The 49,235-nt window shown below is 69.3% G+C and carries 50 protein-coding genes; 25 read left to right on the top strand and 25 right to left on the bottom strand.

Translation table 11 applies throughout. From position 1 onward, the window contains the following. Window positions 1-14: 14 nt before the first annotated feature. Window positions 15-1,058: an LLM class flavin-dependent oxidoreductase gene (locus ACH34W_RS53200; RefSeq protein ID WP_395968946.1), complete on the bottom strand. Its 1,044-nt coding sequence runs from the start codon at window positions 1,056-1,058 to the stop codon at window positions 15-17. Further along, window positions 1,058-1,618, bottom strand: a complete 561-nt coding sequence (locus ACH34W_RS53195; RefSeq protein WP_395968945.1) for an SRPBCC family protein — start codon at window positions 1,616-1,618, stop codon at window positions 1,058-1,060. Before ACH34W_RS53195 ends, ACH34W_RS53200 begins: the two co-directional genes overlap by 1 nt. A gap of 74 nt (window positions 1,619-1,692) precedes the next feature. On the opposite strand from ACH34W_RS53195, the gene ACH34W_RS53190 reads away from it, so the two are divergent. Continuing rightward, window positions 1,693-2,208, top strand: coding sequence for a winged helix-turn-helix transcriptional regulator (locus ACH34W_RS53190; protein ID WP_395968944.1), 516 nt, complete (start codon window positions 1,693-1,695; stop codon window positions 2,206-2,208). 28 nt (window positions 2,209-2,236) lie between these two features. Here the strand turns inward: ACH34W_RS53190 and ACH34W_RS53185 are convergent, their stop codons facing one another. Then, window positions 2,237-3,124 carry a LysR family transcriptional regulator gene (locus tag ACH34W_RS53185; protein ID WP_395968943.1) on the bottom strand — a complete coding sequence of 296 codons (888 nt, stop codon included), beginning with the start codon at window positions 3,122-3,124 and terminating at the stop codon, window positions 2,237-2,239. An 84-nt stretch (window positions 3,125-3,208) separates the two neighbouring features. Here ACH34W_RS53185 and ACH34W_RS53180 point away from each other — a divergent pair, with 84 nt between their 5' ends. Then, window positions 3,209-4,192: an EamA family transporter gene (locus tag ACH34W_RS53180; protein ID WP_395968942.1), complete on the top strand. Its 984-nt coding sequence runs from the start codon at window positions 3,209-3,211 to the stop codon at window positions 4,190-4,192. On the opposite strand, the gene ACH34W_RS53175 is transcribed toward ACH34W_RS53180, so the two are convergent. Beyond that, a complete protein-coding gene (locus ACH34W_RS53175) occupies window positions 4,176-4,838 on the bottom strand; it encodes a hypothetical protein (protein WP_395968941.1) in 663 nt (220 codons plus the stop codon). The two genes, ACH34W_RS53180 and ACH34W_RS53175, sit on opposite strands and share 17 nt — an antisense overlap. A 146-nt stretch (window positions 4,839-4,984) precedes the next feature. Then, window positions 4,985-5,653 carry an STAS domain-containing protein gene (locus tag ACH34W_RS53170; RefSeq protein WP_395968940.1) on the bottom strand — a complete coding sequence of 223 codons (669 nt, stop codon included), beginning with the start codon at window positions 5,651-5,653 and terminating at the stop codon, window positions 4,985-4,987. On the opposite strand from ACH34W_RS53170, the gene ACH34W_RS53165 reads away from it, so the two are divergent. From ACH34W_RS53165 to ACH34W_RS53155, 3 genes are all read left to right on the top strand, one after another. Continuing rightward, window positions 5,616-6,221, top strand: coding sequence for a B12-binding domain-containing radical SAM protein (locus ACH34W_RS53165; RefSeq protein WP_395968939.1), 606 nt, complete (start codon window positions 5,616-5,618; stop codon window positions 6,219-6,221). The genes ACH34W_RS53170 and ACH34W_RS53165 overlap by 38 nt on opposite strands. Beyond that, window positions 6,218-6,487: a hypothetical protein gene (locus ACH34W_RS53160; protein WP_395968938.1), complete on the top strand. Its 270-nt coding sequence runs from the start codon at window positions 6,218-6,220 to the stop codon at window positions 6,485-6,487. The genes ACH34W_RS53165 and ACH34W_RS53160 overlap by 4 nt, the downstream gene beginning before the upstream one ends. Window positions 6,488-7,050: 563 nt before the next feature. Continuing rightward, window positions 7,051-7,956 (top strand): NADP-dependent oxidoreductase, encoded by a 906-nt coding sequence (locus tag ACH34W_RS53155; protein ID WP_395968937.1) that lies wholly within the window; start codon window positions 7,051-7,053, stop codon window positions 7,954-7,956. Window positions 7,957-8,026: 70 nt separating this feature from the next. On the opposite strand, the gene ACH34W_RS53150 is transcribed toward ACH34W_RS53155, so the two are convergent. Continuing rightward, window positions 8,027-8,527 carry a zinc-binding dehydrogenase gene (locus ACH34W_RS53150; protein WP_395968936.1) on the bottom strand — a complete coding sequence of 167 codons (501 nt, stop codon included), beginning with the start codon at window positions 8,525-8,527 and terminating at the stop codon, window positions 8,027-8,029. Between the two features lie 391 nt (window positions 8,528-8,918). Here ACH34W_RS53150 and ACH34W_RS53145 point away from each other — a divergent pair, with 391 nt between their 5' ends. The 8 genes from ACH34W_RS53145 (at window position 8,919) to ACH34W_RS53110 (ending at window position 14,990) form a co-directional block, all read left to right on the top strand. Further along, window positions 8,919-9,644 carry a spermidine synthase gene (locus ACH34W_RS53145; protein ID WP_395968935.1) on the top strand — a complete coding sequence of 242 codons (726 nt, stop codon included), beginning with the start codon at window positions 8,919-8,921 and terminating at the stop codon, window positions 9,642-9,644. Window positions 9,645-9,891: 247 nt separating this feature from the next. Beyond that, window positions 9,892-10,029 carry a hypothetical protein gene (locus ACH34W_RS53140; RefSeq protein WP_395968934.1) on the top strand — a complete coding sequence of 46 codons (138 nt, stop codon included), beginning with the start codon at window positions 9,892-9,894 and terminating at the stop codon, window positions 10,027-10,029. A gap of 190 nt (window positions 10,030-10,219) precedes the next feature. Further along, window positions 10,220-10,351, top strand: a complete 132-nt coding sequence (locus tag ACH34W_RS53135; RefSeq protein WP_395968933.1) for a hypothetical protein — start codon at window positions 10,220-10,222, stop codon at window positions 10,349-10,351. A 323-nt stretch (window positions 10,352-10,674) separates the two neighbouring features. Beyond that, on the top strand, window positions 10,675-11,427 hold the full coding sequence (locus ACH34W_RS53130) for an SDR family oxidoreductase (protein ID WP_395968932.1): 753 nt from the start codon (window positions 10,675-10,677) through the stop codon (window positions 11,425-11,427). Between the two features lie 42 nt (window positions 11,428-11,469). Then, entirely contained in the window at window positions 11,470-11,907 is a 438-nt protein-coding gene (locus tag ACH34W_RS53125) for a cupin domain-containing protein (protein ID WP_395968931.1), read from the top strand. An 87-nt stretch (window positions 11,908-11,994) separates the two neighbouring features. Further along, window positions 11,995-13,773: a ferritin-like domain-containing protein gene (locus ACH34W_RS53120; RefSeq protein ID WP_395968930.1), complete on the top strand. Its 1,779-nt coding sequence runs from the start codon at window positions 11,995-11,997 to the stop codon at window positions 13,771-13,773. A gap of 97 nt (window positions 13,774-13,870) precedes the next feature. Then, the gene (locus ACH34W_RS53115; RefSeq protein ID WP_395968929.1) at window positions 13,871-14,581 is read left to right on the top strand and encodes an alpha/beta fold hydrolase; all 711 of its coding nucleotides are present in this window, start codon (window positions 13,871-13,873) and stop codon (window positions 14,579-14,581) included. Between the two features lie 151 nt (window positions 14,582-14,732). Further along, entirely contained in the window at window positions 14,733-14,990 is a 258-nt protein-coding gene (locus tag ACH34W_RS53110) for a helix-turn-helix domain-containing protein (RefSeq protein WP_395968928.1), read from the top strand. A 9-nt stretch (window positions 14,991-14,999) separates the two neighbouring features. Here ACH34W_RS53110 and ACH34W_RS53105 read toward each other — a convergent pair whose 3' ends face one another. After that, window positions 15,000-17,780: a helix-turn-helix transcriptional regulator gene (locus tag ACH34W_RS53105; RefSeq protein WP_395968927.1), complete on the bottom strand. Its 2,781-nt coding sequence runs from the start codon at window positions 17,778-17,780 to the stop codon at window positions 15,000-15,002. A 229-nt stretch (window positions 17,781-18,009) separates the two neighbouring features. Here ACH34W_RS53105 and ACH34W_RS53100 point away from each other — a divergent pair, with 229 nt between their 5' ends. Further along, window positions 18,010-18,717, top strand: a complete 708-nt coding sequence (locus tag ACH34W_RS53100) for a sigma-70 family RNA polymerase sigma factor (protein WP_395968926.1) — start codon at window positions 18,010-18,012, stop codon at window positions 18,715-18,717. Window positions 18,718-18,728: 11 nt separating this feature from the next. Here ACH34W_RS53100 and ACH34W_RS53095 read toward each other — a convergent pair whose 3' ends face one another. The 12 genes from ACH34W_RS53095 to ACH34W_RS53040 all read right to left on the bottom strand — a co-directional run bounded on the left by ACH34W_RS53095 (window position 18,729) and on the right by ACH34W_RS53040 (window position 33,090). Continuing rightward, the gene (locus ACH34W_RS53095) at window positions 18,729-20,354 is read right to left on the bottom strand and encodes a bifunctional 3-(3-hydroxy-phenyl)propionate/3-hydroxycinnamic acid hydroxylase (RefSeq protein WP_395968925.1); all 1,626 of its coding nucleotides are present in this window, start codon (window positions 20,352-20,354) and stop codon (window positions 18,729-18,731) included. Next, complete coding sequence (locus ACH34W_RS53090; protein WP_395968924.1) at window positions 20,351-21,220, bottom strand: alpha/beta fold hydrolase; 870 nt, start codon at window positions 21,218-21,220, stop codon at window positions 20,351-20,353. Before ACH34W_RS53090 ends, ACH34W_RS53095 begins: the two co-directional genes overlap by 4 nt. Window positions 21,221-21,228: 8 nt before the next feature. Continuing rightward, window positions 21,229-21,831: an amino acid synthesis family protein gene (locus tag ACH34W_RS53085; RefSeq protein WP_395968923.1), complete on the bottom strand. Its 603-nt coding sequence runs from the start codon at window positions 21,829-21,831 to the stop codon at window positions 21,229-21,231. Between the two features lie 17 nt (window positions 21,832-21,848). After that, window positions 21,849-22,370 carry a VOC family protein gene (locus tag ACH34W_RS53080; protein WP_395968922.1) on the bottom strand — a complete coding sequence of 174 codons (522 nt, stop codon included), beginning with the start codon at window positions 22,368-22,370 and terminating at the stop codon, window positions 21,849-21,851. Between the two features lie 15 nt (window positions 22,371-22,385). After that, window positions 22,386-23,408, bottom strand: a complete 1,023-nt coding sequence (locus ACH34W_RS53075) for a hypothetical protein (protein ID WP_395968921.1) — start codon at window positions 23,406-23,408, stop codon at window positions 22,386-22,388. An 81-nt stretch (window positions 23,409-23,489) separates the two neighbouring features. Then, complete coding sequence (locus ACH34W_RS53070) at window positions 23,490-24,284, bottom strand: SDR family NAD(P)-dependent oxidoreductase (RefSeq protein ID WP_395968920.1); 795 nt, start codon at window positions 24,282-24,284, stop codon at window positions 23,490-23,492. Between the two features lie 40 nt (window positions 24,285-24,324). Beyond that, window positions 24,325-25,854 carry an aldehyde dehydrogenase family protein gene (locus ACH34W_RS53065; protein ID WP_395968919.1) on the bottom strand — a complete coding sequence of 510 codons (1,530 nt, stop codon included), beginning with the start codon at window positions 25,852-25,854 and terminating at the stop codon, window positions 24,325-24,327. A gap of 11 nt (window positions 25,855-25,865) precedes the next feature. Continuing rightward, a complete protein-coding gene (locus ACH34W_RS53060) occupies window positions 25,866-27,509 on the bottom strand; it encodes an acetolactate synthase large subunit (protein ID WP_395968918.1) in 1,644 nt (547 codons plus the stop codon). Beyond that, complete coding sequence (locus ACH34W_RS53055; protein WP_395968917.1) at window positions 27,502-29,424, bottom strand: primary-amine oxidase; 1,923 nt, start codon at window positions 29,422-29,424, stop codon at window positions 27,502-27,504. Before ACH34W_RS53055 ends, ACH34W_RS53060 begins: the two co-directional genes overlap by 8 nt. Then, window positions 29,421-30,890: an APC family permease gene (locus tag ACH34W_RS53050; RefSeq protein WP_395968916.1), complete on the bottom strand. Its 1,470-nt coding sequence runs from the start codon at window positions 30,888-30,890 to the stop codon at window positions 29,421-29,423. Before ACH34W_RS53050 ends, ACH34W_RS53055 begins: the two co-directional genes overlap by 4 nt. After that, entirely contained in the window at window positions 30,887-31,543 is a 657-nt protein-coding gene (wrbA, locus tag ACH34W_RS53045; RefSeq protein ID WP_395968915.1) for an NAD(P)H:quinone oxidoreductase, read from the bottom strand. The genes ACH34W_RS53050 and wrbA overlap by 4 nt, the downstream gene beginning before the upstream one ends. Window positions 31,544-31,608: 65 nt before the next feature. After that, on the bottom strand, window positions 31,609-33,090 hold the full coding sequence (locus tag ACH34W_RS53040) for an aldehyde dehydrogenase family protein (protein ID WP_395968914.1): 1,482 nt from the start codon (window positions 33,088-33,090) through the stop codon (window positions 31,609-31,611). A gap of 172 nt (window positions 33,091-33,262) precedes the next feature. On the opposite strand from ACH34W_RS53040, the gene ACH34W_RS53035 reads away from it, so the two are divergent. After that, a complete protein-coding gene (locus ACH34W_RS53035) occupies window positions 33,263-33,970 on the top strand; it encodes an IclR family transcriptional regulator (RefSeq protein ID WP_395968913.1) in 708 nt (235 codons plus the stop codon). Between the two features lie 312 nt (window positions 33,971-34,282). Here the strand turns inward: ACH34W_RS53035 and ACH34W_RS53030 are convergent, their stop codons facing one another. Then, on the bottom strand, window positions 34,283-34,516 hold the full coding sequence (locus ACH34W_RS53030; protein ID WP_395968912.1) for a hypothetical protein: 234 nt from the start codon (window positions 34,514-34,516) through the stop codon (window positions 34,283-34,285). 138 nt (window positions 34,517-34,654) lie between these two features. Between ACH34W_RS53030 and ACH34W_RS53025 the strand changes: the two genes are divergently transcribed. From ACH34W_RS53025 to ACH34W_RS53005, 5 genes are read left to right on the top strand one after another with little or no spacing between them, the layout of a single operon-like run. Further along, window positions 34,655-34,864, top strand: coding sequence for a hypothetical protein (locus tag ACH34W_RS53025; RefSeq protein WP_395968911.1), 210 nt, complete (start codon window positions 34,655-34,657; stop codon window positions 34,862-34,864). Beyond that, window positions 34,861-35,172, top strand: coding sequence for a hypothetical protein (locus ACH34W_RS53020; protein ID WP_395968910.1), 312 nt, complete (start codon window positions 34,861-34,863; stop codon window positions 35,170-35,172). The genes ACH34W_RS53025 and ACH34W_RS53020 overlap by 4 nt, the downstream gene beginning before the upstream one ends. Before the next feature lie 12 nt (window positions 35,173-35,184). Then, window positions 35,185-35,547, top strand: coding sequence for a hypothetical protein (locus tag ACH34W_RS53015; protein ID WP_395968909.1), 363 nt, complete (start codon window positions 35,185-35,187; stop codon window positions 35,545-35,547). Between the two features lie 11 nt (window positions 35,548-35,558). Further along, entirely contained in the window at window positions 35,559-36,371 is an 813-nt protein-coding gene (locus tag ACH34W_RS53010) for a hypothetical protein (RefSeq protein ID WP_395968908.1), read from the top strand. Then, complete coding sequence (locus ACH34W_RS53005) at window positions 36,368-36,808, top strand: hypothetical protein (protein ID WP_395968907.1); 441 nt, start codon at window positions 36,368-36,370, stop codon at window positions 36,806-36,808. Before ACH34W_RS53010 ends, ACH34W_RS53005 begins: the two co-directional genes overlap by 4 nt. Before the next feature lie 242 nt (window positions 36,809-37,050). Here ACH34W_RS53005 and ACH34W_RS53000 read toward each other — a convergent pair whose 3' ends face one another. Both ACH34W_RS53000 and ACH34W_RS52995 read right to left on the bottom strand, forming a co-directional pair. Further along, a complete protein-coding gene (locus ACH34W_RS53000) occupies window positions 37,051-38,022 on the bottom strand; it encodes a hypothetical protein (protein ID WP_395968906.1) in 972 nt (323 codons plus the stop codon). 465 nt (window positions 38,023-38,487) lie between these two features. Continuing rightward, complete coding sequence (locus tag ACH34W_RS52995) at window positions 38,488-38,871, bottom strand: hypothetical protein (protein WP_395968947.1); 384 nt, start codon at window positions 38,869-38,871, stop codon at window positions 38,488-38,490. On the opposite strand from ACH34W_RS52995, the gene ACH34W_RS52990 reads away from it, so the two are divergent. The 4 genes from ACH34W_RS52990 to ACH34W_RS52975 all read left to right on the top strand — a co-directional run bounded on the left by ACH34W_RS52990 (window position 38,761) and on the right by ACH34W_RS52975 (window position 42,538). Beyond that, the gene (locus ACH34W_RS52990) at window positions 38,761-39,108 is read left to right on the top strand and encodes a 3'-5' exonuclease (RefSeq protein WP_395968905.1); all 348 of its coding nucleotides are present in this window, start codon (window positions 38,761-38,763) and stop codon (window positions 39,106-39,108) included. The two genes, ACH34W_RS52995 and ACH34W_RS52990, sit on opposite strands and share 111 nt — an antisense overlap. A 107-nt stretch (window positions 39,109-39,215) precedes the next feature. Next, a complete protein-coding gene (locus ACH34W_RS52985; RefSeq protein WP_395968904.1) occupies window positions 39,216-39,893 on the top strand; it encodes a hypothetical protein in 678 nt (225 codons plus the stop codon). 25 nt (window positions 39,894-39,918) lie between these two features. After that, window positions 39,919-41,868, top strand: coding sequence for a hypothetical protein (locus ACH34W_RS52980; RefSeq protein WP_395968903.1), 1,950 nt, complete (start codon window positions 39,919-39,921; stop codon window positions 41,866-41,868). Between the two features lie 256 nt (window positions 41,869-42,124). Then, a complete protein-coding gene (locus tag ACH34W_RS52975) occupies window positions 42,125-42,538 on the top strand; it encodes a cupin domain-containing protein (protein WP_395968902.1) in 414 nt (137 codons plus the stop codon). A 304-nt stretch (window positions 42,539-42,842) separates the two neighbouring features. On the opposite strand, the gene ACH34W_RS52970 is transcribed toward ACH34W_RS52975, so the two are convergent. Together ACH34W_RS52970 and ACH34W_RS52965 are read right to left on the bottom strand one after the other, a co-directional pair. Further along, on the bottom strand, window positions 42,843-43,001 hold the full coding sequence (locus tag ACH34W_RS52970; RefSeq protein WP_395968901.1) for a hypothetical protein: 159 nt from the start codon (window positions 42,999-43,001) through the stop codon (window positions 42,843-42,845). A gap of 95 nt (window positions 43,002-43,096) precedes the next feature. Further along, on the bottom strand, window positions 43,097-43,858 hold the full coding sequence (locus ACH34W_RS52965; RefSeq protein ID WP_395968900.1) for an SDR family oxidoreductase: 762 nt from the start codon (window positions 43,856-43,858) through the stop codon (window positions 43,097-43,099). Between the two features lie 218 nt (window positions 43,859-44,076). Here ACH34W_RS52965 and ACH34W_RS52960 point away from each other — a divergent pair, with 218 nt between their 5' ends. After that, on the top strand, window positions 44,077-45,531 hold the full coding sequence (locus tag ACH34W_RS52960; RefSeq protein WP_395968899.1) for an MFS transporter: 1,455 nt from the start codon (window positions 44,077-44,079) through the stop codon (window positions 45,529-45,531). Between the two features lie 30 nt (window positions 45,532-45,561). On the opposite strand, the gene ACH34W_RS52955 is transcribed toward ACH34W_RS52960, so the two are convergent. Continuing rightward, complete coding sequence (locus ACH34W_RS52955; protein WP_395968898.1) at window positions 45,562-48,318, bottom strand: helix-turn-helix transcriptional regulator; 2,757 nt, start codon at window positions 48,316-48,318, stop codon at window positions 45,562-45,564. Between the last annotated feature and the right edge of the window lie 917 nt (window positions 48,319-49,235).

The raw sequence follows: 49,235 nt of genomic DNA, 5'->3' as shown, positions 1-49,235 counted from the left end.
GCGGCGGGTAGTGCTTATCGTTCGAGCTCGTTGATGAGATCTATGGCTTGTCCGAGATTCTTCAGGCGCGCGTGCAGGGAGTCTCCAGCCGGATAGAGGCGGACGGTGTCGACGCCCGCGGACTTCCACGCTGCGAGGCGGGCGCGGACCATGTCCTCGGTTCCGATCAGTGTGGTGGCCAGAACCATCTCATCGGTGATGAGCGCTGACGCCCCAGCGCGGTCGCCGGCCTGCCACCGGTCGCGGACGTGCGCGGCGATGTCAGCCCACCCCTGGCGGCTGTAGGCATCGTTGTAGAAGTTGGTGCTGCCGGTGCCCATGCCGCCGAGTGAGAACGCCAGCTCCATCTTGCGTGAGCCGAGGACCGTGGAGAGTTCGTCCTCGCCGATGATGTTGACCTCGGCGCCCTGGCAGATGTCGAGGTCGGCTCGGGTCCGGCCGGAGCGGGTGAGTCCGGCGTCCAGGTGGGCGAAGTAGGCGGTCGCGGCTGCTTCGGGGATGAAGCTGGTGCCCAGCCAGCCGTCGGCGACCTCCCCGGTCAGTTCCAGCATCTTCGGCGACAGAGTGGCCAGGTAGATGGGGACGGAGACAGGGCGCATGCTGAGCCGCATCGGCCGGCCTTGCCCACCGGGCAGCGGGATGGTGAACCGGTCGCCGTCATAGGACAGCTTCTCGCCGGTGAACACCCTTCGCACGATCTCGACGGTCTCGCGCATGCGCGCCAGAGGACGGTCGAACGGAATCCCGTGCAGACCTTCCATGACCTGCGGGCCTGACGCTCCCAGCCCAAGCAGGAACCGTCCCTCTGACAGTTGCTGAAGCGTCATCGCGGTCTGGGCGATGGTCACCGGAGAGCGGGTGCCGAGCTGCATCACCCCGGATCCCAGCAGGATCCGGTCAGTGCGGGCGGCCAGGTAACCCAGCGGGGAGGGTGCGTCGGTGCCCCAGGCCTCGGCGACCCAGCACACGTCGAGACCGAGCTGCTCGGCCTCGACCACGAAGGAGGTGAGCTCCTTCCAGTCCCCGGCCGATCCTTCGACGGTGGTGGCGGTGCGCATCACTTCTCCTGCCGGCCGGTCTGTTCCGCACGCTTCTTGATCGCACTGAGGTTGGCCTTGATGCCGGTCTCGAACTCCCGCAACCGCACGAAAACGATCTTCTGTTCCTTCTCCGGCATCGCCGTGATCGCGAACGACAGTCCTGAGGGGGCCGGGCCGAGCTGACCGCTCTGCCGCAGGATGGTCCCGCCTCGCTCGGGGCGCAGGGTGAACCGCCACAGAGACGAGGGGTGCGCGGGGTCACCGACGGCCCAGGCGAAACAGAACGGAGCAGCGCACTCCACGATGGTGGAGACCGTCTCCCAGTCGCCCAATGAGGGGTGAGAGCTCCGCCCGCGGAGGCGGGCGCCCACACAGGGTCCCTCGTGGCCGTCGAGCCAGCCGACCTCCTGCAGTTCGGTGCTCAGCTCGGGCATCAGCTGGATGTCGCTCACCAGCGCCCACACAGTCTCGGTGGAGGCGCCGATCCATTCTTCCGCCGCCACCGTCGGCGCGTCCGCGTACACCTGGCCCGTCCACTCCATGAGACCACCAGCCTCTTCCAGTCGAACTGCCTCCATGGTTTCGTAGATGAACTTACCGTTCAAGGCATTGAGCTGCTGAGTCTTTCAACTAGACCGACTATCCTGGTGGTATGAGGCGTACGTCGTTCGCGAACTGGCCCTGCTCTATCGCCCGCACGATCGACCTGCTCGGCGACTGGTGGACGCCTCTGGTCCTGCGGGAGTCCTCGTACGGTGTCCGCCGTTTCGACGACTTCCAGCAGAGCCTCGGCATCGCCCGCAACACGCTGTCCGATCGGCTCAAACGCCTCGTCGAGGAAGGGCTGCTGGAAAAGCGCGTCTACGAGACCCAGCCGATCCGCCACGAGTACGTGCTGACCGAGTCCGGACGCGACTTCTTCAAGGTCCTCGCGGCGATGAACGCCTGGGGCGACCGCTGGCTCGCCACCGAGAACGGCCCCCCGGTCGTGCTCCACCACACGCGCTGCGGCCATGACAGCAGTCCCGAAGTGATCTGCTCGCACTGCCGCGAACCGCTCGACCTCGACGACATCACCTCCCGCCCCGGCCCCGGCTATCCCGCCAGGCTCCTCACCCGCCCCGACGTCCGCGAACGCTTCGCCCTCGACACCCCGCCCGGAGCATGACGCCTTCCTCGGCGAGCGTGGTCGATGTTCAGGTCGTTGCGCGGGCGGTGAGCAGGTTGAGGACAAGTTGCAGTGGGGGCCAGCCCGCATGGCCGCGGCGCACCACGGCGTACGAACGCAACGTCACCGCCGGGTGGGTCAGCGGCAAGATCTCGATCCCGGGGATTGCGGGCTGGTCGGCTGGCAGCAGGCCGATCCCGAGCCCGGCGATGATGAGATCTTGCACCAGTTCCAGGCTGTCGGCGTGGTGGGTGATCCGCGGCTCGAACCCGGCCATCGATGCCAGGACGCGCACGACGTTCTCGTCGGCGGTGCTGCGGGAATTGACGATCCAGTCCCGGTCGCGGACGGAGGCGAAGACGGAGGGAGCGTCGCCCTGGGGGACCGCGATGGTGTGCGGTACCGCCAGACTCCAGGCCGTCGACCAGAGCGGCCGGAACTCCAGGCCCTGGTGGGCGGCTGCGGGGGCTAGGTTGTAGTCGTAGGTCAAAGCAAGATCGACATCGTCTGCGGCCAGCAGTGCCAGCGCCTCGGCAGGCTCATGTTCGTGGATGTGCAACCGCATCTTGGGGTGATCGGCCAGGTCGGCCGCCACCGGCACCAATGAGCGGCGAACGGCCGTGGCGAAGCCGGCGACCCGCACGGTGCCTGCCGGCTCGGCGCCGGGATCCAGATCCAGCCGGGCCGCATCCACCGCCGCCAGGATCGTCACGGCGTGCTGCGCCAGCCGCCGGCCCGCCGGAGTCAGCCGCACGCGGCGACCCTGCGGTTCGGTCAACGCCGTGCCTGCCTCCCGCGACAGCGCGGCGATCTGCTGCGACACCGCCGAGGTGGTGGTCCCCAGCTCTTCGGCGACCTCACGCATCGATCCCAGCCGGGACAACTCCAGCAGCATCTGCAGGCGACGGACATCCACCTCCCTATCATTCACGAATCGTGAACAGTATGTCCAGGATTCTCGCGTGGACATGAACGATGCTGATCGCTTCTACTGGGGCCCATGACGTTCACAACCCCGCAGGCCTCCCACTCGGCGAGTGCCCGTACCGGCGCAGGCCTGGCCCTGGCGGCGATGATGTGTGTGCAACTGGGCCTGGTCGTATCCATCGGCATGATCGACCGGATCGGCGCCGAGGGCGCAGCCTGGCTGCGGCTGGGGTGGGCCGGGGTACTGCTGCTGGTCATAGTGCGGCCCCGGCGCTCAGCCTTCTCCCGCGCCGACCTGCTCGCCTGTACGGCGCTCGGCGTGGCCACCGCGGGCCTCACCCTGTTCTTCATGGCCGCGGTCGACCGGCTCCCCCTGGGCACCGCCAGCGCGCTGGAATTCCTCGGCCCGTTGGGCGTCGCCGTGGTCCGAGGCCGCGGCGGCAGGAAACTATGGCCCCTCTTGGCAGCCGCGGGCGTCTTGCTGCTCACCGAACCGTGGCACGGCGCCAGCGATCCAATCGGAATCGCCTACGCCCTGGCCGCCGCAGCCTGCTGGGCCGCCTACATCGTCCTGACCCAGCATGTCGGCGACCAGGTCTCCGGAATCGGTGGACTGGCCGTCTCCATGCCCGTCGCCGCCCTGGTGGCCACCGCGGTCGCCGGTCCGTCAGTCCTGAACCACCTCACCTGGCCGCTCCTCCTGGCCGGACTCGGCCTGGCGGTACTGCTGCCGGTGGTGCCCTTCGCCCTCGAACTGATCGCCTTGCGCCGCCTCAGCACCGCCGCGTTCGGCACGCTGATGAGCCTGGAACCAGCCATCGCCACCATCATCGGCCTGGTCTTCCTCCACCAGGTCCCCGGATGGCTCGCCGCCGCAGGAATCGCACTGGTGGTCATCGCCGGCATCGGCGCCGAACGCACCGGCGCCCGCACGGGCCCCCTCCCCGACGCAGCGCCGCCACTCCACACCGACGACCTCGGGCTCCACATCGCTAAGCCCTGCCCGAACGCAGCATCAATCGGATCGAGGAGTGTTGCGGTCAGGTGCGAGCCTTGACGATGCCCGCGGCATGGGTGCAGTAGTCCTCGCCGTCCACCTGGTAGACAATGCCGTCTCTGATCGGGCTCTCCACCCAGTGGCGGCACGGTTCTTCGCCGAGCCTGGCCTGGTGGTCGCACTCGTCATCGGTGGCGGGCGCCGGCATCAGGGTCATCGATGGCGGGTCGCATGCAATGCCCTGGTCCGCCGTCGCTTGCCCGATGATGTGGGCCACCGCCCACAGGCAGAACAGCGCCGACAAACTGAACGCCGTCGTCAGTACCCCGGGAGTCGCGGTCGTGCCCGGCATCTGCGCGAAGAACGTAACCGCCCCTGCCACCGAGAGCAGCAGACCGCCTGAGAAGCCCGCGAGCCAGAATCTCTGCGCGGCGAGACGTGACGACTTGGACGGGGTACGCCGCTTCGACACGGTGACCTGCGCGCCACAACGGGTGCATTGCGCTACGCCCCGATGAGTGAACGTGGGATCCTCCGGCAGCGGCGAAAGGATCACTGGTTCCGCGGTCGATACCGTCACACTGTTAGAGGCGTACGTGCCGCCGCCCCGTTGCTGAGAGTGGCCGAGCCGCGCCCAGAGCGGCCCTGGCACCTCGGGCGGAACCGCCTTCTGTGCTGGACGCGCCATTTCAACCCGCTCAACCACCGGAGATCATCGTCGCCCGCCATCTTAGGGCCCGATGACAGACCTGTCGTTGCCACAATGGCGCATGCAGACAAGCCAAGGCACCCGCCACGCCGTCCGCGCTGGAGCCGGAGCCGGTGGACCGTGGAGACTCCGGGCATCGCCGCCTACGGCCTCAGAGCTTCGCTGGTCGCCTTCGGCTGAAGCATTCCCTGGCCGTGCAGGTGGTGGCGGGCGTGGGCGATCGCGGCGGGGGTGTCAGAGAAGATCAGTCCGTCGTGGCGGAGGTGGTCGGCCACGCCGAGGATCGCGAGTACCTGGTCGTGGCAGGGTTTGATGCCTGACAGCAGGACCACGATGCCGCGGTGCTCCAGCCGGGTGATGGCGTCGCCGAGGACGTGGGCACCGGTGGCGTCGAGGGTGGTCACGCGGGACATGCGCAGGATCACCACGCGGACGTCGGCGACCTCGCTCAGTTCGAGCAGGAAACGGTGGGCGGCGGCGAAGAACAGCGGCCCGTCCAGCCGGTAGGCGACGATGTGCTCCGCCAGCAGGCGGTGTTCCTCTTCAGTGTGGTCTCCCGCGGAAAGATCGGCCGTGAGGGCGACCTCCTCGACGCGGGCGGAGCGGGCGATCGCGCGCAGCGCCAGCGCGCCGGCGACGATCATGCCGAGGATGACCGCCTTGACCAGGTCCAGTGCGAGGGTGGCCAGGGCGGTGAGGAACATGACGGCGCCGTCGGCACGGGTGGACCGCGCCAGGGCGCGTAGCGAGCCGACCTCCACCATCCGCACGGCGGTGGCCAGCAGTACCCCGGCGAGCTTCGAAGGCGGCAAGTCGTTCTACACCCAGACCGTCGACGCGGCGCTGGCCGAGATCGAGCGGCTGCCCGGCCGCCACCTGTACTTCCCGGACGACCACCTGTTCGGCAACGCCCGCTTCGCCACCGCGCTCTTCGACGGGATGCGCGGCATGGGACGGCTCTGGCAGGCCGCCGGGACCGTACAGGCGGTGCTGCGCCCCGGGCTCCTGGAGAAGGCCGTGGAGTCCGGGCTGCGCAGCCTTTTCGTGGGCTTCGAGACCGTCAACGCGGGCAACCTCACCGAGCAGCGCAAGTGGCAGAACATCGACCGCGACTACGACGCGGTCGTGCGCCGGCTGCACGACAACGGCATCATGGTCAACGGGAGCTTCGTCTTCGGCATGGACGAGGACGACCCGAGCGTCTTCGGCCGCACCGTCGAGTGGGCCGTCGGACAGGGCATCGAAACCGCCACGTTCCACATCATGACGCCCTATCCCGGAACCCGCCTCTACGACCGCATGGCCAAGGCCGGCCGGCTCCTCCACTCCGACTGGGACGCTACGACACCCGGACCGTCGTCTTCGAGCCCGCCCGGATGAGCGCCCGCGAACTGGAGGACGGCTACCGGCGCGCCTACCGCGACTTCTACAGATGGGGCGCCATCCTGCGCGGCGCCGGCAGCAAGCTGACCCTGCGCGGCAAGGCCCGCCACGCCGCGTACGCGGGCGGCTGGAAGAAGTTCGAGCCCGCCTGGGACCTCGCCATCCGCGCCAAACAGGCAGGCCGCGCCCTACCCCTCCTGGAAACCATCCTCTCCGGCTTCGGCACCCGCCCCGCAGCGCGAGGCGGCCGGGCGACCGGGTGACGACGGTTTCGGCACCGGTGAGGGTCTCAAAGCCACGACGCACATTTCGGCCACGCCGGGGACAGGCTGCACCAGTGGTTGTTCGCCACCCGGTGGTGGCAGCGGCGGAGTCGACGATTCTTCGCCCAGCAGTTCACTCCGGGGATCGGCGCCGCTGGAGGGCCTCGAGAAGGACTACGCGATCGAGGCCACTTCCTCACCCAGTGGGGTCACGCATGTGACGTTCACCCGTACCGGTGCCTGAACTGCCTCGCCCAAACACCCCGCGGCCGCGTCGCTAGCGGTCCAGTTCGTTGGCGGCCGACTGCAGGTGGACAGCTCGGGCCGCGTGCGAGCCGCCGCTGATGGGTGAGTTCCGCGCGCTGGTCGATGGCGTATTGCCGTGCGTGGAATTTCCCGAGCTGCTGCTGGAGGTGTTCGACCGGACGGGGCCGATTCCCTGGCCAGATCCTTGTGACCATTGGCCCGCGGGCCACTCGCGGACCAGACGTACCGCAGCAACGATTGTCAAAGCCAAGGACCTGTTCTGTCCTTGGCGATTGTGATCACTCAGGGGAGGATTCATGCGCGCGGTCCGGGTTGAGAAGTTCGGGGTACCCGAGGTCATGCAGGTGGTCGAGGTCCCTGACGCGGTAGCGGGTGTCGGCGAGGTCCTGGTCCGCGCCATCGCCTCCAGCGTCAATCCGGTGGACGTCAAGACTTGCGAGGGAGCGATCGGAGAGGGCATGCCTCCGCTGCCGATGACGCTCGGCTGGGACCTGGCGGGCATCGTCGTGGACGCGGGAACCAGCGAGTTCCCCGTCGGCGCACCGGTCATCGCGATGTCCCATCAGCTCGACACCGGCCGGGGCACCTGGGCCGACCTGGTGCCGGTCCCTGTCGGCTCACTTGCTCTGGCTCCCGCCACCAGCAGCCTGACCGAGGCGGGCACGCTGCCGCTGTCCGGACTGACGGCGCTGCAGACCCTGGACTGGCTCGAGGTGACCGCCGGGGATCGCGTGCTGCTGACCGGAGCGGCCGGTGCCGTCGGCAGCCTGGCACTGCAGATCGCGGTCGCGCGCGGCGCCCGGGTGGACGCGCTGGTGTCCCGGGCAGCCGGGGTGGACGTGGCTCGCGAGCACGGCGCCGGCCTGGTGACCACTGACCGGTCTGCCCTCCCCGCCCGGGCGTATGACGCGGTCTTCGACACCTTCGGCGCGTTTGTGACAGACACGGTCGCAGACGGCGGCCGCTATGCCTCGATCGCCACGCAAGCCGGGCCGGTTCCCGACCTGACCGCGCGGGGCGTCCGCACGATCCTCAACCAGGTCCAAGAGGACGGAACGGCACTGGCTGAGCTGGCCAGGCTCGTCGACAAGGGTGTCCTCCACATCAGAATGGACTCGTTCTTCGGCCTTCACCAGATCAGCGAGGCCGTCGAGCACTTCGCCCGCGGCGGCCTGAAGGGCAGAATCGCGGTGAGCTTCTGACCGCCACCGGCTTCGACGTACTGCTTCGCGACGCCCTCGCGCAATCCAGGGGCCTGGCGTCACGGTCCGTTCAGGGCAGCAGTGCCAGCTTGCCGATGGTGGCCCGCGCTTCCAGTTCCGCAAGTGCCTTGGGGCCGTCGGCCAGCTCATAGATGGTGGGCTGGCCGGGGCCGAGCACTCCGGCTGCGAGGAGCCCGAACAGCTGGCCCATGACTTCGCCGAAGATTTGCGGTGCGGCCTGGATCAGAGTGCCGATGTTCAGGCCGATGAGGTGGATCTGGTGCTGGTAGACCAGGTCCCAGTTGGTGATCGCGGCTTCGCCGCCGGCCACGCCATAAACGACGACCCGGCCGGTGACGCGTTTGGTCGCGGCCAGGCTGGCCTGCAGGGTGGCGCCGCCGACCGACTCCAGCACCAGGTCGGCGCCCGCGCCGCCGGTCAGCCGCAGGACCTTTGCAGCGAGGTCGCCGCCGCGCGAATCGAGGACGTGGTCGGCGCCCAGCGCCCGTACCACCTCGTGCTTGCCTGGCGAGGCCGTGGCGATCACCATCGCGCCATAGTGCTTGGCCATCGTCACCGCGGCTGGCCGCGGCGTGGATCAGCACGGTCTGCCCCGCGGTGACACCGCCCAATGGCTTGAGCGCCGCCAGCGCCGTTGGCCAGTTCACCACCAGGCCCAGCGCCTGCTCGTCGGCCCAGCCCGCCGGCACCGGGACCGCCGCAGCCGCGGGCACCGGCGGGCCAGCTTCCGGCTCGGTTCCGGGCTGGCGATCCGGCACGCCCGCGGCAAGGGCCGTACGCTACGGAAGCGACCTGCGGCTGTACACGGCGGGTGGGATTCCGTCATTGCACTATGGACCAGGCGACGTGCGGTTCGCGCACGCGCCAGGGAGCAGGTCGAACTGCGGGACACCCCGCGCTCTCGCAGTGCGACGCTGCGGGGCTGTGAAGGAGGGGTTCAAATGAGCGCACGGTTCGAAGAACTCGACTGGCGCCCGACGCCGATGGGCGTCATCAGTCTGAGACGGCGCAGGGACCCCTCGCTCGGAACCGACGTCTTCGAGATCAAACTCGATGACGAATTCCTCATGTCGAGTATGTGGACGGCCGGTGAGATCGCGCTCGCCGAGTTCGGCCTGGCTCAGGTGCCCGGCGATCACCTCGATGTCGCCGTCGGCGGCCTCGGTCTCGGCCATACCGCCCAAGCGGTGCTGGCACATTCCCGGGTCAGGTCCCTCGTCGTCGTCGAGGCGCTCGCCGAGGTCATCGAGTGGCATCAACGCCGGTTGCTGCCGCTGGGAGAGCAACTGACGTCAGACCCGCGTTGCCATCTGGTCCAGGGAGACTTCTTCGCGCTGGCCGGCACCGCTTCCGGATTGGATCCGCAGCAGGCGAGACGCTTCGACGCCATTCTGGTGGACATCGACCATTCGCCACGCCACACGCTGAATCCGACCCACGCGTCCTTCTACCGGCCCGACGGCCTCAGCCGGCTCGCCAAGCATCTGCACCCCGGCGGGGTCTTCGGCCTTTGGTCGAACGACCCGCCCGACGATGACTTTCACGCTGCCCTCACCAAGGTGTTCACCGAGACCGCATCGCATGTCGTGACCTTCCCCAATCCCGTTCAAGGGGGCGAGTCGGCCAACACCGTCTACATCGCCAGGACGCCAAGCCTGCCGATGTGACCGGCCAAATGGGACATTTTTCTCAAGATTCACGCCAAGCTCTGATGATCCCCTGGTCGTCGCGATAGTGCCGCGGCGACCCTGTGGTGGAAATGCTCTGCCGTCAAGGTCAATTCCGGCCAGATCATTTCATTGCTCACGCTTCACAGTGGTTGGACACTGGATCTGCTCGCGTGAGCTGGCACCGATCAGCCGATGGGGAGCCCATGACGAATCGTGTTCGTAAGTCTGGACCATTCCGCAGATTGTGCAGGGTGCGGTGTACGACGCGGTCAACGCGATCGCCGGCACCCCGTACAAGCCGTACCTGATCGCTCCCCGCAGCCGGCCCGATGACTCGGCCTCCGCAGCCGTCGCCACCGCGGCCTACCGGGTGCTCCTCTAGCTCTTCCCCGGCCAGGCAGACTCCTTGCGCGCGCAGTTCGAGAAGTCGCTCGCCGCGATCCCCGACGGCCGCTCAGAACGCGGCGGCATCGCTGTCGGCCAGGCCACGGCCGCGGCCATGATCGATGCCCGCCGCAACGACGGCGCGTTCTCCGATGCGACCCGCCGCTACAACAGCCTCTCCAAAAGCCATGGCCGAGCTGGTCCAGGCCAGGATCTGGGCAGGGGTGCACTACCGCTTCGCCTCCAAGGACGGCGATCAACTCGGCGCGACCGTCACCCGCGACGTCCTCAACCACGCGTTCGGCCGCCGCAACGACTGACCCGAGAAGGCCCCGCCCTGACACCGCCCATGGGCATCATGACTGGCCAAGATGCCCAGCTGGGTGACCACCTGGGCGATACAGAACGCATGAATCAATGAAGTAGCGATGACTCCACCCGGAGCTTCCGGCGCACCCGAGTTCCGGGTGGAGCTCGCCCGGGACTTCACCGTTTGCCGAACTGGCCAGAGGGCTTGATGGCGGGCGCCGGATTGCTGGCGATTTCGGTGATTTTCGTCGGAGCTGTCACAGGACGGAGGGGTGCCCGGTCTTAGCTGGCGACCGGGCGGCGACCGATGCCCCGGAGAACAGGAAGGCCTGGCATGAAGATCGTGGTAATCGGCGGAACCGGCCTGATCGGATCGAAACTCGTGACCAAGCTCGGCGAGCACGGCCACGAGGCGGTGGCGGCGTCGCCGAACACCGGCGTCGACACGCTCACCGGGGAAGGACTGGCCGAGGTCCTGGCCGGCGCGTCGGTGGTGATCGACGTGTCCAACTCCCCGTCCTTCGAGGACGCGGCGGTGCTGGAGTTCTTCGAGACCTCCACGCGCAATCTGCTGGCCGCGGAGAAGGCGGCCGGGGTGGGCCATCACGTCGCGCTGTCGGTGGTGGGCACTGAGGGGCGGCCTGACATCGGCTACTTCCGGGCGAAGATCGCCCAGGAGAAGCTGATCAAGGAGTCGTCGATCCCGTTCTCGATCGTGCACGCGACGCAGTTCTACGAGTTCGCCCGGAGGATCGCCGACGGAGCCACCGACGGCGACACGGTCCGGATGCCGCCGGTGCTGTTCCAGCCCATCGCGGGCGACGAGGTCGCCCAGGCGGTCGGCAGGACCGCGGTGGGCTCGCCGCTGAACGGGCCGGTCGAGATCGCCGGCCCCGAGCAGTTCCGGATGGACGAGTTCTTCCGGGACGCCCTGACAGCCTGGGGTGACCCGCGTGAGGTGGTCACCGACCCGCACGCGCACTATTTCGGAGCCGAGCTGCAGGAGCGGAACCTCGTGCCGGGCGATGGCGCGGTTCTCGGCGAGATCAAGTACGCCGACTGGCTGGCGGGCAACGCCGGCGAATAGCGCCCACCCATCGCACACCCATGAGCCAAGGAGGCATGTCCCATGTCCGGTACTGATTCCGCCGCCACCGAGCCGAAGACCAGATCGACCGCGTGGCAGACGGCGCTCACCATGGTGCAGGAGGCCGAGCCACCCTTCATCCCGGCGGGGGCGCATGCGATGACCGTGGTCATCGAGTTCCCGCCCGGCGACCCCGGTACGCCGCCGCACCGGCACTCAGGCCCGGCGTTCGGGTACGTGCTGGAGGGCGAGATGTTGCTGGAGGTCGAAGGGGAGCCGGAGCGGGTCGTCCATGCCGGCGAGGCGTTCTGGGAGCCCGGTGGCGACGTCATCCACTACCAGGACGGCAACAACCGCGACGACCTGCCGGTACGTTTCACCGTCACGATGCTCTGCAAACCCGGCAAGCCCATGCTGAGCCTGGTGGACGAGGCGGAACTCACCCAGCGCAAGCACCTTCGGGCTCCCAGGGACTCCTGACCACCGCACCACGACAGCTCGGGGAGCGGTATGCGATCCCGGCCGCCTGCGGAATCCGACCTCCTCGACAGCCGAAGTGAGACATCCATGGATCACCCAGCACAGCAGCAGCATGCCCCTGGTCCCGCCGCGTCGGCGCGGATCGCCACACTCGACGATCTTCAAGAGCACCTGCAGTGGGCGATCGAGCTGGAGCACGCGACGTTGCCGCCGTACCTGTGCGCGCTCTATTCACTCGACCCGCAACGCAATCCCGAAGCCATCGAGGTGGTCGCCGGCGTCTTCGCCGAGGAGATGATCCACCTGGCGCTGGCCGCGAACCTGCTCAACGCCGTCGGCTGGCGGCCGCGGCTGGACGCGCCACGGATGTTGCCGCCGCATCCTCGGCGGCTGCCTCACGGTGGCCCCTCCCTGGAGTTGTCTCTGCTCCCGTTCGGCGCTGAGGCACTCGACATGTTCCTCCGGCTCGAACGGCCGGCACCGCCCGGCGCTCCGGCGGAGGCCGACGGCTACGAGACGATCGGGCAGTTCTACGCCGCGATCGAGGACGGACTGCGCCACCTGTGCGGCCGGCTCGGCGAGCGGGCGGTCTTCCGCGGCGATCCGGCTCGCCAGGTGCACGCCGGCCACTTCCGGAACACCGCCGGCCGGTTGATCGCGGTCAACGATCTGTCCTCGGCGCTGACCGCGCTGGAGGAGATCGTCGAGCAGGGCGAAGGCATGACCCGTGACGAGGTCTGGGACGGCGACCGGGACGTCCACCATCCTGATCGGGACGAGGTCGCGCACTACTACCGCTTCCAGGAGCTGAGAGCCGGTCGGCGCTACCAGCGCGGCGACACCCCGCAGTCCGGGCCGACGGGCGAGGCGATCCGCGTGGACCTCGCCGGCGTCCGTCCGATGAGGCGCAACCCGCGACTCGCCGATCATGCTCCGGGCAGCGCGATCCGCACGGCCCAGGAAGAGTTCAACCACACCTACTGCGCCATCTTGCATCTGCTCGAGCAGGCGTTCAACGGCAGCCCGAGGTTGCTCGCGGTCGCCACCGGCACCATGTACGGGCTCAAGGCGCAAGCTCAAGCCCTCATGCGCATGCCTGACGAGGACGGCACGACGGCCGGCCCGAGCTTCGAGTACGTTGCGCCCGAGCTCCGCCGGTGGAGCGTCGGCGATCGGCGGCGGATCGTCGTGCTCGCCGACGGTCCCTACCTGGTGTACGGAGGGGTCCCGCTCAAGCGCAAGCGGAAGGTCGTCTCTGCGGAGAACAATGCCCTGACCTGGAAGACCGGCGACACCTTGGCGACCGAGGACACGTATGCGCTGTGCCGCTGCGGCCGGTCGGGCGCGAAGCCGTTCTGCGACGGTACGCACGCCGTGGTCGGGTTCGACGGCACGGAGTCCGCCGACCTCCGGCCGTACAAGGAGCTGCAGCACGTGCACGACGGGGTGGGCATCTCGGCGCAGCGGGTCGGCGAGCTGTGCATCCACGCGGCCTTCTGCATCGGACGCACCAGACCGATCGCCGACATGCTCGCCGACACCGGCGACAGCGACGTGCGCTCCAACGTCATGGGCCGGATCGACCACTGCCCCTCCGGGTCGTACAGCTACGCCCTGGAGCGCGGCGGCGAATCGATCGAGCCCGACCTCCCGCAGGCCATCTCGATCCTCGAGGAAGAGGACGGCCTGGCCAGCGCACTGTGGGTCACCGGCGGCGTGCCGGTCGTGCGCGCGGACGGCCAGCCGCTGGAGACCCGCAACCGGATGACGCTCTGCCGCTGCGGCCGTTCCGCGGGGAAACCGCTGTGCGACGGAACCCACCGAAAGATCAACTTCCGCGAAACGGTTCCCTCCACGACTTCGTGATGCTCAACCCCGTCCGCGACACTCAGGCCTCACGCGCCGCCACCGCCCAGGCCATCGCTGTCCTCAAGGCCGCCCTGCACACGTGAAAGGCACAACCATGAGCACCACCGAACAGCCCGTCGTCGTCCTGGTCCACGGCGCCTTCGCCGAGTCGGCGAGCTGGAACCGCGTCATCCAGCGCCTGCGCGCCCGCGGACTCTCCGCGGTCGCCGTGGCCAACCCGCTGCGCAGCCTGGCGGACGACGCCGCTTACGTCCGCGACGTGATCAATGGCATCGGCCAGCCGGTCGTCCTCGTCGGCCACTCCTATGGCGGGATGGTGATCAGCCAGGCGGCGGCCGGCAACCCTGCCGTCCGCTCCCTGGTCTACGTCGCCGCGTTCGCCCCGGAAACCGGCGAGAGCGCTCTGCTCCTGTCCGGCAAGTTCGAGGGCAGCACCCTGGGCGGCGCGCTGGACGCCTACCCGGTCGCCTCCGGCGGCAACGAGTTCCGCATCGCCGAGCAGAAGTACCACCACCAGTTCTGCGCCGACCTGGACTCCGACGAGGCCGCCCTGATGGCGGTGACCCAGCGCCCGGTGACCGAGCGGGCGCTGACCGACGAGCTGAGCGTGAACGAGGCGGGATGGCGCACCACACCGTCGTGGTTCGTCTTCGGCGAGCGCGATCTCAACATCCCGGTCGCAGCGCTGCGGTTCATGGCCGAACGAGCCTCCTCGCGAGGGACCCGCGAGATCGCCGGTGCCTCGCACGCGATCGCGTCGTCCCAGCCCGACGCCGTCGTCGCCGCCATCCTCGACGCAATCTGACGAACGCCGGTCGCGGAGGCTGATGGCGGCGGTCACTAGGGACGTCACGGATGCGAACGCGGCGCGGCGCGTGGACCCTGTCCCGCATGAGCTCGCACCCGGTCTTGAAGCACCTCTCCGTGTGGGCAGAAGAGGAAGGGGCTGGCGGGCAATGGCCGATCTGGACTACAGGTGGCGTCTTCGCGAGATCATGGCGGAGCGCGGCATGTTCTCCACCACGGAGCTGCGTCCCCTGCTGGCCGCTCGCGGTGTCGACCTGTCGCCGAGCCAGGTGTACCGGCTCGTGGTCGACAAGCCAGAGCGGCTGAGCCTCCGCACGCTGATGGCGTTGCTGGACATCCTTGACTGCGCGATGGACGACCTGATCGAACCATCGGCCGCCCGGACCACCCGCCGTACAGCGACGTGATGAGGGCTCTCAGAGCTGGTGGCGTGAGGTGATGCCGAGTTTGGTGAAGACCTTGCGCAGGTGGTATTCGATGGTGCGGGGGCTGACGTACAGGCGTTCGGCGATCTCCTTGTTGGTCAGGCCGGTGCGGGCCAGCCTGGCGATCTGCGCCTCCTGCGGGGTGAGCTCCTCGGTGGTTTCGACGTTCCGCTTCCGGGCGGTCTCCCCGGTGGCCTGGAGCTCGCGTGCGGCACGGTCGGCGAAGTCCCTCATGCCGATCTCGGTGAACAGGTCGAAGGCGGTGCGGAGGTTGTCGCGGGCGTCGATGCGGCGGCGTTCGCGGCGGAGCCATTCGCCGTAGAGCAGGTGGGCACGGGCGAGGTCGACGCGCATCCGGGTGCGGCCGAGCCGGTCGATCGCCTCGCGATAGAGGCGGTCGGCCTCCTCCCCTTCGCTGAGCAGCGCCCGGCAGCGGGCCTCGAGGCCGAGACCCCAGTCAGCGCCGCCCGCCCGGGTGGACCAGGACAGCCGTTCCAGAGTTCGGGAGGCGAGTTCGTGCCGGCCGGTGCGCGCGGAGGCCTCGATGAGTTCGAGGGGGGCCCAGAGGACTCCGCAGCCGCTCGGCGCCCGATGGTCCACGCTGGCCTGCAGGACGGCTTCCAGAGCCTTCTCGTACTGGCCGAGCCCGTTGTAGAGGACGGACCGGACCCAATGGCTGATCTCCAGCGTCCGCCCCTCCCCGCGGACCGCTCCCTCCTTCGCGATGATCTCCGCGAGCCGCTCGGTCTCCTCCTCCTCTCCCCGCCACGCCGCGAGGCCGAGGTCGCCGCCCTTCTGGACCATGGCTCCGGAGGTGGTCCAGACGTCGGCGGCGACCGCGTTCGCCTTCGCTTCCTCGTTCAGGGTCTCGGCCTCCGCCAGGTCGCCCTCGAAAAGGAGCACCATCGTGGACATGCTGAGTACCAGGGGCAGTAGCGCGAGTGCACCGGAGTCGCGGACAAGGCGGAGATAGTACCGGGTCAGTTCGCGACAGGCCTCGTCGTCCCACAGGGCCATGGCGAAGAAGTTGACGAACCAAGGCCATCGGAGCTGTTCGCCGGGGGTGGTCTCCTCGCTCATGACAACTTCCACCGCACGCCGCAGGGCCGGCTCGGCTGTCAGGGTGTCCCGCGTGTAGAGGAGGGACAGGGCGTCGAGGATGAGATCCGTGGCGCGGGGCGCGCCGGGCACGGGGGGCGCCTCACGGGCAGCCGCCGCGACCTCGGTGATGCCGTCCCAGTTGGGCAGGACGCCGATCGCCACCAGCAGCGCCTGCAGATAGGTGTCGCGGGACAGGTCGATGTCGAGTGTTTCGAGCTGCTTGGCGGCCTTGAGCAGGATCGCCGGAGCGGACGTGCCGCGGTTCGAGGTCAGGGCGATCTCGGCGCGCAGGGATTCGACCTTGGCACGGCGCAGTTCGTCCGGCGGCCCGGCCTCGGCCGTCGCCAGGAGCGCCAGTGCGGACTCGGGTGCGCCGACCAGGTGCTTGGCCCGGGCGGCGTCGAGCGCGCGTTCGGCCCGGCGCCGGGCCTCGGGGGTGAGCCCGACCGCCCGTTCCAGGAAGGCCGCGGCGGCGGCCAGGCCACCGCGAGCCTGGGCGCGCCCGGCCGAGTGTTCGAGTTCGGCGGCGATGCTCTCGTCGGGGTGGGCGGTGCTTTGGGCGCGGTGCCAGGCCCGCCGGTCGGGGTCGGTGGCGGCGTCGGTCGCCTCCGCCAACGCTCGGTGGGCCTGTCTGCGCTCCCTTGGGACGGTCGCGTTGTACACCGCGGAGCGGACGAGCGGATGCCGGAAACGCACCCGGTCGCTGAAGTCGATCAGTTCGTCGGCCTCGTCGACCGCCACGGCGTCGACGCCGAGCACGTCGGCGGCGCGCCACAGCAGAGCCGTATCGCCGAGGGGTTCGGCGGCGGCCAGCAGCAGCATCATCCGGCCGTCCGCCGGCAGGCCGTTCAGCCGACGCTGGAAACCGTCCTCGAGGCGGCTCGACAGCGACTGCCCGGTCGCCGCCGCCACGAAACCGCCCGCGGACGCGGCGCGTGGCAGTTCGAGCAGGGCGAGCGGGTTCCCGCGCGACTCGTGCAAGATCCTGTCGCGCACCTCCTCGTCCAGCGGCCCGGCGACCACCCGGCTGACGAGGGTCCGCGCATCGGCGTCCCGCAGTCCGCCGACCTCCATCACCGGCAGGCCCGGCAACACGTCGGCCTCGCCGGAATCACGGACAGCGAAGACACAGGCCACGCTCTCGGCCATGAGGCGGCGGGCCACGAAGGTGAGGATCTGCGCCGAGGCGCTGTCGAGCCACTGCGCGTCGTCGATCACGCACACGAGCGGACGCTCGTCGGCGGCCTGAGCCAGGAGGTTGAGCACGGCGAGGCTGATGAGGAACTGGCCCGGAGGAGGACCGGCGCGCATCCCGAACGCCGTGCCGAGCGCGTCATGCTGCGGTTCGGGCAGCGAATCCAGGAGGTCCAGCATCGGCACGCACAGCTGGTGAACGGCCGCGAAGGCCAGTTCCATCTCCGACTGGACCCCTGTTGCGGCTAGGACCCGGCACCCGGATGACTTCTCGACAAGGTGGTCCAACAGGGCCGACTTGCCGATCCCGGCCTCGCCGCGAAGCACCAGCACCCGGCTCTCACCGCCGCGGACATCCGCGAGCAGCCGGTCGAGCGTCTCGCACTCGGCCTCTCTGCCCACCAACGACCCCGACCGCAGGGCCGCGCCCGCCCCGACCGCGGACCACCCACCCCCAAAATCGGACTTTTCAGACATCCCCCACCAGCTTCCGCATCGCAGATCACCGGTGGTACCGGGACCGAACTGCCATCCAATGCAATATCTCACCATCCAATGCATGCAGGCCAGGCCCGTATACCCGGGGCGGACCGACTCTTCGCTAGGGACCCCGGCCAGGGTCTCCCTGATGCGACCGCAGTACCTGCCCGGCCACAGTGAGTCGTGTCGGCGGCAGGCGTCGGCCAGCGCGTCGAACGGAGTGGTCATGGCGGTCAAGGAGATGACGCGGAGGCGGTTCGGAAGCGTGGGGGGCGCCCCTGAAGAACAAGACAAAACGGGTTCCCTAGACCAGGCAGCCGCCACCTTTATCGAGGTGCGTCCGCGCCTGTTCGGCATCGCCTACCGGATGCTCGCCAGCTCAGCGGAAGCCGAGGACATCGTCCAGGAGACCTGGCTGCGCTGGCAGAACACCGAACACTCGACCATCGCCAACCCGGCGGCGTTCCTGGCCCTGATCACGACGCGGCTGTCCATCAACGCCGCACAGTCCGCCCGGGCCCGCCGTGAAACCTACATCGGGCCCTGGCTGCACGAGCCCATCGACACCAGCATCGACCCCGCCACCGGAGCCGAGCGGGGCGAAGCGCTCGAACTCGCTCTGCTACTGCTGCTCGAGAAGCTCACCCCGGCCCAGCGCGCCGCCTACATCCTCCGCGAAGCCTTCGACTACCCCTACGAGCAGATCGCCGAGATCATTCAGCTCTCCCCCGCCAACGTCCGCCAGCTGGTGAGCCGCGCCCGCAAGCATCTGCACACCACCCGGCGCGAGCCGATCGACACCAACGAGCACCGGCGCCTCCTGTCGACCTTCCTCAACGCCGCCCAGGAGGGGAACGTGACGGCCCTGGAAGACCTCTTCGCCGCAGACGTCGTAAGCCCCTCCGACAGCAAAGCCCTCAGAGGGGCAGCGTGACTTCCATGCGATCATCGCTCCTCCTGGTCGGGGACGTCGGCGGGTGGACCGAGCAGCCGGCGGAGCCGGTCGACGGCCGGGCCGAGCGTGGTGCGGCCGCTTCGCGCGGCGACGTACCGGTCGGGCCGGATGACGACGACGCGCGCGCGGTGCCGGGTGAACCACTCGCGCAGGTGGCCCTCGAGGTCCTCGACGACCTGGGTTCGCGGATGGGCCGTCGCGCGCCGTGCCCGGCCGGCCCGCGAGTCGATGACCTTGACGAAAGTGGTGTCGAGTCCGGCGAGGTAGTCGCGCTGGGCATCGGTGAGGTGCTCGGCCGGGTCGGTGTCGAACCCGAGCACGGCGAACCAGGGGCCGAGGACGTCGTCCAGGCGCACGGCGCGCCCATCGGCGTCCTCGACCAGCGGCTGGATGAACATGCGCCCGGCAGGTGAACGCCGGCTGTCGGGAACGACGACTCCCTCGGTGTACTGCGGCATCGGCTTGAAACGCATTTGCAGGAGCCAGTTCTTCACCGCCGGTGCCCACGTGACGCCACGGAAGAACAGGTCGCGCGCGACCGCCACCCGGTGGTCAGTGGGTGACAGGATGCGGCCGAGCGTGGTCGAGAGATCGATCATTGCCGCGGCGTGGGCGCGCCGCTCGCCGTCGTAGGTGGCCAGGACGGCTGGATCGGCACGCCCTGTGACGATGGCGGCGATCTTCCAGGCCACGTTGGTGGCGTCGCGGATGCCGGTGTTCATGCCCTGCCCCGCCCAGGGCGGCATGAGATGGGCGGCGTCGCCGATCAGGCATACGCGGCCGGCGGTGAAGTGCTGCGCGATCCGCGAATGGTGTGTGTAGACGCGTGCCCTGATGATGTTCAGCCGCGCCGGGTCCTTGACGTGGCGGCCGAGCAGCTCGCGCACCTTGGCGGGCTTGAGCATCTCGTCGGCGTCCTCGCCGGGGAACATCAGGAACTCCCAGCGCCGGTAGTCGTATGGCAGATGGACGCAGACGTACGGCCGCACCGGATCGCAGTGCAAAGCGGTGTACTGGGCGTCGAGCGGATCGTTGTCGCACTCGATGACCACCCACTTGCGCGGGTGCGTCACGCCCTCCAGCACCACGCCCAGAAGCTCGCGGATCGTGCTGCGTCCTCCGTCGGCACCGACCACGTACTCGGCCTGGATCCGCAGGCGCTCGTTCTCGGGGGCCAGGACGTCGAGTTCCGCTCCATGGTCGTGCTGCTCCAGCCGGACGACGTCGTGTCCCAGTAGCGTCCGAACCGAGGGGAACCGATCGAGGCCACGGCGCAGCACCTGCTCGCACTGGGGTTGCATGAAGACGTTGCGCCGCGACCAGCCGTACTCGCGCGTCGTGGGGCGGATGTCGGCGAAGCATCGGCCGTGAGCGTCGAAGAACCGCAGCGGGACGTTCTGGATCATGTCCTTGATCAGCTCATCGGCCAGCCCGATGGCCTGGAGGCTGCGCAGGCACTCGTCGTCCATACCGACCGCGCGCGGGTAGTCGATGATGTCGAGGTTGCGTTCGACAAGCACCGTGTCCACGCCGTACATGCCGAGGAAGTTCGCGACCGTGGCGCCGGTCGGGCCGCCGCCGACCACCGCGACTTGAGTCTGGATGGTGCGCGTCATCGCCGGTCCCGATGCTCACCCAGGAACTCCCGCAGGGTGGCCAGGTAGCCTGCGTGGTTGTCGTCATGCACATAGTGCCCGGCCCCCGGGATCTCCTTCCATGTGAGCAGCGGCTGGCGTGTGGCCATCTCGGCGCACACGGCGGTGGGCAAGAAGTCCGAGCGGTCGCCTCGCAGGACCAGCGTCGGGCATCGCAGCGCCTCGACGTGCGGCCACAGGTCCACCTGGCCGGACGGGTCGGGATCCAGGCGCGCCCGCGCGATGCCGTCGAGATCGAACTTCCACACCCAGCGGCCGTCGGCGGCCTGGCGCACCGTATTGGCGACCCGGGAGTCGAGCGCCGCAGCCGAGATGCCGGGACGCACGCCGCGCCAGTACGCGCGGGCTTCGGCGAGTCCGGCGAACTCCCGCGGAGTCCGCGCCAGCTCGCGCCTGATCCGCTCCGCGCCCTCGCCGGAGGCCGACGATCCGGGCCCGATGTCCTCGATGACCGCGAGCCGGACCCGCTCGGGGTGCCGGGCCGCGTAGACGATCGCGTTGGTGCCGCCCATGGAGTGGCCGACGAGCACGAAACGGTGCAGCCCCAGCGCGTCGGCGAACTGTTCGAGATCTCTGACGTAGGCCTCGGTGGTGTACTCCCCCGCCGGATCCCAGGCGCTGTCGCCGCGGCCACGGTGATCCAGGGCGATGAGCCGGTGACGATCGGCCAGCGCCGCCGCCACCGGCTCCCACGTCCGGGCGTAGCTGCGCAGCCCGTGCAGCAGCACGACCGGGGATGCGTCAGGCTGCCCCCATTCCACGTAGTGGGCGCGCAGACCGTTGAGCGTCGTGAACCGGTCGGTACCGGTGGTCGGGTCCGTCGTCATCGTCATGCTCAGCGCAGCCCGTCCCGGCCCTCGATCGCGTCGGCGGCCAGGCCGCCGAGGCGTGCGTGCAGCCGGCCCCGGGTGGCGAAGGCGAAGATCGCGACGACCTCGTCCGGGGCCGGCGCGTCGGTGAAGCCGACGGTGATCGTGTCGTAGTGCGAGCGCACGTAGAGCGCGTCCTTGTGCGCGAGCGGCACGTCGATGCTGGAGCCGGGGGCGCCGCGCTTGCCTGTGGAGGGCACCCAGGACTTGCCTCCGCCGACCGCCTCCCGGACAGGGTCGGCGAAGACCTGGGTGAGGAACGCGTTGCCGTGCTCGTACTCGCCGTCGGCCCCGACCAGGCAGGCCTTGCCGTAGCTCTCGATCGGCTGGCCTCCGGCCGCGGCCTGGACGCGGCGGCCGAATTCCAGGCCGAGTTTCGCCGAACCGCCGACGATCTCGTCAAGGGTCTCGCCGTGCCTGCCGGCGTACGGATTGTGGACGGCCGCGGCGATGACGATCTTCCGCACCGGTGCGCCGTCGGCCAGGGCGCCGGTCTCGGTGGCCAGTGTGTCTTCGATGTAGGTGAACCATTTGCGGATGTGGTAGCCCTCGAAATTGGGCTCGCGCATGGGGATTCCTCCGGAGGTCAGGTGTAGAGCGGGTCGAGCACGACGGGTTCGCTGGGCGCGTTGTGCTCGCTGAGGATCCGCTTGCCCTCCTCGTCGTCCCGCACGGTTTCGCAGAAGAACTCGAATCGGTTGCCATCCGGGTCGGTGAAGTACACGCCGAAGCCCACCTTGTGGTCGGTGGTCTTCACGACGGGCACGTCCTTGTCGAGCAACATCCCGTACAGGCGGCGCAGTTCGTCGAGGTCGCCATCGATCTCCAGGCCGTAGTGCTGAAGCCCGATGCCGCCGGGCCGGGCGCCGTCTTCGGCACGGATCAAGGCGATGTCGTGGTGCTTGCGGCCGTAGGACAGGAAGACCCACTGCGGACCGCGAGCGGTCACCTCCATGCCGAGCACGTCCTCGTACCATCGCGCCGAGACCTCAGGGTCGCGGACGAACAACGACAGGTGAGTCCGCCGTACCCGGGGCCGCACGTCGCGGGCCCCGCCGGTGTCCGGACTGAGCGCGTTCTCATTGGTCATGTCGTTCTCATTGGTCATGCCAGTGCCTCCTCATCAGTGGGCGCCGAGCCCTGCGGCGACAGCGGGGGTCCACGCGACGTCGGTGATCTCGGAGAACTCCCGCCATTCCTTCGCCCAGGTCCGGCCGGCGTCGGAAGACCGGAACAGGTGGCCGTACTTCGTGCCGGCGAACACCAGCGCCGGGTCGGCCGCATGGACACCGAAGGCCCACACGGTGGAGTTCGCGGGGGTGTCGAGCGAGGCCTCGGTCCAGGTCCGCGCGAGGTCGGCCGAGTAGAGGATCTTGGTCATCGTGCCGGGCGTGGCGTCGCCGATGCCGAGCAGGAGTTCGTTGCTCCCGGGAAGGCGCGTCACCAGGCGCGTGTAGTAGATCCCGTGCTTGGCGCGGGTGTCCTGGCGGGCCCAGGTGGCGCCGTCATCCTGGCTGACGAACAGCGCGTTGACGACCGCCACCACGATCGTCTTGGGCGGGCCGTCGAGGATCACGACGCAGTGGATGTCGGAGTTGGTGACCCCCAGTGGCAACGACTTCGGGGTGCCGTCGACGCGCTGCCAGGTGTCGCCTCGGTCGTGCGTGCGCCAGAGCCCGCCCTCTTCGATGCCGAACCATGCTCCCCTGCCGTCGGTGTGGTCCCACGTCATGGTGAGGATGCGCGGGCGGTTGACCCCCGCGCAGAACTCGGGGATCTCCGGGGGAAGGCGATCCCAGCTCTTCCCGCCGTCGGTGGTGCGGTAGACGGCGGCGCGGGACGGGGCGCCGGTGCCGGCGATCACGCACTCCGGGTCGTCTGAGTCGATGGCCAGCGACCAGATGTGCATGCCGTTCATCGGGGAGTCGACGCGGTGCCAGGTCACCCCGGCGTCCGCGCTGCGGATCAGACCGATGTCGGCCCCGGCGTAGATCACCTGCGGGTCGGCGGGATCGACGGCAAGGCACCGCACCACGGCGTCGAACTCCACCTCCTGCCCGGGGGCGATGCGGTGCCAGGACTTGCCGTCGTCCGCGCTGGACAGCACCCCTTGTCCCGCGGTGGCGACGAGAATGGTTCCTTCCACGACGATGCTCCTTCGTTGCGGGAATGCGGGTTCACGGGGATTGCTGATTCACGGCAAATGCGGTTCGCGGGGAATGCGGGTTCACAGGAAGATGCCGCGCGTGATCCCGCCGTCAATGCCAAGCGATTCACCGGTGATGCCGCCGGCGTGCGGCGAGGCCAGGAAGCACACCGCGCGTGCGACCTCCTGTGCGGTCAGGACCCTGCGGATCGGCGTCCGGTCGATGAAGTTCTGTTCGACCTGCCGCGGGGTGAGGTCCTGTCTCGCGGCCTCCTTCTCGTACAGTTCGTGGATGTGCTCGGTCTCCACGACGCCGGGGTGCAGCGTGTTCACCGTGATCCCGAACGGGCCGAGCTGGTCGGACAGCGCCTTGGTCATGTGCACGACGGCGAGGTTCCGCATGCCGGACAGAGCGTGGCTGGACCGGCCGGTCAGCCCGCCGATGTTGACGATCCGCCCGTAGCCGCGTTCCCGCATGTGCGGCGCGGCCGCCTGTGCACACCGGAAGTAACCGACGACCTTCGTGTTCAGATCGGCCAGCAGCAGCTCGGGATCGGCCTCGTCGACCGAGTTGCGCACCAGGCCGGACGGGGCCGCGGCTCCATTGACGAGAATGTCGACACGGCCGAGCTCGTCGGCCGCCGCGGTCATCATGGCGCGCACGGAGCTGGTGCTGGTCGTGTCGGCGACGAGCGGCACGACCCGTCCGCCCAGCTCGGCCTCGACCTCCTTGGCGGTGTCCTCGAGGAGATGCCGCCGCCGCGCGGCGATCACCACCGTGGCGCCCTCCCGCACCAGCTCACGGGTGACGGCCTTGCCGATGCCGAGCGCGCCGCCGGTGACGACGGCGACCCGATCGTGAAGCTCGAGATCCACGACTTTCCTCTCCACAGGGCGATTTCCAGGGTCGATGCCTTCAGCTGAGGTTCACCCATACGCTTTTTGTTTCGGAGTAGAGCTCAAGTGCATTCCGGCCCATTTCGCGTCCCCAGCCGGATTCCTTGTAGCCGCCGAACGGCGAGCCCGGATCGGTGAGGTTGTAACAGTTGACCCAGACGGTTCCGGCTCGGATCGCCGCCGCGATTCGGTGCGCCATCGTCAGGTCCCGCGTCCACACTCCGGCGGACAGGCCGTACGGGGTGTCGTTGGCCTTCTCGACGAGGTCGTCGATGTCCTCCCACTCCATGGCGACCAGCACCGGGCCGAAGATCTCCTCGCGCACCACCCGCATGGAATGGTCGGTCTGGACGAAGACAGTCGGTTCGAGGAAGTAGCCGTCGCGGTGTTCCTCGCCGAGCCCGTCCGGGCGGCCGCCGCCGGTGGCCAGCCGTCCGCCCTCGCCCTGACCGGAGGCGATGTAGTCGTTCACCCGCGCCAGTTGCCTGGCCGAGACCAGCGGGCCCATATCGGTGCCCGGATCGGTGCCGGGGCCTACCACGATGCGCCGGGCCCGCTCGATCAGCGCCGCCATCACGTCGTCGTGGATGCGTTTGTGCACGTACAGGCGCGATCCCGCGGTGCACGTCTGGCCCTGGTTGAAGAAGATCGCGTCGGCGGCCGCCTCCGCGACCTGCGCGGGGTCGGCGTCCGGCAGCACGATGTGCGGCGACTTGCCGCCGAGCTCCAGCGAGACCTTCTTCAGGTTGCCCGTCGCGGCCCGCGCGACGAGCCGCCCGACCTCGGTGGAGCCGGTGAAGGCCACCTTGTCGATGCCCGGGTGGGCCGCGATCGCCGCGCCGACGTCCGGGCCGGTGCCGGTGACCACGTTGACGACCCCGTCCGGGAAGCCTGCTTCCTGGATGAGCTCGGCCAGCCGCAGCGTGGACAGCGACGTCTCCTCGGCCGGCTTCAGCACCACGGTGTTGCCGGTGGCCAGGGCGGGCGCCAGCTTCCAGCAGGCCATCGACATGGGAAAGTTCCACGGGACGATCGCGCCGACGACGCCGACCGGCTCGTGCACCGTGTAGTTGAGGATCTTCAGCCCGCCGCGCGGGGACACCGGGACGGTGCTGCCCTCGAACTTGCTCGGCCATCCCGCGAAGTACCGGAACAGCTTCGCGCTGGTGCCGACGTCGACGGCCCTGGCCACCCGAACTGGTTTGCCGTTGTCGTTCGCCTCGATCAGCGCCAGTTCCTCGGCGTGCTCGTCGATCAGGTCCGCGAGCCGGTCGAGCAGCCGTCCGCGGTCGAGCGGCGCGACGTCCCGCCAGGCCGCGGATTCGAAGGCGGCGCGCGCCGCCCGCACGGCGCGATCGACGTCGGCGGCGTCACCGCGCGGGATGGTGGTCAGCGGCCGTCCCGTCGCCGGGTCGACGGACTCCAGCGTCTCGCCGGTCCGGGATTCCACCCACTTGCCGCCGATGAGCATGCGGCGTGGCCGGTTCAGGAACCGCCGTGCGGCGTCGGCGACCGAACTGTTGGAGGACGCCGAACTGTTGGAGGACATGGAGCGATCCCTCACATCATCATCTGGACTAGGTGCGGGCCGCGCGCCTGGAGCGCGGTCGTGAACGCTCCGCGCAGTTCGCCGACGGTCGCGGCGGTACTCGCCGGAACTCCGAAACCTCGTGCCAGCGCCGCCCAGTCGATCGCGGGTTCGCCCAGGCTTGTCAGCCGAGTCGCCTGAGGGCCCGGCTCTGCGCTTCCATGGCGGGCGAGTTCGGTCCGCAGGACGTTGTATGCGTGGTTCGCGGCGATGAGCACGACGACGTCGACCGACTCGCGCGCCATGGTCCACAGCGCCTGCGCGGTGTACAGGCCGCTGCCATCGGACTGCAGGGCGATGACGGGACGCTCGGGTGCCGCGATGGCCGCGCCGAGCGCGGTGGGCAGTCCCTGGCCGATCGCACCGCCGGTATTGGTCAAAACCGTGTGCGGAACCGCGTTCGCCGACGCCGTGTGGAAGGGATAGCCGCAGGTTCCGCCCTCGATGGAGACGATGGCGTTCTCGGGCAGCCAGCGTGCCAGGGCGGCACCGACCGTCTGCCCAGTGAGCACGGCATCGGGCTCCGGCTCCGCTGTGGGCAGTCCGGCTGTGGGCAGTCCGGCTGTGGGCGGTCCGGCATACCGTTGCGGGTCCTTTCCCCCGACGAGCTCGGCCAGCATGACCAGCGCCCGCTCGACGTCCTCGCCGACGTTCGCCAGCGGTTGGACCGAACCCTGCGGGGCAAGGCGACTGGGCGTCCCTTCGTACCCGAAGTAGGCGATCGGTTCGCGAGCACCCGCGAGGACCACCGCGGTCGCGTGTCCGAGCGCCCGCACCGCCGCCTCCGGAAAGTACGGCAGGCGATCGATCGGGGGGAGCCCGCCGCCCCGCTCGGCGCGTGCGGGGAACGTCTCGCTGTAGAGAACCGCTCCGGTGGCGGCGGCGATCCGGGCGGCGGCTCGCTGGCCCGTACAGCTCAGGCCGTCGCCACCGATGAGGAGGACCGCACGGGACCCGGCGTCGCGCACCCGGCGGGCGGCCTGCTCGATCGCGTCGATGTCGATGCCCCGTGCAGGGGCGGGACGCGGCCGTTCATCGCGGGGCGGCTCCTGCGCGACCTGTTGCTGGAAGTCGGCGGGTACGACGAGCGTCGACACGCCTCCGCGTTCATGTGCGTCGTCGACCGCCCGCCGGGTCGTCGCAACGATCGCGGCGCGGTCACGGATCTCATGATGCGTTCCCACCGTCCCGGCGAGCGCGGCGATGTCGGACGTCAGGGGTGCGTCGAAGGGCAGGTGCCAGCTGGCGTGATCGCCGACGACGTTGACGATCGGGCTGTGCGCCCGGCGCGCGTTGTGCAGGTTCGCCAGGCCGTTCGCCAGTCCCGGCCCGAGGTGCAGCAGAGTCAGCGCGGCTCGCCGTGCGATCCGGGCGTAACCGTCGGCTGCACCGGTGCAGACGTTCTCGTGCAGTCCCAGGACCGCCCGCAGCCCCGGCTTCCGGTCGAGGGCGGTGACGAGCGGCATCTCAGTGGTCCCGGGGTTGGCGAAGCACACCGACACGCCGCGACCGGCAGCCGTCTCCAGGAGGGCTTCGGCTCCCGTGAGCCCCTCGCGTCCCGCGCGGCGGTCGTTCACCGCCTGCGGGGACGACCTCGCGTGTGAACGGTCACCCATCGGTCGGCTCCGTGTGACAGTGCGCGGCGCCATGGCCAGCCGGCGGCGGAACGTCCAGCGAGGGATTGCGGTCGAAGAATCCCGCCGGTTTGAGGGCGAAACCGACGTACTCGCACGGCATGATCGGCCAGTCTTCGGGGCGCGGGAGATGGGAGGTGCCGAACGTGTGCCAGAGCACGACGTCGGTGTCGACGAGATCTCGTTCCTGCTTGACCCAGTTCCCGATCCCGTCGCCCGGATGCTGGTTGGGATAGTCGCCCGCCGGGTGCAGTTCGCCCGGGCTGTAGCGGGTCACCCACAGGTGCGCGCGGGCGAATTCCGCACGGCGGGCCAGGTCGCTCTCCGGAGCGGCGAGCAGCGTCGGGCCGACGAAGGGCACCAGCTTGTACCCGACCGGCTGGCCGAAACGATTGTGCACACCGGGATTGACGATCTTCCACGTGCGGGCGGCGCGCGGCTCGCACATGCGCCGCCCGTCCCGCTCGTTTTCGATCGCTGTGCTGCGCGCGACGATCGCGTTGCCGTGCGGATTGTCCGGACCGATCGGAAGCCCGACGGCGTCGACCTCGTACACCGAGTTCCGCGGGCCGTCGACCTCCATGTCCAGCCGCATGTTGAACAGGTGCTGGTGGTTGGGCGCGTCCAGCTGAGGTGCGACGAGGGTGCCGTATGCGGGTGTCTCCCCCGGAGCGATGGCGCGTGTCTGGACGATTCCGGTCAGCTTCGCTTCGAACTGGATCGTCCCGTCGAGGTAGAAGTACCAGAAGAAGCCGTATTCGTAGTTCCCGATCGTGTGGATGGCCGAGACGACCAGCCGCCGGGAGCGCCGGACCTCCGCGTGCTCGACATAGCGGAAGTCCCAATGCTTCCAGAGGATCCCGTAATCCTCCTCGTGCAGGCAGATCGCGTTGTGCACGGTGTGCGCGCCGCCGGACTCGTCGGCGAGCACCGCGTCGAGGTAACGGATCTCGCCGAGGCAGTCGCAGCCGAGGCTGAGCGACCCGACCGTCTTGCCCAGGTTGTACTCGCCCGCGTCGAACACGTTCCGGAAGTAGAAGTCGTCGCTGGTGTCGCCGTACGGCACGACCATCTCGCCGATGCTCGCCCGGTGCAGGATCGCCCGGCGCCGTCCGCCGTCCTCGTACGACACGTCGCTGATGACCAGGCCCTCCACCGGATCGATGTGCGCGTGGAGCCGCCAGCGCTGCCACTCGATCACGTTGCCGGAGAGCGAGAACGAGGGGCCGTCGGGCTGGGTGATCTCCAATGGGCGAAGGCCGTCGCGCAGCGTGCCGACGCTGCCGGCGTCATAGTTGCCGCTCTCGGGCGGCAGCGGAACGGGATCGCCCTCGTTGATCGCGGCGACGGTGCGGGCGTCGCAGTCGACCACGAAGACGAGGTTGCCGACGGGACGCGCGTATCCGTTGTCCTCCTTGAACCGCCGGACGTACGCGCTCACGCGGACGACGCGCCGGCGGGCGTCCACGCCCTCGATCGGCAGGGTGCCGGTCGACCACGGGTCCAGCTGCAGCAGGGACAGGTCGTCGACGCCGTGCCGGGCGAGGGCGGCGACGGCCGCAGGGTCGTTCTTCACGATCTCTTCGAGGGCGAGGATCTCCTCGATCATGATCGCCGGTTGCACACCCGGGACGGGCCTCCACGACGCCACGGCGCCGGCCGCGAGATCCACGCGCGCTTCGAACGTGGCGCCCGCGTCGCGGTCGTAGACGACCATGAACGCCGAACGTGCGATGGGCTGCGCCGGGGTGTGCCGCCGTACCGCCTCCTTGCTGGGAGGAGCCAGCCGTACCAGCGGAAACTTCAGCGAGCGGAGGTCCGGACGGCTGGTGCGCACGGTGTGCACCGCCCGTTCGACCTCCTCGGCGGTCAACGGGTCGTAGGGGTGCGCCGTCATTGCCCGATCTCCAATCCTGTCGTGGCGGGGCTTGGCGCGACTTCGGCCGGCCGGCGCAGCGCCACGTAGGACCAGATCAGCCCGAGCGCGATCCACGCGAGCAGGGCCCACGGGACGGTGTCGAGAGGGCTCGGCGCCTTGTAGAAGGCACCGAACAACGCACCCGCCGCCACGGCCACCCCGACGGTCGCGGCGATCAGCAGCTTGGCGCGGCTGACCTGGTCCCACAGGCCCTTGACGCCCGCCGCGCTCACGACGAGGTACATCAGCGCCAGGCCCGCTCCGCCGAAACCTGCCATCCAGCCGAACATCGGAGCCCACTGCGGCTGCAGGACGCCCGGCTCGCCGGTCGCCCGGGCGAGAACTCCATCGCCCACCCGGACGGCGACGATCGCCATGGCCGAAGAGACGCCCAGTACCGCTACGCAGCGAGCCGGCGTGCGATACCGGCGGTGGGTGACGGCGAGCCCTCTCGGAAGCCTCCCGTCGCGGGCCATCGCGAGCATCCCGCGGCTCACGGCGACGCCCACGCCGATCGTGACCGCGAGCACGTCCAGGATGATGATGACCGCCATGAAGTGGCCGAACCCGGCCGAGCCGAATTCGTCCCCCGAAGACAGGCTCTGCAGCGGGAAGGCGCTGTTCTTCCACGCGGCCGCGTCGAGGCCGAACCCGACGGCCTGGGCGTAGGCGGTCACCAGGAAGTAGACGCCGACGATCGTGAGGGAGAGCAGCACCGCCCGGGGGACGTGCCGCTTGGGGTCGGCGGTCTCCTCGGCGAGGTTGGCGGCCGACTCGAAGCCGATGAACATGTTGATCCCGTAGAGCACGCCGTACAGCAGGCCCAGCCCTCCCACGGAGAACGGGTTGAAGGGCTCCGCGGACAGGCTGTTACCGCCGTGTCCTCCGCGCGCGATGATGACCAGCGAGAAGACGAGCACCACTGCCATCGAGATCAGCGCGAGGGCGAGCTGAGCGCGGATCGAAATCTGGACGCCGATGACGATCAGAGCCGTGACGAGCGCCGTGTATCCGAGCGCCAGCGGCCACCACGGCACACTGACCGACAGGGCGTTCTGCAGGAACTCCTGCGTGAGCCCGCCGAGCAGGAGGAAGGTCGCGGCCGCGAGGACCAGCATCGCGCCGTAGTAGAGCCACCCGGCGAGGAGACCGAGCCGGGAACCAGCGCTGCGGCTGACGTAGTCGTAGAGCGAACCGCACAGGTGAATGCGCTTGGCGTACTGGGCGATGATCCATGCCACGCCGCCGATGCCGATGCCGGCGATCAGAATCGCGACGGGAGTCGCCACGCCGGCGCCGCGCCCGGTCGCCGACAGTCCGACGACCAGCGGCAGGAGGGCCGAGACCGAGAAGACGGGGCCCATGAACCCGATCGACTGGGTGAGCACGCCGACCAGGGAGAGCTTCCCCTGCGCGAGTTCGGTGTTCTCCGGGGGTGGCTTCATGACTGCCCACCTGGACCGTCCGCCGCCGCTCCTGACATCGCCACCCTCGCCGATGCGAGAAGCGCCGCGAACTTCGCCAGCCGCTCGCCTTGGTACCGGGCGCAGCTCAGCGTCACCTCGTCCGGCATGGTGGAGGGGAAGCCGGCGGGCCACGACGTCCCGTACGGGTTACCGCCCGCGGCGTACACCACGTCGTCGGTGTATCCGAGCGGGACGATGACCGATCCCCAGTGGTAGAAGACGTTGTTGAGGGAGAGGATCGTCGACTCCTGGCCGCCGTGCCGCTCCGCCGAGGACACGAACGCGGTGACGGGCTTGTCGGCCAGCTTGCCCTCGTGCCACAGGCTGCTGGCGGAGTCGATGAACTGCTTCAGCTGGGCCGCCGGCGCGCCGTAGCGGGTCGGCGTTCCGAAGGCATACCCATCGGCCCATTCGAGGTCGTCGAGCGTCGCCACGCCGATGGCGGAGTCGGTCTCGCGCCGATGCTCGGTCCAGGCGGGATTCGACGCGATCGCCTCGGCCGGTGCGTGCTCGGCGACCCGGCGGAGCCGGACCTCAGCCCCGGCCGATCCGGCGCCTTCGGCCACGGCCTCGGCGAGCCGATGCACCGAACCCGTGGCGCTGTAGTAGGCGACCAGTACACGTGGGGACATGACAGACCTTTCTGCGGAGTGGAGGAAGAGCACACAGATCTGTGGACTCGTCCGGAACTGTGGGGTCAGAGAACGACGGTCACCGTCTTCTCCTCCGTGTTGGCCTCGATGCCGGACCAGCCCAGTTCCCGGCCGTGGCCGCTGAGCCTGGACCCTCCCCAGGGCAGGGCCGGGTCGAGCGGGGACCAGCCGTTCACCGCGACGGCACCCGCCCTGACCCGGCGCGCCACCGTGTGGGCGCGGCCGAGGTCGGAGGTCCACAACGTGGCGGCCAGCGCGTAGTCGCTGTCGTTGGCGAGCGCGACCGCCTCCTCGTCGGAGTCGAACACGATGATCGTTCCGACCGGGCCGAAGATCTCCTCGCGGGCGATGGTCATCGTGTTCGCCGCGCCGGCGAACAGGGTCGGCTCGACGAAGTAGCCCGCGCGCCGCGGCCGCCCGCCACCGGCGATCAGCCGCGCGCCTTCCGCGACGCCCGCGTCGATGTACCGGCACACGCGCTCGCGCTGGCGCGCGCTGATGAGCGCCCCCATCGTGACGCCCTCGTCGAACGGGTCGCCGAGCTTCACGTCCCGCGCTCGCGCAACCAGGCGTTCCACGACGTCGTCGTAGACGGCGCGGGCAACCAGGATGCGGCTGCCGGCGGCGCACACCTCCCCCTGGTTGGCGAAGACGCCGATCGCCACCCCCTCGGCCGCGGCGTCGAGGTCGGCGTCCGCAAAAACGATCTGCGGGCTCTTGCCACCCAGCTCAAGGGTGGTGCGGCGGAATCCCTTCGCGGCGGCGACGGCCACCGTGTGCCCGGTCTCGGGGCTTCCGGTGAATGAGATCTTGTCCACGCCGGGATGGCCGGCGAGGAGCCGCCCGGTCACCTCCCCACGGCCCGGGAGCACGCTGAACGCCCCCGCAGGGAGTCCGGCCTCCTCGATCAGTGACGCCAGCAGCAGCGACGTGAGCGGCGCGTCCTCCGCGGGCTTGAGGATCACCGCGCAGCCCGCAGCCAGAGCTGGCGCGACCTTCCAGGCCGCGATCATCGTCGGCGAGTTCCACGGCGTGATCGCGGCCACCACCCCTACCGGCTCGCGCACCGTGTAGCTGAGCGTCGGCCTGCCCATGTGACCGGGCGTCGGGACAGTGCGTCCCGCCACCTTGTCCGCCCACCCCGCGAAATGACGGAACGTCCGGACCGCCTGGGGAATGTCGATGACGCGCGGCTCGAAGCCCGGCTTGCCGACGTCGAGCGACTCGATCGCGGCGAACTCCTCGCCGCGGGCCTCGAGCAGGTCCGCCACGCGATCGAGCAACCGGCCCCTGGCCGCGCCGTCCGTCCTCGCCCATTCGCCGTCGTCCAGGGCCGATCGCGCGAACGAGACGGCCTCGTCGACCCCTGCGGCGCCGGTCTCCGCCACCGTCGCGAGCCGCCGCTCGGTCACGGGATCGACCACGTCGAACGTGTTCACGTCCCGGCCGGCCTGCCATCGCCCGGCGTAGTACGGCTCCGTGGGGACCTTGAGAACCAGCTGCTCAGCTTCAGCTCGCGTCGTCATGTACGATTACCGTTCATCTTGACCGTTATGCGTACAGCCGGGACTCTAATCTCGGCCGCGATCGCTCGTCAAGGCCGTACGCAGGCAAAACTTCTCGGGCGCATCGCCGCGGACGGCACCCCGCCCGGTGGTGTGCCACCATGTGTGGCAGTAAAGGGAAGGCGGAACAGCGGTGGCGGCGGCATCCGGCGGAGAGACATCCCAGACACTGGATCGCGGCCTGACCGTGCTCACCCTGCTCGCCAAGAGCGAGGACGGCCTGACGGCAGCCGATCTCGCCGAGCGGCTCAGCACCGCCCGGCCGGTCGTCTACCGCCTGCTCCGCACCCTGGAGGCCCACGATCTGGTCACCCACGAGGGTGCGCGGTACGTCCTCGGGTTCGGCATCGCCGAACTGGCCGGACATCTCCAACCGCGGCTCCAGGCCACGGTCCAGCCCATCCTGCGCAGGCTGAGCGAGAAGACCGACAGCACCGCGCTGTTGAGCGTCGCCGACGGAGATCAGGCCCTCCTCCTGCTGACCGCCGACCCCCCGCACGCCACCTTCCACATCGCGATGCGGGAAGGCGCGCGCCATCCCCTCACCGTCGGCGCGGACGGGGTGGCGATCCTCGCCGGCCGGCCGGAAAGCGAGGACGACGCCGAGGACGTCCGGGTGGCGCGCCGCCGCGGTTACGCCGTCAGCGTGGGCGCACTTCAGCCCGGCGCGGTGGGCATCGCCGCGCCCATCCGGGTGTCGGACTGGGCGACGGCGAGCCTGGGCGTGGTCCAACTCGGCGTCGAGGTCAACGACGCGCTCGTCCCCGTCGTCATGGACGCCGCCACCGAGGCCGCCGCGCTGCTGTCCGGGCCGAGACTGAGCGGTCAGCAGCCTCGATAGACCGAGGCGACCGTCACGAGGATCGACCTGCTGCCCGTTCACCTATGGCGCGAACGGTAGCCGTCGGCGCGCAGAATGGTCGTCGGCCAGCCAGGTGCGGTGGGTATGGCAGCCCTCGTGGAAGGTGAAACCGGCCAAGACAGGCATCCGGGCCTTGGGGGCGGAGTTGTCGGGGTCGCCGTCCCAAGCGGGCCGCCAGAGACCTCGCATTTCCAACCCCACCTGACGAGGAAGTCTCGGACCACGCCCTGGTCATGGTGCTGGCCTGGACGCGAGCCCTAGCGGTGTCCGACCATGACTCGGAGGAGCATGTCACTGGCCGGCGAGCATGGCTGCGGCGCGGCCGTCGAGGTCGGCGGCGGCCTTCACGCCCCTGTCGCGGAATGCGGCCAGCTCCTGGCGCATCTCGGTGATGGCCTTGCGTGTCCGGGTGGAGCGCACTCCGGCCATGAGCTCCAGGGAGCGTCCCCACTCCTGGCACGCCCGGTCGATGTGGCCTTGCTTGAGCCGCATCCGCGCGCCGTCGGCGAGGTTGAGGGCGTTCACGCGGGCGTACGTCTCGTCCGGCCGCGACGCCGCCGCGCGGGCGTACGGCCCGGCCGCGTTCCCGGGGTCCCCGAGGGCGTTGAATCACGCGCTGCCGCTCTGGGTGCCGCGCTGCGCGCACACGGCTACGAACCTGAGGTGACCGGAAACGAACTGCGCTTGCCGACGCCAGGCGACGAGGCGCCACCCCTGGTCTTGCGCTGCGAACATCGCGCCGACGATGAAGGCCGGTTGTGGTTCACGACCGGGAACGGGGAGCCGCTCGCCCCGGCCGACGCGCAACACCTGCACGAGGCGATCACGGCAGTGAAGGGACGCGTCGCCCCGACGAAGGCGGTGGGGATGTGACCACCACGAAGACCAGAAGGCCGCCAGAGGTGCTGACCAGCGCCAAGGTCGCGCTGAACTGCCTGGCCGACAACCTGTCGGCCACTGCCGGGGTCGCGTTCAAGGACGCCGACCTGAAGTCGATCGACGGCTACGAGTTCAGCATCCCCGGCAATTCCCGCAAGGTGCTGGTGTGGTGCCACCGGCACGCCTTCGACGACGCGCTGCACTTCTGCACGAACAGCTGCCGAGCGCTGGGCCGTTCCGATCAGATCGCCGAGGTCGCCGAGATCGTGCTGCGAGTCCTTCGCGCACCGGCGGTGGCCTGACAATCTCCCGCCTTGGAGCAGATGCTCTGCTACTTGGCGACGGCCGCCATCTACAAGCCGGAGAACACCCCGGGCGGCTACTTCTCCGACGGCGAGGCCTTCACCTACCTCACGCCATCGGACGAGGTCGACGACGCGCTGCACGCGTTCCTAGACCTCACCGCCGACTATCGGGAAACCTGCCACAGACTGACCGGCGGCAGATTCATCGACCACATCCCGGTCACGAACGCTTCCATCACCAGCGGCCGCTCGATCGCCTTGACCGTGCGCATCCTGCGCGAGCACGGATGGCCGATCGACGACCGGATGTGGGTAAGCGGCGCCAGCTGCTGCTCCGACATCTGCCAGGGCCGCCTCACCACCGCCGACTAGAGCGAGGACATATGACACGGAGCGACTGGGACGACCTTCCCGCGACAGTGCGGGAGGCGATCACCGAGCACACCGGGCCGATCTGCTGCATTCATCCGGCAGCCGTCGGCAACCACGCCGACATCGCCTCGACCGTGGTTGGCGAGGACGGCCGGAAGGTGTTTGTGAAGGCCGCCCGCAAGCTGGCCGACAAGGACGGCCCGGAAGTGCTGTCGCTTCGTACCGAGGCGCGCGTGAACCCCTTCGTCACCGAGTTCGCACCCCGGCTGCAGTGGACGACCGAGGCCGGGGGATGGCTCGTGCTCGGCTTCGAGCATCTGACCGGTCGCCACCCCGACTACGCGCCCGGGTCGCCGGACCTGGACATCATCGCGGCGACCGTGCAGCGGTTACAGAAAACACCGACGCCCGAGATCGTCGAACGCCCCGTCACGATGCGCTGGGCGCTGCCGGACGAGGACCCATCGCCCATGGACGGCCAGGCGCTGCTGCACACCGACCTCAACACCAGCAACCTCATCATCACCCCACAGGAGTCGGTGTGCATCGTCGACTGGGCGTTCGTGGCGCGCGGCGCCGCCTGGGTGGAGCTGGGGCAGATGATCCCGTGGCTGCTGTCGGCCGGGCACGCGCCGCAGTCCGCCGAAACATGGCTCAACCAGTTCCCGGCCTGGGCTGACGCCCCGGCCAGTTCGATCGACCACTACGCCCGGCTGCACACCAAGGTGTGGACGCGCCGAGCCGAGGCCCGGCCGGAGCCCTGGATACCGCCATACCTCGCAAGTGTGCGCCGCTGGGCAGAGTTCCGAGGAGTACTGGAGTGAGCATCAGCAGTACGAACTACACCGACTGGAAGCAGGTCCACGCCACTCAGGAGCTGACCACCCCCGGCGGCACGACGGTCAGCATCGACACGGGCATGGTCGACCTGGTCTTGGCACTGTGGCGCGAGGGCTACGCCACCCTCCAGTCCTGCCAGGACCTGGGCAGCGGGATCTTCGGCGGCGGATTCCTGTTCCCGCCCGAGCGCCGGGCGCGCTACGCGGCGTTCTGGCACGGGTTCGCCTGGCTGAAGATGCCCGCCACCGACCTGGAACGGCTGATGCTGCTGGCCGAGCCGATCGTGCCCGGCAACGGCTGGGAGGCCAACATCCCGATCCTGCCACCGGAGGGGATCGTCTCGTTCGGCAACCTGCGGTACCCGGCCCGGCAGACCCCAGAGCTGATCGAGCTGATCGAGGGGGACAGCGAAGGGGCGTGAACGACATCGCCGCACTGCTGATCCTGTGCCGGGTCGCGGCCATGATGTGGGCAGAGGCGCTGCGGCTCACCGGAAGACTCGGGTGACGAACTCACCGCCGGCTACGGGCCGTCGCTTGGGTCCAGGGCCAGGGGTATACCGCAGAGGGGACAGGTGACTCCGTCTATGGGGCTGAGCTGGAGGGGGCTCGCGGTCTGGATGGTGGGGAGGAACGTCTCGGCGTTCTTGAGCTGCGGCGCCGGTCAATGCTCCCATCCACAGATTCCGTCCCAAGCGAATTCGAAGTCGCGCACCCGGACGCGTCGGTCCAGCACGGAGGCCCGGTGCGCGACCAGCACCATGAACCAGCGACCCCCTTGTTCGCCCAGGGCCTCACCCAGCCGCCGCAACTCTGCCGCCCCCTGCTCGTCTCCCTCGTTCCGCGCACGGCACAGCTCCGCCGCAGTGGTGGCCGATTGGTCCCACTCCTGGTCCAGTGGGCGCGTAGCGAGCAGCGCGGTGGCCTCGGCGAGAAACCCGCCGTCCGGGTTCGACCATGAGCCTCTGTCGTCGCCGGGGTGCAAAAGCGGCTTCACCTTGGCGAGCAGTTCGGCATGCTCGGCTTCGGAAGGCGGCGGGGTCTCTTTCCGCAGGTTTTCGCCGAAGTCTTCGATGCTGGCGAGGGCGGCCCAGTGCGGTTCGTTCGCGTCGGCGAGCGGAGCACGACCTGCGTCCGGGCGGCTGTCGATGACGGTGAGGAGCGCGTCGGCGGCCTCGGGGTCGAGATGCTGGCGGACGCAGCCGGAAAACGCGGGCTCACCCATGAGCTGGCGCTGATGGTTCAACCAGTCCAGGTCGGCTTCGGTGTCCGCGCCGAACTCGTTGTGCATGGCCACGCTGCGCACCGTGTGACCCACCGCGACCGGCAGCGCACCGATCTCGGTGTAGAGGAAACCAAGGTTGCGTTCGGCGTGGGCGACGGCGGGGGTGTCGCCTCGGCGGAGCGCGTCGGACAGGATGCGGTGGTTCGCGTCGATCGCCGACGCCCGCGCGTCCTTCCGGCCGACGAACGACAGGACCAGGAAGACCAGGGCGATCAGCGGTCCGAAGTAAAGGAAGAAAGCGGTGACGGGGTCGTTATAGAAGTCGATGGGCCTCTGCGCCGCCTGCTGGGAGGCGGTGATCCAGGCGAGCAGGGAGATCACCAGGCCGATGCGTGCCTGTTTGCGTGTCATGACAGTCTCCGTTCCAACAGGGTCCTGTCCCATGAGCCAGTGTCCTGATCAAGGCCATTAGGGACAAGGGAATTGAGTGTCCCGCGCCTGATATTTGTTTGTGGATATCCGGCGCGGAACACTCTGCGAGAACGGTGAACCTGCAGGTGAGAGGGTTACTTGGCCGGTTCCGGGCCTTTCTCGGGCGTGGACGGGGTGTGCCTGGCGGAGCGGCGGGCGAGTCGAGTGCCCACATGCCCGGGCCCAGCACGGCGATGAGCAGGAACGCCCAGCAGTACATCGCCGCCAGCTCGCCGCCGTTGCGGATCGGCATCAGGGCGGCTGGCTGGTGGACCACGAAGTACGCGTAGGCCATCGAGCCGGAGGCGATCGTCGCGTTGGCGCGGGTGAACAGCCCGAGCAGGAACAGCAGTCCCGTCACGGCGCGGAATCGGGCGAGCATCGGCGCGCCGAGCCGTTCCAGCGTCATGAGCCCTTCCTCTCCGCCACCCAGCCGACCATGATCCCCATCACTTTGTCGTGCGTGTGGCCCTTGAGCTCGTACCTGCTCGTGATCTGCAGGAGGTCGCCTCGCTCGATCTCGCCCCACGGCCGGCCGGAGCACGGTGGCATCGCCGAGATCTCCTTGTGTCCGTGAGAGTCGATGAATTCCGGCGTGCCGCCCTCCTCGGCGTCGATGGCGCATAGGAGCCTTCCGGAGGTGAGGTTCTCGGTGCGCACGGAGCGGCCGCCGAGCCCGTGAGCGCGGTTCTTGAACTGCTCCGCAAGCCTGATGCCGTCGAGCCGACGTACCTCGAACTGCGCCGCGTGGTCGGTAGCGAAACCAATCGGCCTTTCAAGCGCAAGCATCAAACGCATATTCGAAAGCTTGAAGGGATCCGGTCTCGCCTTCTCCAGGAGGAGGCCCGTTTCATCCCCTGCTTGACCATCCACCAAGCCAAGGGCCGCGAGTGGAACGAGGTGGGTGTTCGTCTCACAGAGGCAGAGACGGACCTACTAAGAGACGGACTCAGCTCGGCCGAGGAGAACCATCGGAAGCTTTACGTGGCCCTCACCAGGGCCCGTCGCAGCACCGTCTTGGTTTGAACGACATCAGCCCGTCCCTGTAGAGATCCTTTTCTCCGCTCCACATGAATTGTCAGAGGCGCCACTTACGATTCCCCTCACTACGCCACCAGGCGAAAGGCGGGTCCATGGAACCCCTGTTCAGCGAAGCGGGTGACCCGGAGGACGAACCCTCAGCGAGACCGCTCAACGATGAGCCGTTCGGAGCAGAACTGGAGGAGCTCAGCGTTTACGAGCCTTCCTTTCCTGCACGAGTTGCCGCTTTTCTCCGCTTTGCGCCGATCATCGAGCTGGTCAGGGCCGCGCGGCACAGGGAGTGGCCTGCCGATACCTACGACGTCGTCACGTTGGCCTTGGCCGCCATCGACATGGTCGTGGCCCGGCAGGGGCTCGACCTTGAGGCCACCCGAGGCGATGTCATCACCGCACTCGGCGAGCTTGCCTATCGGGCGACACCGGAGCACCCCAGGGCGGAGCACCAGGAGGTCGGGGCCTTCGTCGTCGACGCGCTGCTCAACCGGGCCGGCCGTGAGGGCCCTTTCCGGTACGTAACCAGCGACTACGCCACTGAAGCAGGTGGTCACCGGCGGCGCCAGGTGCCGTTCTCGCTGCTCATCGAGCACGATGACGCCGCGCGCGATGAGAACGTGCTGCGTGCCACCCCGGACGCCATCAACGCGCTAGTCGGCGGACTCGAGTTCGACGTCGAGGACGAGCAGGTGGCGACCGAGCTGATCCTTGAGCGCCAGCTCGCTCGCAACGCCTTCGGCTCCGCACGCAAATCGGCCGAGCGATCTCACGCTTGATCTGACAGCCCCGACCAACGAAGCCATGGTCCCGCATGACTCGGTCGTCTGGCTGCGCAACGGCGAGGGCAAGTCGAGCATCCTGTCGCTGCTGTACTCCATGCTGTTGCCCGCCGCCAACGACTTCATGGGGAGGTCGGTCAAGCGCAGCCTGACCGACTACATCGACTCGGGCGACACGTCCCACGTCATCGCCGTGTGGCAGCCACGCGAAGCATCCCACAACCTTTTGGGAGAGGCTGAGGACGTCCTCATCACCGGCGCCGTCCACGAGTGGTCCGACCTTCGCCGACCCGCCCAGGCGGCGCAGTCCCGCGAGCGCCTCAACAGCGCCTTCTACGCCTGCCATGTCGTTCCTGGCGTGATCGAACTCGACACGCTGCCGTTCACCACCGGCGACGGCCGCACGCGCCGCCTCAACAGCTACCTCGACGCGCTCCGCGAGCTCGCCAAGCCCCATGACCGGCGAGCGTCCCTGGCCGTGACGGACAAGCAGTACCTGTGGGCCATGGTTCTCAACGATCGCCATCTCGACCCGGAGATCTTCCGGACCCAGAAGCAGATGAACCATGTCGAAGGCGGAGTGGAAGACCTCTTCAGGTTCGCCTCGGCCAAGGAGTTCATCGACTTCCTGCTGGACCTCACCACACAACCGGACAGCGTCAACAGCGTCGCCCAACGGCTGGAGAGCGTGACAACGCTGTTGACGGCCAAGCCGAAGAAACTCACCGAGCGTGATTTCTGTGTCGCCGCCGCCGAGGATCTCGATCGCGTCGCTGCGCACCACGAGCGGCTGGAGGACGCCCGTTCCGCGCTGGAAGCACGCGACGCCGAAGCCGCCCGGCTAGCCTCCTCGTTCACCGGTGCCATTGCGGAGGCCACTGCGACGGTGGCGAGCCTGGCGGAGGAGCGAGAGGTGGCGAGGCAGGAGCTCAGCCGCGCCAACACCGATAGGTCTGGCGCCAGCGATCTCGCCTACCTCTACCGTCGCCAGGCCGCGCGCCTGCGAGTCGGCGAAGCCGAGGACGAGCGGCGTGAGGCCGATGATCACGCCGAGCGTGCCCAGCAGCTCTCCAGAGCCTGGGAACTGGCCGGTCGGCTGGCCGCTCTGTCCGGTCTTCGGGGCGAGCTCGACCAGGCCGAGCTTGAGGCGGCGGCTGAGGAAGAGGAAATCGCACCGCTACGAGCCGAACGTGACCGCTACGCAGTCATTCTGGGACGCCGACTCACTCGGCTAGCAGAACAGGCCGAATCCGACGCTGCCCAAGCTTCGGGCGAGAAAGAGGACGCGACAGCTGTCGCCGAGGAACACGACTCCTTCGCGGACGAGGCGAGAGCAGAGATGGAGGAGGCGGCCTCGGAGGCGGCGGTCGCTCGCCACGAGCTCCAGATCATGGCGGAGCGAATCAGCACCGGTGTCGCCAAGGGGCATCTGCCGTCCGAGAACATCGACCTGGCCGGACACCGGACCGCGCTGTCGCAGCGACACGACGAGCTCGGGGAAAAGCTTGAGTCGCTGCAGGAGAATGCCGGTCGTCGGCGGGAGCGCCGCGCCAAGATCATGCGACGTGAGAGTGAGCTGGCCGAGGCTCGCGGTGAGCTCGTGAACGCCCACACCCGCGCCACGGAACAGCACACCGAACTCTCATCGCGTCTGTCGGATCTGACATCGTCCAGCCGCCTGCGCGACCTTGCGGAGGCCACCGCGGACGAGCCGATCGATCTGTGGGGCGAGGGCCCGACGGTCCTGCGCCGCCTGGAAGACGCCGTGATCGCCGCGGACAATGAGCGAATCCGGCGGCGGGCAGAGCAACATGCCGACCAACGGACCATCGAGGCCCAGGAACGCAACGCAGTCCTTCCGACGAGTCTCGACGCCGAACGGATCGCACGGCTCCTCAACGAAGCCAAGATCCCAGCCAAGGCACGCTCCGGCGCCTTCGACGAAGCACTCCAGCGCCTCCCCGTCCACTAAACGTCCCGAGGCGCACCACTCCACTACGGAACGCGGCCATGACCCGGCCTTGTGAGCTCGGGTGAGAACCGCTCGGCCGCACGGGTCCGGTGGCCCTGCTCAGGGCCACCGGACCCCCAGGGCCCGCCGCTGCCCCCTTCTCGGATCCACCGAACGCGCCCTGGACGCGGCCCTGGGCTGGCCCGCCGCATCGGGCTGTCACAAACGGCGAGGCCGTCTTGTCCTTACTGTCGACAGTCCCTATCTGGAGGAAACCATGAGCGCTGAACACCCACACCTGCCCCCAGGCGTTGAAGTGATCACGACCCTGCCCGAGGCGGCGGCCTCGATCCCGGCCGGCGCCGAGGCCAGGACCATCCGGGTCACCCTGCCGCCCGGTGACCCCGGCGCGCCGCCGCACCGGCACCCCGGGCCGCTCTTCGGCTACGTGACCCAAGGCGAGATCCTCTTCGAGCTGGAGGGGCAGCCTCCCCGGATACTCAAGGCCGGTGACTCCCTGTTCGAGCCCGGGGGCGACGTGATCCACATCCAGGGCGCCAACAACCTTCCGGACGCGCAGTCGCAGCTGGTGGTGACCATGTTCGCGCCTCCTGGCACCCCGGTTCTCACTCTGGTCAGCTCAGAGGAATTGGCCGAACGACGACACCGACGGGTTACCCAGCCAGAATGAAGACCAGTATTCCGGATCTCTCGAACTGTACGAGGAGTCGGACGCCGCACGTGATGCGGCCCGTGTACGGAGGCGGCTGCGCTTGCTCGGCGCGCGCCGGATGCACCGGCCCCGCGACAGCGCGGAGGAAGGCCGGTGGGGGCTGACGGCGGCGAGGTCAAGGCGGCCCGGCTGGGACGGCATCCCCGAGGTCGCGGCCGCCACCCACGAGGCACCCCCGCGCCCGGCGCGGCCCCGCGCCACGGACCTGGCAACGCAGGACTTCCGCGGCAGCCGGCCCGCCCGACGGCGGGCCGGTCACCGGTCAGGGACTGCCTCCCCGCCAGCTGATCAGCTCGTCCTTGGTGACGCCGTACTGCGCGAGAAAGCTCTCTGCGCGGTCGTACTCGACGGGGTCGGGCAGGATCTGCTCGGCCTCTTCGGCCACCTCCGGCAGCCCCGCCTCGTGGAGTAACTGGATCACGTGCTGCCTTGGGACTTCGCTCACCATCAGCGGCCCTTTCGCCTGGCGCGTGCTTCCCACCGCACGCCGCTTCCTGGTCCTGGTCGCCGGTGGTCCTACCCACCGGGCGCGATCCGGCCCGCCCAGTCGCCGTACCTGAGCTCGCCGAGGACCGCGCCGTCGTCCGGCACCAGGGTCCGCTCGCTCAGCTCGCTGCCGAAGTAGGGCGACGGTGCGTGCGGGTCGGTGACCACCTCACGCAGATCCTCCCAGGCGGCCAGGGCGTCCCGGAAGAACCGGTCCATCCGGAAGCGCTCCGGCCCGGCGATCTCGACTCCGCCGTTCAAGGGCGAGCCCACCGAGACCTCGCCGACCACCCGGGCGACGTCGTCGCCGGCAATGGGCTGAAAGAGCACGGGCGCCATTCGTATCGTGACGCCCTCGGTGGCCGCGTCTGCGATCCGCCGAACGGACTCGAAGAACTGCGTCGCATTCACGATCGAGTACGGAATCGACCCGTTCTCGATCAGTTTCTCCTGAGCGATCTTCGCCCTGAAGTAGCCGATATCGGGGCGGCGCGCGGTTCCCACCAGCGACAGTGCGACATGGTGGCCGACACCGGCCGCCGCCTCCGCGGCCAGCAGGTTGCGGGTGGAGGTCTCGAAGAACTCCACGACCGCCGCGTCCTCCAAGAACGCGGCGGTCGACACGTCGATCACCACGGACGCGCCGGTCAGGGCTTCGGCGAGCCCCTTGCCGGTCACGGTGTCGACGCCGGTGGTCGGTGACGCCGCGACCGCCTCGTGGCCGCGCCCGCCGAGCTTCGAGACGAGCTTGGACCCGATCAGGCCGGTGCCGCCGATGACCACGATCTTCATAACAGAGCCTCCCTGCCCGCCGGGGCATAGATCACCCCTGGTCACCAGGTATGACAGGACAGCCCTTCGCCCTGTGACAGCTCCGGCGAGACTCGTCATGGCGGACGGCGCGGTGTGCACGCGACGGACCTGTCACAGATGTGCGGGCTGTCCGGTCGTATCTGTCGTGCGCCCGGCCCAGCACGGGTCGGCTCAGAAACTCGTGGAGGTGCGGCGACATGAACCTCCGGTACTCGACCGCCCAGGGGCGGTGGGTGATCGCCGCGACCGTTCTCGGGTCGGCGATCGCCTCGCTCGACGCGACCGTGGTGGGCATCGCGCTGCCCGCCATCGGCCGCGACTTCGGTACCGGCCTGGCGAGCTTGCAGTGGATCGTCACCGCATACACCCTCACCCTCGCCGGGTTGCTCCTGGTCGCCGGTGCACTCGGCGACCACTACGGCCGCCGCCGCGTCTTCCTCGCCGGGGTCGTGTGGTTCGCGCTCGCCTCCACGCTCTGCGCGATCGCGCCGACGCCGGGCACCCTCATCGCCGCGCGCGCCCTGCAGGGCGTCGGCGCGGCGCTGCTCACTCCCGGCAGCCTCGCGATCCTGGAGGCCTCGTTCCATCCCGACGACCGTTCCCGGGCGATCGGCGCGTGGTCCGGGCTGAGCGGCGTCGCCGCGGCGGCCGGCCCGTTCGTCGGCGGCTGGCTGGTCCAGGCCGGGAGCTGGCGGCTCATCTTCCTGCTCAACCTTCCGGTGGCGGCGCTGGCCATCGCGCTGGCCGTGCGGCACGTCCCCGAATCCCGCGACCCGGACGCGACCGGCCGGATCGACATCGCCGGCGGCGTCCTGGTCACCCTCGGCCTCGTCGGCCTCACCTACGGGCTGATCAGAGGTGCATCCGGGATCCCGGCGATCATCGCCGGGTCGCTCCTGATCGGCGCGTTCGTGCTGCTGGAGCACCGGATCCGCCATCCGATGCTGCCGCTCGGCCTCTTCCGCTCCCGGCAGTTCAGCGTGGCCAATATCGTCACCTTCATCGTGTACGGCGCGCTGGGCGGCGCCCTGTTCCTGCTGCCCATCCAGCTGCAGCAGGTGTCCGGCTACACCGCCCTGGAAGCGGGCATCTCGCTGCTGCCGGTCACCGCGATCACCTTCGCCCTGTCGGCCCGGTCCGGCGCGCTCGCCGCGCGCATCGGCCCCCGGCTCCAGATGAGCCTGGGCCCGATCGTCATCGGCGCTGGCTTCGGCCTTTTCGTCCGCATCGGCCCCTCGGGGAACTACCTCACCGAGGTCCTACCGGCCGTGACCGTCTTCGGACTCGGCCTGGCGATCAACATCGCGCCGCTGACCTCCACCGTCCTGGCCGCCGTCCCCGCCGAGCACGCCGGCATGGCCTCGGCCGTCAACAACGACGTGGCCCGCGCCGCCTCGCTCATCGCCGTCGCCGTCTTCCCGGCCCTCGCCGGAATCACCGGAAGCGCCTACCTGCACGCGGCCGAGTTCTCCGCCGGTTTCCACACCGCCGCGCTCCTCGCCGCGTCCCTGTGCGTCCTCGCCGGGCTCCTGGCGGCGGCCACCATCCGCAACCCGCACGAACCCGCACCGGAGCCGGGCTTTCACTGCGCGATGGACGCCCCGCCCCTGCGGAACGAGCACAGCAGGCCGGGACTGCGCCACCGTCCCTGAACGGGCGAGTGCGGACGCCCGATCATGCCATCAGCCCGTCACGGCGCCGTCGGGCAGCGCACGCCGGAGCTGGTGACGGGAGGTGATCTCAAGCTTGGTGAAGACCTTGCCCAGGTGGTACTCGACGGTTCGCGGGCTGAGGAACAGTTGGGCGGCGATCTCCGGATTCGACAGGCCGCCCCGGGCCAGCCGCGCGATCTGGGCTTCCTGGGGGGTGAGCTGATCGCGCGTGGCGGCGGCGCGCTTACGGACGGTCTCGCCGGTGGCGAGCAGCTCGCGGCGGGTCCGCTCGGCGAACGCCTCCATGCCGATCGCGGTGAACATGTCGTCTGCGGTGCGCAGCCGCGCCCGCGCGTCGGCCCGCCGGCCCTCGCGGCGCAGCCATTCGCCGTAGAGCAGGTGCGCGCGGGCGAGTTCGGTCCGAAGGCCGGTGCGGCTCAGCCGGTCGATCGCCTCGAGATACCAGCGTTCGGCGTCCTCCCCGTCGCTGACCAGCGCCCGGCAACGCGTGTAGATTCCCTGCGCCCAATCGCCCTGGCTGATGCCGGTCGACTCCGCGAGCCGGTCGAGCGCCTCCACCGCCAGCCGGGACTCCCCTGTCCTGTCAGCGGCCTCGATCAGCTCGGGCAGCGCCCAAACGGAGATGTGCATCTCGGGCTGCCGCTCGGCGGCCTGCGCCGCGGCAAGCGCTTTCTTGTAATGGCCGAGCCCGTTGTACAGAATGGCGGACACCCACCGCGAATATTGGACGCCCGTGCCCTGTCGCGCGGCCCGGGCCTCCGCGATCATGCCCTCGAGCAGCTGGTCGGCCTCGGCCTCCGCCCCCCGGAATGCGGCGAGGAACACGGCCCCGTAGGACGCGAGCCGGGTCCCCGTCGCCGCCGCGATCGCCTCCCCCTCCGCGACCAGCGAAGCCGCCTCGGTGAAATCGCCGCGCCAGACCGTGAGGGAGGTGTACGCGTTCACCCAGATCACCAGCTGGTTGAGCAGGCCCGCCTCGCGGGCGCCGTGGAGGCCGCGGGCCGTGATCGACCGCCAGCTGTCCTCGTCCCACACCAGGGCCGCGATGACCGCGGCCATCGGGCTCCATCGCTGGTCCTCCGCCAAGCTGATCTTCTCTTCGGCGAAGGCCCGCAGGGATCGGCTCAATCGGGATGCCGCCTGGGCGCGGCCCTCGGTGATCAGGGCGGCCACTCCGTCCAGCAGCAGATCGGATGGGCGGGGCTCTGCGGGCGGCGGTGCTGACTGCGCGGCCCGGGAGATCTCGTGGAGATCGTCGGCTCCCGCGAACTCCCCTGCGAACATTGCGGCGTACCACGCCTCCAGGTATGTCTCGCGCGCGAGCGCGGCATCCAGCGGCTCAAGCTTCTTGGCCGCCTTCGCCAGCAGTGCCGGAGCGTCGCCGCCCACGTCTGAGGCGAACGCCATCTGCCCGCGCAGCAGGGCGACCCGAGCCTGCTGGAGTTCATTCAGCGGCCCCGCCGTCGCCATGGCGAGCAGCTTCGCCGCCGCATCGAACGCACCGGCCTGGAGATTCGCCTGAGCGGCCGCGAGGGCGCGCTCGGACCGCGGTGCGGGCTCGCTCGTCAGCTCGGCCGCGCGCTGCAAGAACGCCGCCGACGCCGCCATGCCGCCGCGGGCCTGCGCCCGGCCTGCCGAGCGCTCCAGCTCCGCGGCCACCCCCTCATCGGGCCCCAGCACCGCTGCTGCCAGATGCCACGCGCGCCGATCCAGGTCATGATCGCGATCGGTCACCTCGCCCAGTGCCCGGTGCGCGGCACGCCGCTCCGGCAACGTCGCCGCCGTGTACACCGCGGACCGCACCAGTGGATGCCGGAACCGCACCCGGGTCCCGATCTCCAGCAAGCCGTCGTTCTGCACGGGCTCCGCGGCGGAAACGGGGATCCCCAGTCGCTCAGCCGCCCGCCAGACCAGCACCGGGTCGCCGGCCGGCTCGGCCGCCGCGATCAGCATCAGCGACCGCGTGTCGGCGGGGAGGCCCTCCAGCCGGCGGCGGAAGCCGTGCTCGATCCGCGCCGGGACCGCCTGTGCCCCGACCAGCCCAAACCCGCCTGCCAGTTGAGCCGGGCCTAGCCCGCGCGGCAACTCCAGCAGCGCCAGGGGGTTGCCGTTCGTCTCGGCAAGGATGCGATCTTGGACCGGCTCATCGAGCCGAAACCGGACCACCGACCGCAGCAGCGTGCGGGCTTCCTCATCCGGAAGGCCACGCACCTCCAAGTCCGCAAGCCCCCGGAACAGGTCGCCCGGCTCGCGCGCGGCGAAGACCAGCCCAACCGGCTCGGCCAGCAGCCGCCGCGCCGCGAACGCCAGTGCCTGCGCCGACGCCCGGTCCAGCCATTGCGCGTCATCGATCAGGCACAGCAGCGGCCGCCCCTCCGCCACCTCCGACAGGAGGCTCAGCACCGCCAGTGCGACCATGAACTGGTCTGGCACGCCTCCCTCCCGCAGCCCGAACGCGACCCCCATGGCGTCGCGCTGCGGACCCGGCAGGCCTTCCAGCCGGTCCAGCAGCGGCACGCACAGCAGATGCAGCCCGGCGAACGCCAGCTCCATCTCCGATTCCACACCCACCGCCCGGGCCACCCGCATGTCGGCCGCGGCGTCGGCCACATACTCCAGCAACGCCGACTTGCCCACGCCCGCCTCACCGCGCACCACCAGCGCCCGCCCGCGTCCTGACCGCAGATCCGCCAGCAGGCCATCAAGCGCAGCGCGCTCTCGCTGCCGGTTCAACAGCGGCGGCGTCCCCTCAGATCGAGTCCTCATGCCCATCTCCGCCACAATTCAGCACGAGCCCCACCGGCGCGGCTAGGCCAGATGTCGACCGCCCGGCAGGTCCAGGCGGCTAACGCGCTTGTTCGCCAGCGTCCCGATAGTAGCTCAGTGCAATCGATCAACATCTCTCTGCATTCGCACACAGGAACGTTCCAATAGAAGATATCCTTTGCGAGTTATACCACACCACCCATACCAAGATGTGGCGATCGTCACATCCATTGACATTCTCCGACCCGCCCCCCGCGAAAATGGACGAGTTCTTTCTCGTACGGGCTACTAGGCTATTCGCCGGTGGCATTGTCGAATAAATGGCCTTCGCCGCCAACCCCGCCCTAGATCGAGACCTCAATGGCCAATTGACCGCATCCCGGAAAGGTCTCCACCCGCCCGTAGCCCTCACCGCTAACCTCGCCCTAAGCGGTGCAGCGTTGGCTCTCCGCTGTCCGGAAGCCTGTGTAAAGCCGGGGCGTCGGCCGAATCGTGAACGGCCTCGCAACTGAACCTGGTAGTCGGCTAGGCCGATATTAGACGGGCACAGAAAATACCGATCCGGCATGCAAGCAGCGGACTCTTAATCCGCGGGTTCGGGGTTCAAGTCCCTGACGGCGCACCTTGCCTGACATGGGTATTCACAAGAGCCGCAGCCTATTCTTCGGTCGATTGTACGGCATCTGTAGACGTGGCCCAAGGTCTGCCTGGAGGTCACGGGTTCCTCCGGGTCGGTCCGTTGACCCGGAAGAACCCGGTTCCCCTCTCGCGACGGTGTCAGAGCAGGGGGCGCTGCGCCTTCTTGGCTTCGGCGTAGCGGGAGTGGGCCTGTGCGGTGGATTCCAGAGTGGAGACCTCCGCGACCGGGACGTCCCACCAGGCCTCACTGCCGGGCGCCTGGACGAGCGGGTCCGTCT

It is taken from the genome of Actinomadura sp. 6N118 (genome assembly GCF_044326415.1).
GTDB lineage: Bacteria > Actinomycetota > Actinomycetes > Streptosporangiales > Streptosporangiaceae > Spirillospora.
This window is presented reverse-complemented; position numbering and strand designations above follow the sequence as displayed.

Coding starts and splice junctions, on each gene's coding strand:
- ACH34W_RS53155 (WP_395968937.1), top strand. CDS start 7,051: ATGCGCGCGGTCCGGGTTGAGAAGTTCGGGGTACCCGAGGTCATGCAG.
- ACH34W_RS53190 (WP_395968944.1), top strand. CDS start 1,693: ATGAGGCGTACGTCGTTCGCGAACTGGCCCTGCTCTATCGCCCGCACG.
- ACH34W_RS53110 (WP_395968928.1), top strand. CDS start 14,733: ATGGCCGATCTGGACTACAGGTGGCGTCTTCGCGAGATCATGGCGGAG.
- ACH34W_RS52965 (WP_395968900.1), bottom strand. CDS start 43,858: ATGAAGATCGTGGTCATCGGCGGCACCGGCCTGATCGGGTCCAAGCTC.
- ACH34W_RS53040 (WP_395968914.1), bottom strand. CDS start 33,090: ATGACGACGCGAGCTGAAGCTGAGCAGCTGGTTCTCAAGGTCCCCACG.
- ACH34W_RS53105 (WP_395968927.1), bottom strand. CDS start 17,780: ATGTCTGAAAAGTCCGATTTTGGGGGTGGGTGGTCCGCGGTCGGGGCG.
- ACH34W_RS53145 (WP_395968935.1), top strand. CDS start 8,919: ATGAGCGCACGGTTCGAAGAACTCGACTGGCGCCCGACGCCGATGGGC.
- ACH34W_RS52975 (WP_395968902.1), top strand. CDS start 42,125: ATGAGCGCTGAACACCCACACCTGCCCCCAGGCGTTGAAGTGATCACG.
- ACH34W_RS53000 (WP_395968906.1), bottom strand. CDS start 38,022: ATGACACGCAAACAGGCACGCATCGGCCTGGTGATCTCCCTGCTCGCC.
- ACH34W_RS52980 (WP_395968903.1), top strand. CDS start 39,919: ATGGTCCCGCATGACTCGGTCGTCTGGCTGCGCAACGGCGAGGGCAAG.
- ACH34W_RS52995 (WP_395968947.1), bottom strand. CDS start 38,871: ATGCTTGCGCTTGAAAGGCCGATTGGTTTCGCTACCGACCACGCGGCG.
- ACH34W_RS53195 (WP_395968945.1), bottom strand. CDS start 1,618: ATGGAGGCAGTTCGACTGGAAGAGGCTGGTGGTCTCATGGAGTGGACG.
- ACH34W_RS53055 (WP_395968917.1), bottom strand. CDS start 29,424: ATGACGGCGCACCCCTACGACCCGTTGACCGCCGAGGAGGTCGAACGG.
- ACH34W_RS53090 (WP_395968924.1), bottom strand. CDS start 21,220: ATGACGACGGACCCGACCACCGGTACCGACCGGTTCACGACGCTCAAC.
- ACH34W_RS53050 (WP_395968916.1), bottom strand. CDS start 30,890: ATGAAGCCACCCCCGGAGAACACCGAACTCGCGCAGGGGAAGCTCTCC.
- ACH34W_RS53130 (WP_395968932.1), top strand. CDS start 10,675: ATGAAGATCGTGGTAATCGGCGGAACCGGCCTGATCGGATCGAAACTC.
- ACH34W_RS53120 (WP_395968930.1), top strand. CDS start 11,995: ATGGATCACCCAGCACAGCAGCAGCATGCCCCTGGTCCCGCCGCGTCG.
- ACH34W_RS53160 (WP_395968938.1), top strand. CDS start 6,218: ATGAGCGCCCGCGAACTGGAGGACGGCTACCGGCGCGCCTACCGCGAC.
- ACH34W_RS53085 (WP_395968923.1), bottom strand. CDS start 21,831: ATGCGCGAGCCCAATTTCGAGGGCTACCACATCCGCAAATGGTTCACC.
- ACH34W_RS52985 (WP_395968904.1), top strand. CDS start 39,216: ATGGAACCCCTGTTCAGCGAAGCGGGTGACCCGGAGGACGAACCCTCA.
- ACH34W_RS53150 (WP_395968936.1), bottom strand. CDS start 8,527: ATGGCCAAGCACTATGGCGCGATGGTGATCGCCACGGCCTCGCCAGGC.
- ACH34W_RS53060 (WP_395968918.1), bottom strand. CDS start 27,509: ATGGGTGACCGTTCACACGCGAGGTCGTCCCCGCAGGCGGTGAACGAC.
- ACH34W_RS53200 (WP_395968946.1), bottom strand. CDS start 1,058: ATGCGCACCGCCACCACCGTCGAAGGATCGGCCGGGGACTGGAAGGAG.
- ACH34W_RS53095 (WP_395968925.1), bottom strand. CDS start 20,354: ATGACGCGCACCATCCAGACTCAAGTCGCGGTGGTCGGCGGCGGCCCG.
- ACH34W_RS53100 (WP_395968926.1), top strand. CDS start 18,010: ATGGCGGTCAAGGAGATGACGCGGAGGCGGTTCGGAAGCGTGGGGGGC.
- ACH34W_RS53180 (WP_395968942.1), top strand. CDS start 3,209: ATGACGTTCACAACCCCGCAGGCCTCCCACTCGGCGAGTGCCCGTACC.
- ACH34W_RS52960 (WP_395968899.1), top strand. CDS start 44,077: ATGAACCTCCGGTACTCGACCGCCCAGGGGCGGTGGGTGATCGCCGCG.
- ACH34W_RS53115 (WP_395968929.1), top strand. CDS start 13,871: ATGAGCACCACCGAACAGCCCGTCGTCGTCCTGGTCCACGGCGCCTTC.
- ACH34W_RS53080 (WP_395968922.1), bottom strand. CDS start 22,370: ATGACCAATGAGAACGACATGACCAATGAGAACGCGCTCAGTCCGGAC.
- ACH34W_RS53125 (WP_395968931.1), top strand. CDS start 11,470: ATGTCCGGTACTGATTCCGCCGCCACCGAGCCGAAGACCAGATCGACC.
- wrbA (WP_395968915.1), bottom strand. CDS start 31,543: ATGTCCCCACGTGTACTGGTCGCCTACTACAGCGCCACGGGTTCGGTG.
- ACH34W_RS52955 (WP_395968898.1), bottom strand. CDS start 48,318: ATGAGGACTCGATCTGAGGGGACGCCGCCGCTGTTGAACCGGCAGCGA.
- ACH34W_RS53010 (WP_395968908.1), top strand. CDS start 35,559: ATGACACGGAGCGACTGGGACGACCTTCCCGCGACAGTGCGGGAGGCG.
- ACH34W_RS53065 (WP_395968919.1), bottom strand. CDS start 25,854: ATGTCCTCCAACAGTTCGGCGTCCTCCAACAGTTCGGTCGCCGACGCC.
- ACH34W_RS53135 (WP_395968933.1), top strand. CDS start 10,220: ATGGCCGAGCTGGTCCAGGCCAGGATCTGGGCAGGGGTGCACTACCGC.